The sequence below is a fragment of the Polaribacter sp. IC066 genome (assembly GCF_007997085.1).
In the GTDB taxonomy this organism is placed as follows: Bacteria; Bacteroidota; Bacteroidia; order Flavobacteriales; family Flavobacteriaceae; genus Polaribacter.
The window spans coordinates 1-50294 of record NZ_VORR01000033.1 but is presented as its reverse complement, the minus strand read 5'-3'; the positions used below and the strand labels follow the sequence as shown (position 1 = coordinate 50294).

Sequence of the window (50294 nt, the reverse complement as noted above, 5' to 3'; positions counted from 1 at the left end):
GATATAAAATTTAATCCGCCGTAAGCACTAATATTTTCTGTAGTTGTTGTAATTTTCACCTGTCAGGGTTTTCACCCAAGTTGGTGAAAATTATTGAGATGGAAAAGTCTTGTAACTACTATTTTTACAGGACTTTCCGTTTCTTTTGAATTGAGACCTGCGGAGTTAAGATTATAGACAAAGTAAGTATCAAAATAAAACATTAGGTCAAAAAAACACCTACGAAATTGCCAATGCAACTTTATCTTACAAAGGCGAAAATTCTGCCTTGAGTTATAAAATTACTGCTCAAAATATGTTTAATGCACAATTTAAACAAAGCAACAGTTTTTCAGACTTTTTAATTTCAGATCGTAAAACTTTTATTTTACCAAGAATTGTGATGTTAAGTATTGGGTATAATCTTTAAAGTTGGTAGTAGTAGTTTTCAGTCTCAATTTAAGTTGATAGAATTAGTTTTAAATCTGTGGTTAACTAAATACTGCTGTTGTAAACTACCTACTTATTTTCTCCCCAAGTTTTCGTTTCCAATTTTAAGATTAGGGAATTATTTTTTTTGATAATTCTACACTAAAATGAGATTAATATAGCATATAATTTAAAGAATAGATAAATTATTTTTTAATTAAAGTAATAATATTTAAAAAACTTGCATAATTCATTTTTTTTTTTTTTACATTTGAGAAAACCTACTGAAAATTCTTTTCAATAGTTCATAAAAACTGAAGTCCCCCTGAAATAGAGTTTTAAAATTTCAGCACTTCTCTTATTTATTTATCAATTTTAGCTTTAGTTAAAAGCTAAAGCATATTGTTATAGTATTATAAATTATAAAAATAAAGTAAAATAAAAACCTCTGATTGAGTTAATAAGGAATATAAAAATTTTGCAAATAAATGTATAACCTAAAACAAATGCTTATGTAAAATAAACAACGACAAACAGAGGAAGTATCACAAAAGTAATATTTTTTCTGAAAGGTTTTCTGAAAGGTTTTGGTAATTTTTTCTTAAAATAAAACATCCAAAAAAAACAAAATTTTAAAGTACTTGATGATAGATAAATGTCAAGTACACCTTAAAAACAGATTAAATATGAAAAATTATATTTACAAATTATTATTACTAATCCTTATAGTAGGCTGTTCTAAAGAAGATGAAATAACTTTAGAACCTATAAATAGCGATTTAACTGACCAACAAATTTTATTGAAAGAAACATCTAAATTGTTGGGAAAAACTTTAACAGACGTAAATGCGTTGAATCATTTAAAAGAAATCTTAAAAGCTAAAGATTTAGATGAAGATCAACAAATTATAAGTTTTGGACTTCTTTTTGGAGATAATAAAGGATTAAGAAAAAAAGAAAGCAGTTTACAAAAAAAATACAAACAAAAATCTATTACATATAATTTTAAAGAAGCTTTTACAAAAACTTACGAGAAAAACAAAGAAGAATTTTCTACTATTGGTAATTTAATTAAATCTAAAACATCTGCGAAAACCAATTCTGCTTCAAGTTCTTCAAAAAGTTTAGTAAATCTTTTAGAAGACGAAAATCTTCAGATCTATTTTCCTTATGATCCAGAATTTGAAGATGATGATAAATCAATAAATGAATTTGGTGTTACATTTAATCCTTTAGAATTAGTTGATACTAATATTTCTTGGAATTATACTGTTGATAATGAAGAGGTATCTTATACAAGTGTTATTGATAATGATTATTTAGATGATAATCCAGTTTTTGTTGTAGGGAAAATAGAACCTTGTGATCTTAATGACCAAATAGGAGTTCCTGCAAAACTGTGTAGTTATGTAGAGTTAAAAGAATCTAATTTTGTACCAGATCCTTTACCTGTTGGTCCTGTTTTATTAACCTATAGTGTAAATCACAATGAAATACCTGAAACAGATATTATAAGTACAAATATACCTAGAATAAAAGTTAATGGAACTAGCTATATGGGCTTTGGTGGTACTCGTCAAAAATTAAAATTCTTTAGAGCTACAAGTGATGGTAGTGATATAAAACAAAACTCCGATGGTAGTATTACTGCAGGTACATTTGATTATGAATTAGGTTATATTAGTATTAAAAGAAAATTTTTAAAAAGAAAGTTAAGATGGTTAAATCTTAATTTTCAATTAGATCCAGACTGGAATATGTCAGAAAATACACAATCTATGGCTGTTTTTTCAATCCATCATTTTTCAACAGATGCTTCTTATGAATTAAAAGGAAAATCTGGATTTAAAATTGATCCTATAAAAGGGATAGTTCCGAGTGCAGAAATAAGTGGTGAGGGTAAAGTTAAAATATCTGTGGGTAATGCAAAATTTAGAGCGAATGTAGAATTATCTAGAAGACAGGTTTTATCCACAATTACTGGCCCTGGTATTACAGGGAGACAAGAATTATTCGATGGTATAAACTATAATATTAAAAAAATTGGTGTTATTGATTATTATTTAGAACACTACTACACAGATTTAACAGATTAAAAATAAAAACATCAGGATTAAAATCCTGATGTTTTAAATAAAAAAAATATGAAAAAAATTATAGTTATTTTACTATTATTGACTTTTAGTTTTTATCAAGCCCAAAACAAGCAAGAACTATTTTTATCAGTAGGGAAACCAACTTTCGAGGATAAATGGATAAATAAAAAAAATTTTTCTATTGGTACACATTACCTTCATAAAACCTTTAAAAGTTTTAGTTTTGAAGGGTATTTAGAGTATGCACAAAGTAATAATTTACCAAGTTTTTTAGATAATCCATTAAGTTTAGATAAATTTATAAAAAATCAAACAACAGCTAGTATTAGAGAAAACACATTATGGTCAAAAATTAATTATGTTGCTTTTGGGACTAAAGTTCATTATACATTTATAAATACTGATAATTTCTTTTTTTCCTTTTTTGGAGGTTTAGGATATCAATTTTCTAATTCAGAAATTTTTACTTTAAGTAGATTTGGTTTTATTCAGGATACTGGAGAAATAACCGAATTTGATAGTTCTATTCGTAAAGAAAGTGAAAAATCTTTTTTTACTACTATTGGTTTGCGTTTTAGTTATGCTATTCAAAAAAAATATACACTTGGCCTTGTTGCCAATCTACATAGGCCAATAATAAGTGAGGCTGCATTAGTTAATGCTCCTCTTATAACAACCAATTATAATCTAGGTATTACACTAGGAAAACAATTTTAAATTATGAAAAAATATACGCTTTTACTACTCTTACTGGTTACTTATGCTTTATTTTCTCAAGAAAAGGAATCTAAATTATCCGTTAACTTTTCTTACGGGTTATCAATTATAGATTATACAAATTCTTTTGATGATTTTATCAATTTAGAAATACCAACTACAGGAAGTTTTATTGATATAAATTTAGATTATAAAATTGCTGAAAATAAATATTTGGGTGTTGGTTTTTCAAGACAACAACATTCCATGAATCTAAACCAAGGAGCTTTACTAAATACAGACACTTTTTTGGTTTTAGATAATTATAGAAATATTCATCAAAAAGATTATGTAGATGTGCATTTTAGAACCGAATTTTCTAACAATCTTAATTTTAATATGGGTATCTTTTATTTCTTTGATTATATAAATATGCCAGATTTTTTTATAGACAATGCTGAAAATTATGCTATACTTTTTAATGATGAAAATAGGAGTGATAATCTAGGGCTTTTTATAGCAACAGGTTACTTTTTTCAATTAAATGATTATGTTAGAGCAGGTGCAAATGCAAAACTATATTATTCGTTAAATGGTATAGAAACAATAGCAATATTGCCAACAATAAATGTTGTTTTTTAATACAATTCTTATTTGTTCTCATAGATAATAATTTGTAAATTCAGTTAATATAAGTGAAACAAATTTAAATTAAGTAAATTTCCACAAACAAGCTAACTCCTTCCCTCCGGGAAGGTTGGGATGGGCTTTACTTCCTCCCAAAATCCGCAGGAATTTCTCCCCAAGCTTTGGTTTCCCATTTCAAAATAGGATTTTTAAAGGTATTTTCTTTTAGCCAGTTTTCAGCTCTTTTTATCAACTCTAATAAATCATTATTTTCATCATTAAAAGATAAATTTGTTTTGCATTTTTTCTGACGAATCCAACTTATGGCAATTTTAGAATCTGAATAAATAGGAAGATTGTGTTGGTTTTTGCTTTTTAATAAAGCGATTCCGTGTACCAAAGCTAAAAATTCTCCAATATTATTGGTACCTCTTTTAAAAGGACCTTTGATAAAAATTTGCTGTTTATTATGTGTTAAAACACCTCTATATTCCATTTTCCCAGGATTGCCAGCGCAAGCGGCATCCACAGAAATACTTTCTAAATTTGGTGTTCCGTATGTTGCTTTTTCTGTAGATGATAACGTAGGTTTTTTAGTGTTTTTTCCTACATAATCTGCGTATTTTTTAGTGATGGCAATTTCCGCTTCGTCTAAATTGGCAAAAGACTTGTATTCTGCGCTTTCAAAACCAGTGATTTGTTTTTTACAGACATTCCAAGAAGTAAAAACACCTGTTTTTCTTCCGTTCCAAACAACATAAAACTTTTTCTTACTCATGGATAGTTATAATTACTTGGCAAATACATTCTTTTTTTTCAAATGCGACTGCGTCTATAAAATTTAGAGTTCTTTGTAAATGATTTTGCTTATTTTAAAATTCCTTATATTTTTATCACTAAAATAAAATTTTAGAAATAAAGCAGAAAATATTTTGCATTTATGGCTATTTTTTACACAATTAATTTTATTTACTGCATTTCTCTCTCTAAAATTATACCTTCAATAACGCTAGGAAAGTGGCGTTGTTCTAAAATATGAATCTTTTTAGCTATTGTTTCTTTGGTATCCTCATCATTTAACGCCGTTTTAGCTTGAAAAATGATCGCACCTTCGTCATAATTAGCATTTACATAATGAATTGTGATGCCAGTTTCTATTTCTTTATTTTCTTTTACAGCTTTGTGAACATGCATTCCGTACATTCCTTTTCCGCCATATTTTGGCAATAATGCGGGGTGTATATTGATGATTTTATTCGGAAAAGCATCAATAATTTTCTGCGGAATTTTCCATAAAAAACCAGCTAAAACAATAAAATCTGCGTTGTTTTTTAAGATATTTAAAACCATATCTGTTGTAGAAAATTCTGTTTTATTAAAGTGTAAACAATTAATTTTTAATTGTTTACATCTTTCAAATACTTTGGCGTGTTCATTGTTGCACAGCACTTGAGTAACTTTAGTAGTTGTAGTTTGACTAAAAAATTTAATAATGTTTTCTGCGTTCGATCCAGAACCAGAAGCAAAAATAACAATACGCTTCATAACCTATATTTCTAGAGTACAAAAAAAAGAATAATAATTAAGAAAACGGGTGATTATTAAAAGGGATTAAACATTTTTAATTATCTTTCGTCATCATTTTCGGAACAAAAGTTAGTTAGAATTAATAAGATTCGTATTTTTGCCCCGATTTAAATTTTAAAAAAACAGAAATTATGTCAGACATTGCATCAAGAGTAAAAGCTATTATCGTAGACAAATTAGGCGTAGACGATAACGAAGTAACCACAGAAGCTAGCTTCACAAACGATTTAGGAGCAGATTCTTTAGATACTGTTGAGTTGATTATGGAATTCGAAAAAGAATTCGATATTCAAATTCCAGATGATCAAGCCGAAAACATCGGAACAGTTGGTCAGGCAGTTAGCTATATTGAAGAAGCAAAAAAGTAATATTTATATGCAATTAAAACGAGTTGTAGTCACTGGACTTGGCGCATTAACGCCAATTGGTAATAATATTGAAGAATATTGGAACGCTTTAGTTAACGGAGTTAGCGGGGCAGCACCTATCACTTACTTTGATGCTGCCAAGTTCAAAACTCGTTTTGCATGTGAATTAAAGGGTTTTACCGCTACTGACTTTATGGACAGGAAAGAGGCGCGTAAAATGGATAGATTTACGCAGTACGCTATGGTAGCTTCTGATGAAGCAATTTTAGATGCTGGTTTAGATTTAGACAAAATTAACAAATTTCGCGTTGGCGTAATTTGGGGAGCAGGAATTGGTGGATTAGAAACCTTTCAGAATGAAGCAATGAATTTTCAGGCTGGAGACGGAACACCAAGATTTAACCCTTTCTTTATCCCAAAAATGATTGCAGATATTGCTCCTGGAAATATTTCCATCAAAAACGGATTTATGGGACCAAATTATACAACTGTTTCTGCATGTGCATCTTCTGCAAATGCAATGATAGATGCGTTAAATTATATAAGATTAGGATATTGCGATGTTATTGTAACGGGTGGCTCTGAAGCTGCAATCGCTTTTGCTGGTGTTGGTGGTTTTAATGCAATGCATGCTTTATCAACGAGAAACGAATCTCCCGAAACTGCTTCAAGACCTTTTGATGCAGAACGTGATGGTTTTGTTTTAGGCGAGGGCGCAGGTGCAATCATTTTAGAAGATTATGAACATGCCAAAGCAAGAGGGGCAAAGATTTATGCAGAGGTAATTGGAGGCGGTATGTCTTCAGATGCTTACCACATGACAGCGCCACATCCAGAAGGTTTAGGTGTTATTGCAGTGATGAAAAACTGTTTAGAAAATTCAGGTATTAAACCAGAAGATGTAGATCATATCAATACACATGGTACTTCTACGCCTTTAGGTGATGTTGCCGAATTAAAAGCAATTTCTGAAGTTTTTGGCGATCATGCTAAAAACATCAATATTAATTCTACAAAATCGATGACAGGGCATTTATTGGGTGCAGCGGGTGCTATAGAATCTATTGCGTCTATTTTGGCAATGAAACACAGTATCGTTCCGCCAACAATAAACCATACAGTGATAGATGAGAATATTAACCCAGCATTAAACCTTACACTAAATAAGGCTCAAAAAAGAGAAATCAAAGTAGCTATTAGTAATACGTTTGGTTTTGGGGGTCATAATGCTTGTGTGGCCTTCAGAAAATTAGAGGAGTAAAATATGAACTTTATTCGTAAAATCGTTAACCCGCATTCAGATGAAGATAAGGTGTTATATTACGAACTAAAAAAACTACTTAACTTTTCTCCTAAAAGCATTAATAAATATAAAAAAGCATTTACGCACAGATCTGTGCAAATGTTAGATGATTACGGAAATCCTATTAATTACGAACGTTTAGAGTTTTTAGGCGATTCTATTTTAGGTTCTGTAATTGCTTCTTACTTATATAAAAAAGTACCAGCAGGTTCAGAAGGTTATCTTACGCAAATGCGCTCTAAAATTGTAAGTAGAGAGCATTTAAATGAGCTTGGCAAAGATTTAAATTTAATACGTTTTATAAATAGCAATGTAGACCAGGCTAATGTTGGCGATAATATTCACGGCAATATTTTTGAAGCTTTAGTAGGCGCTATTTATTTAGATAAAGGCTATAATTTTTCGCAAAAATTTATTTTTGAAAACGTAATTGTTCCTTATGTAGATATCGAAAAGCTTGAAGGAAAAATAACAAGTTACAAAGGATTGATCATAGAATGGTGCCAGAAACAAAAGAAAAAGTACAAGTTTGATACCTATGAAGATTCTGGTAACGAGCTCATAAAGCACTTTAGCGTTAAGATAAGTATAGACGGAGAACAAATAGCAAAAGGACGCGCAACGTCTAAAAAAAAGGCAGAAGAACAAGCCTCTAAAAGAGTGTATTACGCCTTTCAAAGCGAAATTTCAGTTAGTTAACTACGATAACGTTTTCGTTAATATCTCTGTAAAGCTCATAAACTATTAGTAATTTAGCATTTAAAATATGGAGCAAAAGCTAATTACTATTTATGCAAATTCATTCGTTAGGTTTAGATGTTTTATGTGAAGAAGAGTATTCTTTAATAGGAATTCATACCACATTAGAAGATTATAAATTAGCGTATTTATTAAATAAAAATTTAGGAACTCTTTTTTGTAAGTCTAAAGAAGATTTAAGCTTTGAGAAAATGCCTGAAACAACTTCTTTCTCTTTATTTAACTATTCAAATGAAAATTATGATTTTGAATGGTTTTTATTGGCAAATAGCTCAAAAAGAGAAAATCAGACAGCAGTAAGCCAACTGCAATTAATATCAGAAACAAAAACGTACTTAATACCAGAAAAGAAAAAAGTAGATTTTTTTATTAAAATTTCTGGAAACGTACCATACAGTCTTGTTGTAGAAACTGTAAATAAAATCAAAACAATAGATCAAGTAATTACTTCTTATTCAATTGATAAGGATACATTAAAATCGAAAGATTTTTTAATATTTTAAAATATGCCAAATAATAACAAAACAAAGATAGTTGCAACGCTAGGGCCTGCAATAGATAGTAAAGAAATTTTAACAGAGTTAGCAAGAAACGGGGTTAATGTTTTTAGAATTAACTTTTCTCATGCAGATTATGAAGATGTTAAAAATAAAGTAAGAATCATTAGAGAAATTAATGATGAGAACGGATTTAACATCGCAATTTTAGCTGATTTACAAGGCCCAAAATTACGTGTTGGGGTAATGGAAGATGGCGTTGTTTTAAATGATGGCGACACGTTTAAATTTACAACAGAAAAGTGTATTGGTACCAAAGAAAAAGCTTTTATGACCTACAAACGTTTTCCTAAAGACGTAAAAGTAGGGGAACACATTTTGGTTGATGATGGTAAACTAATGTTCGAAGTAGTTTCTACAAACAAAGAAAATGAAGTTGTTGTAAATGTTGTTGTTGGTGGTGCGTTAAAGTCTAAAAAAGGAGTAAACTTACCAAATACAGCAATTTCTTTGCCTGCTTTAACTAAAAAAGACAAAGAAGATGCGGTGTTTGCATTAGGTTTAAATGTAGATTGGATGGCCTTATCTTTTGTAAGAACACCCGATGATTTAAGAATGTTGCGAGATTTAATTGCAGAACATTCAGACTATAGAGTTCCTATCATTGCAAAAATAGAAAAGCCAGAAGCGGTTAAAAATTTAGATGCACTGATTCCTTATTGTGATGGATTAATGGTTGCTCGTGGAGATTTAGGAGTAGAAATACCAATGCAAGACGTACCGTTAATTCAGAAAAAATTAGTGAGACGCGCTAAAAGAGCAAGAATTCCTGTAATTATTGCTACTCAAATGATGGAAACAATGATCGATAATCCTGTACCAACAAGAGCAGAGGTAAACGATGTTGCCAATTCTATTATGGATGGGGCAGATGCAGTAATGCTTTCTGGAGAAACTTCTGTGGGTAAACATCCTCTTAAAGTGATTCAGAAAATGTCTGAAATTATTAAAAGTGTAGAAAACTCTAGAATGATTAAGGTACCACAAGAGGCACCTCATATTAGAACCAATAGATTTATAACAAAATCTATTTGTCATCATGCAGCAATGATGGCAAATCATACAGACGCTTCTGCTATTTGTACGTTAACAAACAGTGGGTATACAGCATTTCAAATTTCTGCTTGGAGACCAAGAACACATGTTTTAGCATTCTCTACAGACAAAAGAATTTTAGGAAAACTGAATCTTCTTTGGGGGGTAAGAGCGTACTATTATGACAAGAATTTTTCTACAGATGACACTGTAGAAGACATCAATAGAATAGCCAAAGAGAAAGGTTTTGTAACGACAGGAGATTTAGTAATTAATCTTGCTTCTATGCCCGCAGAGTCTAAAGGAATGGTAAATACATTACGTGTTACTGAAATAAAATAACAGTAGTGTATTAAATAGATATTGAAAAGCGTTCTGAATCTTCAGAACGCTTTTTTTTTATGTTGGATGATTATGCTTTCGCTTAAATCAATATCGTTATTATACGTATTACTCTAATTTTAGATTTCATTTTTTCTAATACTAATTCTTCTAATGGATGTCAATTTAAGCCTGTAGAAAATTTTTTAATAGGATACTAGCTTTCAGTAACAAGCTCAAAAGATATTTTGAGTTTTTATTTTTTGACAATTTTATACCGTTAAATAGTTAGTTTCATAAAAATAAGTCAAAGTACACCTTCAGAAAACTGGTTTTTCAAGAATATTTTTTGTGCGCCGTAAAATACTGTTCAAGTCTAAAATGGTAATTTTTTACTGATAATGATAGCGTCATTCGTTACAAAGGGCATCGGCATCATTTCTTCAGATCTCGGATTAATTGAAAAATTAGGATTTGTTAATAAGTCATAAGAAATTTCATTTAAAATAATATCTAATGGTTGATGGGCATCAACAGTAAACGAAAGTGTAAGCTCATCATCAGTATTGGCAATTGTATAGGATAAAAAAGTTCCTTTATCAACGGTATAACTTTTACCGTTTAGTACAAGCGCATCATTTATTTTAAATTGGTTTAGAGTCAGCGGATTTTTAGTTATAAACTCTAATTTATTTACTTTTCTTTTCGGAGTGATCACAAGTTCTAAAAATCGTTTACGTTCAATAATAGTATCCATTTCGATACTGATAGCAGAAGAAATAATGTTTTTATATTCGGTTTGTTGGTAATGCTTAAAAGTAGTATTGTATTTACTTTTAGTCTCTGCATTTGAAATGCTACCTTTAGTGATTGTATCCTTAAAAATTTGTGCTGTATAAGCATCAAAAGTGGTATTATAAGTTGCAAAGAAAGCTGTTTGATCATCAGGATTTTGAATATACACAAGGCTATTTGGTTTTTTATGATCGATAGAAAAACCACTTGTATAGGTCGCATATCCAAAGAAAATAATACTAAAAAAGCCACAAAACTTTAAGATCCAATTCGATTTTTTATGATCAAAGGTTAGAATCATCAATCCAAAAATTAGGGCAATTATAATTCCACTTATAAAAAGATTTTTTAAACCTAAACCAACAGGAAACATTTTAATTAAGGGAGCAAACATGTAAATTGTAGGAATAGATAAAATAGTAAAAAGAATGCGTTTAGACCGGTCTTGTAAATTCATAAAAATAGCGATTGCTAAAATGAGTAAGGCAGCAAAAACCGGAATGATAAAAAAACCAGACCCTTTTAAATAAATACAAATTAGGGCATTAACTAGTAGCCAAATAAAAATAGGAGCAACGAGTAAATCTGTTGTTTTATCTTGTTTTTTAAAGTATTTGTAGGTTTTTAACAAAACCCAAAGGTTTAAGAAAACAAAAGCAGTAATATATACATAGCCATTGTAGGTAAAACCCTGTAAAATATCTACGTAGGCTGGATGTATAATTTGTAGCAATTTCCAACCATAAAAAGAAATGCCACCACACAAAATTATAGAAATTAGAAAAGGAACAAAGCCTATAAAAACACCTTTTATAGTGATTCTATTTAGAGAAAATCCGAAGAAAAGTAACACTAGAAATAGAATACTAGCAATAATAAACATGGTGTTTACGTAAGAAAAAGGATAGGTAAGCAAGTTTGTAAAAGGAAAATTAATATACACAAAATCTTCATCAGAATTTAGATTTTCTAAATCAGAATTGGCAAAATAATTAAGCGAAGTTGTTAGGTAGTCTGCTTGATGTAAAAGCGTTTCTCTGTCTAAACGTTCATAAGAATCTTGGGCTGTATGATAATCGAAGTGATCCCCAATAAATGCAAAATTAAACCCGTTAATGTCTGCATCTTCTCTAAAAACCGTTAAATCTGTATCGTTGGGTAATTTTTTATAAACGCTGTACATTAAAGAGTTTGCTGCAGGAAAGTTTGGTTGAGTAGCTAAAAATTCTGTTAATAATTTACTGTTTTTTCCATTGGTTTCCATTAACATATAACTAGGTCCGCCGCTTCCTCTAGCCTCAAAATTTAAAACTAAACCAATATCAGCTGTCCAAGAATGTTCGTTAACAAAAGCTTGTGCACCCAATAAACCTATCTCCTCTGCATCAGAAATTAAGATGATCAAGTCATTTTTAGGAGTTTCATTTTTTGCTAAATACGCTCTAATTCCCTCTAAAATAGTTACAACGCCAGAACCCGCATCACTGGCACCTAAAGATGAATGCATATTTGAGTCGTAATGTGTTAATAACATTAACGCTTTTCCGTTTTCAGAACCTGGCAAACGCGCCAAAATATTCTCTGTGGTGGTGGCAGAAAACCATTTCTTTTGAAAGGCAGTTTCAGTTTGTATTTCAGTTTCAAAGCCTAATTTTTGTAATTCTTTTACAATATAATTTTGAACATTTTTATGTTCTTCAGAGCCCACGTAATGCGCTTTTTGGCTAATATTTTTTAGATGATGCAATGCATTTTCTAAAGAAAAATCTGTGTTTAAGGTGGTTTTTTCTTTTGGTAAAGGAGGTGTTAAATCAGAAAAACTCCAATAGATAACGCCTAAAATAATTAGCATAGATAATATAGAAGATACTCTTTTCATTTAAGGAATAAGTTTTTATAAATGTAGTAAATAAAAAAAACTTTATGGGGATGTAAAAGGAGAGATAAAATTCTGTAAATTAGAAGACTACTTAAAATAACTAAATTATGGGAATTAAAAGCTTTCAAGGAAAAAGAGATGCATCACAAGAAAAAGAAGAATCTCAAATTTTAGTGTCTGATTATATGACAACAAACTTAATTACTTTTAAAGCTGAAGATTCTTTAGATCATGTAATTAATGAATTAATTACCTATAAAATTTCTGGTGGGCCCGTTGTTAATGACAATAATGAATTGATAGGAATTATTTCTGAAACAGATTGCATTAAACACATTTCTGAAAGTAAATATTATAATATGCCCTCTGATACCAATAACACGGTTGGCAAATACATGGTTACAGATGTAGATACAATTGATAAGAATATGAATATTTTTGATGCTGCTTTTAAGTTTATTTCTTCTCATAGAAGAAGGTTTCCTGTTATAGAAAATGGCAAATTAATTGGGCAATTAAGTCAGAAAGATGTTTTAAAAGCTGCAATTAAGGTGAAAGGAAATACCTGGAAGTAAAACACTATTTGTTTGTGTGCTGCATTAACGAGTGCGTTTATTTTTCTTTTCTAATTAATAAAAACAACTCATTTTCTAACGCTAAATAACCTTCGTTGTAAATATAAAAATAGGTGTTGCCGGTTTTGGTATGATAAATTGATGTAAAAAACTGAAAATCGAAACCTTGGTCATATAACTTTGTTCTTGTTACTTTGGTTTTACCAGAAATGTTTAATTCTGATAAAATTTTGTAATTTTTTCGAAGTCTATTATTAATATTTCTAATGAGGTTTTTACTGTCTTTATTTACCTTATTATTATAAGAATTTCTGCAATAATCAGAACAAAACTTTTTGTCTACTCTTCCTTTTAAGGTTTCATCACATTCTAAACATTTCTTGGTTTCCATTTGCGCTTTTTTTAAATAATAAAATATTCTTGATCTAATCCTTTTTTTTCTAATTGTATTATTTCAATTAAATCTAAAATTTTAGATTCTTGTATTTTTTCTAGTTTGAAATTTAATTTTTGCTTATTAAATCGTTCTCTATTGCCGTTTTCTTTTAGGATTTCTGTTATGTTTTTAGGGATAAAAAACGTTGCTTTTTCTAATAAATGCTTTTTATATTCATTCAAATAAATACCAATTCCCGCAATATCAAAATCGCCAAAATGTAAATAGGTATTAGGAGTTGATTGCATCCATTTTATAAAATCTTTATGCTGACTCTGCGGATAACGCGATATAAAAAGTGGATGCAAATCTCGAAATAAATGTTTTTGTGCTTGAATGTGTCTAAAATTACTAGCATTTTCAACACCAATTACGGTTATATGAGGCGGAATTTTAAAAGTTTCGTAATCATACATAAAAGTAAAACTTCCGTCAGAAGGTTGTAAGATGATTTCTTTATTATTTAATGTTGCTTTTATAGGATGATAACAGTTTACTAAAAAACCTTTAAAAGTTCTTTCTTTTGAGTTTTTAGAATCGGTGGTGATTTTTACAAAATCCGCACGACTAGAATCTTCTTTTTCTAAAGCTAAAATATACTTGTTTAAGTGTTTAATTTGTAATTGATTTGCCAAATACATATGCAAACTCTTTTCATTTACCAACTGTAAATATTTTTTATGTTTTCCGCTTCTAAAAATAATGTTTTCCGCGACTAAATCGTCAATCAATTTACTTTTAGCAGTGCTATTCGCAATTGTTTTGCCCTTTATCAACTGAATTAAAATTTTTGCTATTTTTAAAGTCAACTTCATACATTATAAAACTTTACTAGTTATTTTGACTAATCTGTTAATTTTTGTAATGTATCTTTTAGGGTCATTTTTAGCTTGTTCTTTAGCTAATTTATAGGTGTATTTGTAGTCCGTTGCATTCTGACTTATTGGCGATCCATTAATTAAAAGGATGTTTCTTTCATTGGCAAATCTTAAAATACCCTTTACATTATTTGGGTGAAGCCTCCCAATTTCATCTAACATGCAATGCAATTTAAAATCTTTAAATTTTTTGGATGCGCTCTCTTTAAATACATTTAAAAGCAAAATATTAATCATCGCTTTAACCAAAACATCGGTGCCCTCGCTACCTACATTCGATAGTTTTTCTACCCAACCAGAATCGTTGTCGTTTTCTACAATTCTAAATTGTAAATCGAAAGATTCTGAAAGTGTTAAAGTCGTGTTTTTATATTTATCAATTGCTTTTACCAACTCTTTAAGTAAATCTACCGCTTTTTGATTTTTTGAATCGCTATCAGAAGCCGTAAAAAGATTTGATTCTCCTAAAACCAAGCTATGTTCGTCATTAAATTCTTGAATTTTTATCAATAACTTAACAACAGGATTCGAGCTTGCTTGCGTTCGCATTTCCATTTCTTTAATGGCTTCCACAAAGTTTTTATTGACAAAATCGTCATTTATTTTTTTAATAATTTTCTCAATATCGCCTTTTTTAGAATTCAATTCTGTCGTTTCTCTGCCAATTAAACGAATAATACTTGCAAAACGATGGTTGACTCTTTTTTCATATTGATTGATTTTATCTTCGTCGATAAACTCTTTTAAATCTGTTGCAAAAATTAATAAATCTGCATCTGAATTCAATTTTACTTTAAAGTTAAAAACATTGTTTTCATTAAAATTACCGATAAAAGTATTGGTAGATTGTTGTAAATCGTTAAAATTCCCAATGCCTTTATAATGGTTTTCCGTTATTTCAGAAATGATGATACTTCCTGTTTTTAAGTTTTTTTTGTCTTTAGTAGGATTAGAAATATAATGTTGTACATCAATAAAAGCGTCAGATTTTTTGAATTCTAGAAACTTGTTTTCATCTTTCTCAAAGTCATCAAGTTTAGATTGAAGTTCTCCGACAATTTCTTTTTGATTTGCGTATTTTTTATCTAAACTTCTTGTTTCAGCTAGATGTTCTTTGCTGATTGCGATTTGCTTTTTTTCGAGACTTATTTTTTCTACTTTAAATTCAGGTATTTTATCAAAAAGCTCTCTTTTATCTTTTTCATAATCAAAAACCAAACGCTGGTTTGTATTTATAAATAATAAATCATTTTTAATTTCATTCAATCTTTTATCAATAATAGCCAGTCTTTTAGTGTCTGCACCTTTGTTGTCTAATACGGTTGTTTGCTGTTTTTTTAATTCTTGAATTCGTTTAATAGAAACTTTTTTATTAGCAAAAATTGCGGCATTTATTTCGAGAATTTTATCATCTTTTAAAAGCGCTAAACTTGTTATTTCTTTGTTGCGTTCATTTTCTTTTAAAGTAATTTTTCTTTTGATTCCTTTTTTAATGTTCTCTAGAAGTTCTACAGCTTTTAATTTTTTTGAAGCAATTTCTTCTAACTCTTGCGCTATCTTTTGATAACTGTTTTCCTTTTCTTGTTTTGATTTGGTAATCCAATCTGTTAATCCAACTTTATGCGCCTTTAATTTTTGAGTGCTTTGCACAATAATGTAGTTATTTTCTGCAATAGCATCCTTAAATTCTTTTAGTATTTTTCTGAACCTGCTTTTTAATTTTTGAAGATGAGTATCTTTATCTTCATTAATTTTCAAAATTATTTTATGAATTACAAGTTTTTCATTTTTTAAAGTTTCAATATCTTGATGATATTCTTCGACTGTTTTTATACGAGTTTTAAGCGCATTCAAATTTAATTCGATACCAAAGAAGGTAGAAGTACTTTTATTTACTAATTTTGGATTCAGTTCCGTGTTAAAAAGCACCACATCTTCATCAATTACTTTACCGATAGTATGTTCCCAACCAGAAATATTTTCATTTAACCAGCCATATAAAGAAGATGTACTTTGATTTATTTTAGTCTCAATATTCTTTATTTTTTGAGCTATTTTTTCTAGGTTTTCTCGCTCCTTATCAATTTTAATTTCAGTTGTATTTTCATCTTTGCGCACCTCTAATTCCCATGCTGTTTTAGTAGTAACAATTTTATCGTTAGCATTTGAAATAATAGCGTTTGATTCTTTTATAGATGCATCTAGCAGTTTTATTTCTTCTTTAAATTGTTCAATTTCAGCAATAAAAAAGGTTTGATGTTTTAATTCAGAACTTTGTCTTTTACAACGGTTTTCATTTTCAATAACAGTGTTTAATTCGTTTTTATAGAGTTCTTTTTCATCTTCATTATCGTCTTTAATTTGATGAATTAATTGTTGATAATTTTCATGAACTAAAGTTTTATTTTCTCCAAATGTACCATTCAGTGTATTGATTGTTGCATTTTGAGTATTTGAAAACTCTTGTTTTTGGATTTCCATTTTAGAAATTAAAGCGTCATATTTTTGAGCAATACTTGTAAAATTAGAGGTAAGCAATGTATTTTCATCGCTTAAAGCTTTATGTTCATTTGTTAAGTTCTCTTTTCTCGCAACTTTTTTTATGATGTCTTTAATATTTTTATTGTCGTATTCAGTTTGTTTCAACTTTGCTTTTGCCAATTCTTTTAGGATGTACTTAATATCAGAAACAAGGTCTTGTTCTCTTTTACGATGCGTTTTAGTTAAGTTTTCTTTCTTTTTAAAAAGTTCAGATACTAGTTGATGTTGATGTTGAAAATTAGTTGCCAGCAGCGGTTTTTCATTTTCAATAAAAGCCATTCGCAATCCTAAATTATTTGCTAATTCCCTTCTTTCTCGCTTTAAAAAATTAAAAATTCGATATTCGGTAATGATTTTATCAGCCTGATTTCTAATCAATATTTGCCCTTTTTTATTCTTTTGAAACCATATTTTAATATCGTTTATTTCAGATTCAAAATCTCGTAAATGACTTTTTGAGTAGTTTTCAATATCTATAGTAAATTCTTCTTCGTTGATCGAATTTATAATCGTGTCCTTTATAAATTTAGCTTCTAAATTAGAATTTAGTAATACATTTTGTATCGTTCTAGGGATGTTTTGATATTGCTTGCTTTCCGTTAAAGCATATTTTCTGAATTCAGGTTTTAAGCCTTTATTATCGCCATAGATAATTTTTCTAAATTCCTCATAACTAGAAATTATTGAGGTGTAATAAATCTCTTTTCCTAAAGCAGTTCTAATTTTATCCCAACTTTCAAAAGCTTTATTATTGTCAATAAATAATGCTCTTTTGTATTCCGAATCAAAAAAACGATACGCAACTTTGCCGTTTACTTTATAGGCTAATACGCAATACGGAATGGTATCTTTTACAATTTCATAGATAATATAGGAGTTTTGATATTCAAAATAATAATCGTCAAAACTCTTTTTCTCTCTCGGAATTCCTAATTTTATTTTATTTGCGTTGTAGAAAAATAAAATTGCACGCAATAAAGTGCTTTTCCCAACACCTTGCGTGCCAATTAAATGAACATTTCCATCTAACTCAATTTCTGCATAACTTACAGAAGCACTGTTTATAAAAACTATTTTATTCAGGTATCTCATTTTCTACTTCTTCAGGAATATTAATAGTTGTGATGATGTCTTTTAAATAGTTAAAAGACGTTAAAACTTTGTAGGTTTCTGTAATTTCATTTTCAAGAGTGATAAAATTATCTTTTACTAATTTTTCAATCACCTTTTTAACTCTATCAGGATTCGTTTTTTTATCAGATGTAATTTTTTTGAGCGTTTTTAATTTTGTGTTTAAATCGGCATTATTTTTTAGTTGATTAATAATATCCGAGGGCGAAAAACGATACCCAACATCAAAAGCAGAATCGAACGTTTTTACAAAATCTAAAACATCAATCCACTGAAAAGCTTTTTCTAGCTTTCGATCTAAATCTACATTTTTTTCAGCACGACTAAAATAAAAATATTCGTTTCCTTGTTCTAAAACATATTTAATTTGATAAAAATAGTCATGTAAATCTTCAAAATTATCAGGATTTTCTAAAACTGTGTATAATTTCTGAATTTGCTCATTTGGGCTGTTAGAGCAAATAAAGTTTCCTTTCCGAAGAATTTCAAATATTTCTGAGGTGTATTTTGTAATCATAGTTTTATTTCGGATAAATTAAGGCGTATTCAACACCATTACTTATTTGAAAATCAGTCTTAATTTTAAATTCTAATTCATATTGAGAAGCCATTTGGCAAAAGATAGTTACGCGCTCATTAAAAGTTACGTTTTTACCAAAATGATAGTTGATAATAAAGTTGAAAAGGTGGTCGCTGGTTGCCAAAAAACCGTTTCTTACTTCCTCTAATACAATGGCAATTTCTTGTTCAACATTATTTTCGAGAAACTCATCAGAAATTGTATCGGCTAAAACGGGTTTAAAAAGTTTTCTGTTTTGCTGATTTTTCGCGATTCTTTTAATAGCCTCAAAAGCTTTTTCATCACTTCTTAAAAGATCGATAGATACATTTAAGGGTTCAAAAATTTTGGTTTCAAAAATAATTTCGTTTTTGTGGGCTAAAACTTGTTTGATATCTGTTTCTGCTTCAATGGTAAAATGGTCTTTTAGATATTTTAGTTTTCTTAATTTCTCTAAAAATTTGCCTTGAATTTTAATCTGATTTAAAAAATTAATAATCTGTTTTTCTATTTCTATTAAATTGTGCGAACATTCGCCAAGTTGATATTTTAACGCTACAATAATTCGCTTTAATTCTTCATCTAACCCTCGGTTAAAAAAGGTAGTTTCTTCTTCGTCAATTAATTGTAAAGTTTGTTTTATCAGGTTTTCTACAACCGTTCTTTTTGCATCAAGATTTTCTAGTTTTAATTTTTTGTTTTTATAATTAACTTCATTTTTAAAAGTTGTCTCAATATTTCTTCTTAAATCTACCACACTTTTCAATGTGATAATGCCCATTTTTCGGAATGTTTTTTTTATCAATCGCAGATAATCATACTTCCTATTTTCATTCGTTTCGTTTAAGAAGTAATTGATGTTTTCTTTGATATTTTTAATGTTTTCATCAATATAAGATAGGTTGATTTCTTCATTCACATCGAGTACTTTTTCAAAGAATTCTAAAAAATCGTCATCAAGTTCTAAAAGATTTCCGTTTTTTCTAAGAACGTTTCTTTCTGTTAAAAAATCAACTCTGTTCTCATCAAAGTCAACCAATTCTTGGGCATCAGAAAGTTTATAATCAAGTTTCTTTCTTTTACTAAACATTTCAGATATCAGTTTTTCTTCTCTTTTAAGAGTAGAAACCAATTCTTTTATGTCGCTAAAAGTGTTCATTTTTTTTTAATTAATCAATATTAAGTATTGCATTGCTGGTTTAATAAATGGGCCTATCTGTATAAATAATAAATATACTATTAATGCTTTGGTTTTACATGGTTTGCCGTTAGAAATATCCAATTACAAACGACTACAAATAATTACAACCGAAAGTAATTGTTTTGTAACCGAATAAACCTTGATTGGTGTCGCAACTTTGCAGTGTTATTAGTGCTGAACTCGATTCAGTGTCTTTTAAACAAAAACAAATTATAAACTTGCATTTAAATAAAAAGTGCATAAAAACTTATCTTATGAATACGTTAAGAAACAAAGTACAATTAATTGGTAGATTAGGTCAAGAGCCAGAAATTATCACGTTTAAAGATGGTAACAAAATGGCAAAATTTTCTATGGCTACAGATGATAGTTACAAAGACAAAGATGGTCATAAAGTAGAGCGTGCTTATTGGCACAATATTGTTATTACTGGCGGTTTGGTAAAAGTTGTTGAGGGGTATGTTAAAAAAGGGCAAGAAATTGCAGTTGAAGGCAAATTAACCAATAAATCTTATGAAACAAAAGAGGGCGAAAAAAGATATGTGACAGAAATTTTAGTGAATGAGTTATTGCTGTTAGGAGGTAAGCAATAACGAAAGTAGTTTGTCAAATAAAAAAGGTATCAGTTTTAGCTGATACCTTTTTTTGTTTTCTATTTTAATCATTGTTGTTCGATAAAAGAAACCAGAGCGCTGTGCTTTTAGAGCCAACCTGCATGGCGGTTGGCCTATAGATTTGCAAAGTTACTTTTAAGAAAATAATAGAAGAGATAATTATGATGATAAGATTTTTTTTTGCTACTTTTTTTGTCGATAAGTGCATCAGGCAGGGAATCAAGACTATATTATACCTAACTTAATATCAGATAAAAAACAAGGATAAATTTCTCAATTTAAAATTAATTCTAAAAACAAGGTATCACTCTAAAAATCAAGTGTAGTCTCTTTACTTGAAAGCGCTTAATTAACGTATGCTATTTTTAATCGGACACAAATAATTTTTAAGATTCAATTTTATCAATCTAACAGAAAGAACGTATTTGAGCAATTAAAAATGGCGTGTTGTTAAGAATGCTAATTATTTATGCGTTTTTCTTTATGTTTTTTACAATCTGTGATCAATAATAGTTTGTACTACTTCAGGATTTAAAAGCGTAGAAACATCGCCTAAATTATCGATTTCATTAGAGGCTATTTTTCGTAAAATACGACGCATAATTTTACCTGATCTAGTTTTTGGCAATCCGTCAGAAAACTGAATTTTATCTAATTTTGCAATTGGTCCAATTCTATCAGCAATTAATTGATTTATTTCTTTTTTCAGATTGTCATGATTTCTACTTTCGCCAATATCTTTTAAAGTGATATAACCATATAATGCGCTTCCTTTTATATCATGCGGAAAACCAACAATGGCAGATTCGGCAACTGCAGGATGCTCGTTAATAGCGTCTTCAATGGGTGCTGTTCCTAAATTATGACCAGAAACAATAATTACATCATCTACTCTTCCTGTAATTCTATAATAACCAACTTCATCTCTTAAAGCACCATCACCCGTAAAATACATATTTTTATATCCTGAAAAATAGGTTTCTTTATAACGCTCATGATTGCCCCAAATAGTTCGTGCAATACTTGGCCAAGGAAATTTTATACACAGTCTTCCCTCTACTTGATTTCCTTTTAATTCGTTGCCATTTTCATCCATCAAACAAGGTTGAATTCCGATAAAAGGCAAGGTTGCATAAGTCGGTTTTGTTGGTGTTACATAAGGAATTGGAGTTATCATCATGCCACCAGTTTCTGTTTGCCACCAGGTATCAATAATCGGACTTTTCTTTTTCCCTATATTGTCATTAAACCAATGCCAAGCTTCTTCGTTAATGGGTTCACCTACAGAACCTAAAACCTTTAAAGACGATAAATCATGTTTATCAACCAATGCTGTTCCGTGTTTTGCTAAAGCTCTAATAGCTGTTGGTGCGGTATAAAATTGATTTACTTTATGCTTTTCTACAATTTCCCAAAAGCGTCCAAAATCAGGATAACTGGGTACACCTTCAAAAAGAACCGTAGTTGCGCCGTTTGCAAGCGGTCCGTAAACAATGTAAGAATGCCCAGTAATCCAACCAATATCGGCGGTACACCAATACACATCATCTTCTTTATATTGAAAGGCATTTTTAAAAGTATACGCTGTATATACCATATAACCGCCTGTGGTATGCACCATTCCTTTTGGTTTGCCCGTAGATCCTGAAGTGTATAAAATAAATAACGGATCTTCGGCATCCATTATTTCTGCTTCACATTTTTTAGAAGCTTCGTTTAACAAAGGCTGTAACCATTTGTCGCGCCCTGCTTTCATTCGGATGTTAGCATTAGTTCTTTTTGCTACTAAAACTGTTTTTACGCCAGCACAATTTTCTAAAGCTTCGTCTACAATTCCTTTTAAATCGATGCTTTTTGTACCTCTAAAAGAGCCATCCGAAGTAATGACCATTTTACAATCCGAATCATTAATTCTTGTTGCTAATGCTGTGGCAGAAAAACCTGCAAACACTACAGAATGTATAGCGCCAATTCTAGCACAGGCTAATGTTGCTATTGCCAATTCAGGAATCATAGGTACATAAATACAAACTCTATCTCCTTTACCAACATTGTTAGCTTTTAATACATTGGCAAACTGATTAACGCGTTCTGATAGTTGTTGATAAGTAATATGTTGCGCCGCTTCGTTAGGATTATTAGGTTCAAATAAAATAGCGGTTTTATCTGCTCTAGTTGCCAAATGCCTATCGATACAGTTTTCTGTAATATTTAATTGTGCACCCTGAAACCATTTGATTTCGGGTTTAGAAAAATCCCATTCTAAAACTTTATCCCATTTTCTTCTCCAAATAAAATGTTCTTCAGCAATCTCTTCCCAAAAATTTTCGGGTTCACGAATGGATTTTCTATAAACTTGATAATATTCTTCTAAATGTTTAATATGGTAATTACTCATAAGAATAAATTGGTTTTAATTGGTTACATCTATACACTACTGCCGATAATTTTTCCTTAATTTTAGTGAAGGTAAACTTTGATTTGAAACTTATAAAAACAGCATACTCTTTATGGATGACTTTTACAGCGCAAACAATAAAATATCCTTTAGGAAAGCTCACTTTTAAATCTCTATTTTTGTCTAGTTGACACACTTTAAATTCTCTACTTAACCAATTAATCAGTGTATCAAAATCAGTACTTTGTTCTAGGCAATCATTTTTAGAAAACTGAAAATAAGAGTGATTAAGCTTCGGATTTATTTAACGATATTGGTTTTTTATATAGGTATCACCCTATTTACTTTACCAATATTTTAGTGATATTAGTTTTAATATATTTTTTTTGCAACATCTTTTAGCGTTCCAGTAGCAGATAAATTAGAAAATTTATCTGCTATCGAAACGTTTTAACGCTCTAGAAATGCCATCTTACAAAGGCCTCCATAGCGGCATAATGCGCCAAACCTAAAGAATCATAAATACCTGCGGTTTCTTTGTTTCTGTCTTCTGCACGTTGCCAAAATTCTCTACTATCTGCACCTTGAAAAACAACGCCATCTTTTTGAGATTGATGTTTAAAGATTCCTTTTCTTTTTTCTAACACCTGATCGGGTCCCATAGGCACCGCCATTTCAATTTCATCAATTCCCCATTCTTGCCAAGCACCTCTGTATAACCATACCCAACAATCGTCCATAAATTTTTTGTGTTTTATTTCTTTTACTGCAGAAAATACAGCATCTAAACAAACTTTATGGGTTCCGTGCGGATCGGCTAAATCTCCTGCAGCAAATATTTGATGCGGTTTAATTTCCTCTATTAAATCGGCTGTTATTTTTAAATCAGCTACTTTAATAGGATTTTTTTTGATGGCACCTGTTTCATAGAAAGGTAATTCCATAAAATGAATTTGGGCATCTGGCAAACCGATAAAATGACAGGTTGCTCTTGCTTCACCTCTTCTAATTAATCCTTTTATATAGCGTACTTCTGGAGTATCAATTTCGCTTGATTTTTTATTTTTTAAAAATTTTGCGGCTTTTTTGTAAATACTGGTAGCTGCCGTATTTTCTATTCCGAATTTTGTATTATAATCACATACAAAGCTGGCAAAACGCAATGCTTCATCATCGGCAACAGCAATGTTTCCTGAAGTTTGATAACCGATGTGTACTTCATGCCCTTGCTCATGTAGACGTTTAAAAGTACCACCCATACTAATAATATCATCGTCTGGGTGTGGACTAAAAATTAATACACGTTTTTTTGCAGGCTCGGCTCTTTCTGGTCTTTTGTGATCATCAGCATTTGGTTTTCCTCCGGGCCAACCTGTAATTGTATTTTGTAATTGATTAAATATTTTAATGTTGATGTCATAAGCAGGTCCAGAATCTGCTAATAAATCGCTCATTCCATTTTCAATATAATCTGCATCGGTTAACATTAAAATGGGTTTTTTTAAATCAAGTGCCAAGCTTAAAACGGCTTTTTTACTTAATTTATCTGTCCAAATAATTTTTTCAACCAACCAAGGTGTGTTTATTCTTGTTAATTTAGAAGACGCTGCTTTGTCTAAAACAAAAGTTGCATTATTGTGCTCTTGTAAATAAGATGCAGGAACTCTGCTGGTAACTTGATCTTCTGCAGATTCTTTAATAATGTTTGCTTTACTTTCTCCCCAAGCCATTAAAATGACTCTTTTAGCTTCCATTATTTTTTTAACACCTAATGTAATGGCAGTTCTTGGTGTTTTATCTAAACCAGAAAAATCTCCGCTTGCGGCTACTCTTGTAATATGATCTAAAGCGACGAGTCTTGTTTTAGAATTTTGAAGCGAACCAGATTCGTTAAATCCAATATGACCGTTTCCGCCAATTCCTAAAATTTGTAAATCGATACCGCCTAAAGCTTCAATTTTAGCTTCATATTCATCACAATAATTTCTAATATTTTCTTTAGATAAAGTGCCATCTGGTACGTAGCAGTTTTCTTTTAAAATATCGATATGATTAAATAGTTGCTCTTGCATAAAACGAACATAACTATTCACAGAGTCGGGTTCCATAGGGTAGTATTCATCTAAATTAAAAGAAACCACGTTTTTAAAACTTAACCCTTCTTCTTTGTGTAAACGCACTAATTCTGCATACAATCCTTTAGGAGAAGAGCCTGTTGCTAAACCTAAAATACAGGGTTGTTTTTGAGATTGTTTTACCTTAATAAGGCTTGCTATTTCTTGCGCTATCTCTTTTGATGCCGATTTAGAGTTATTAAAAACTACCGTTCCAATATTCTCGAATCTTTTTTCGAAACCTGTTGCTTTGTCGATTGTACTTTTTAACATTTTTCTGTTTTTTAATGATTATTTTTTAATATACTTTCTAATACCCAAGAGGCTTGTGCTGCCGTTTTTCCTGTAGAAGGATGTTTGTTATTTTCTGCTAAATGATGTTGCATGTTTTGAACATGGAACAATTGTATATTTTCTGGATGCTCGATACTTAAAGTCTCTTTATGATTACCGTGTTCTAATACAATCGGATTTTCATCAAAAACAGAAAAACTTATTTTCCCTTTTTCGCCGTATATCTGTACTAAATCCTCTCTTTTTTCTGATCCAAAGTTCCAGCTACCAGAACCTGTAACACCAGATGTATGAAGCCAACTACTTGTAATAGCATCCATAGCGGTATATAAACCTTGTTGGTTGGTTGCAATGCCTTGGGCATTTTTAATATCGCCTAAAAAATGAATTAATAAATCTATTCCGTGAGAAGCTAAATCGTCAAAATAGCCTCCTTTAGCAATTGTATAATCTGTTCGCCAATTGTATTTTTTAGAGATATCAATGTCATTTGCGGGCTTGCTTAAATGCCAATTTACATGCCTTACTTGTCCTATTTTATTTTCGTTAATCCATGATTTAATTTGATTGAAGCGAGGAAGTGATCTTCTATAATACGCCACAAAAAGAGGAATATTTTTGGCGTCAAATGCAGCATTAATTTGCAAACACTCTTTATGCGCTGTTGCCATTGGTTTTTCTATACAGCAAACTTTACCTGCTGCTGCAACTTTAAGCGCATAAAATGTATGTGAATCTGGTGGAGTAGCTATATAAATAGCGTCAATTTCTGGATCATTAATGAGCGCATCTGCATCTCCATAAAATTTTGGAACTTGATGTCTAAAAGCATAATCTTTCGCTTTTTCGATATCGCGCCTCATAACGGCATGTAAATTAAAACCATCTACTTTTTGGTACGCTGGTCCGCTTTTAATTTCGGTTACACTGCCGCAGCCAATAATTCCCCAATTATAATTTTTGGTCATTTGTTTTAAGTTTACAGATTCTTATTTTGTCCAATTTTTAATTTTGTGTCCCCATATTGCAAAAAACAGAATAATTACATAACAAGGAATTAAGATCCAGTAGCTACTTGTAGAAGCGGTAGCCATAGCATCTGCTTCTTGCAATCCGTTAGCAATTAATTCTAATTTATTTGCATCAACAATTTTACCATACAATGGCGGAATGATTGCGCCACCAGAAATTGCCATGATTAAAAGAGCGGAACCCGTTTTTGTGAATTTGCCTAAACCATTTAAAGTTAAAGGCCAAATTGCCGGCCAAACTAAAGCATTTGCAATCCCTAAACCAGCAACAAATAATATAGATATAAAGCCTGTTGTATTTAAAATACAGCAACTAAAAATTATTCCTAAAATGGCACTTGCAATTAAGGCTGTTTTTTGTTTAACGTATTTAGGAATTAAGAAAACACCTAAGCCATACGTTGCAACCATTGCCAATAAAGTATAGGTTGTAAAATATTTAGCTTCTTCACCTGTAAAACCTAATGAAATTCCGTAAGAAATAATAGTATCACCAGCAATTACCTCTGCACCCACATAAACGAATAGCGCTAAAACACCCAACCATAAATTAGGGAATTGAAAAATGCTTGTTTTTGCTGTTTTTCCTACTTCAACTTCTTCACTCTCGTCTGCCTCTACATTTGGTAAGGGCGCTTTTCTTATTAAGATTCCCAATAAAAATAAAACAATTGCCATAATGATATACGGCATAAAAACACTGTCTGCCATGGTATCTAGCAACAGGTTTTTTTCTTCTAAAGTTGCACTACTTAATTTTTCTTTTGTTTCATCAATTCCTGATAATAATAAGGCTCCAAAAATTAGAGATCCTAAAGCACCAGCGGTTTTGTTTGCAATTCCCATAATCGCAATACGTTTTGCACCACTTTCTATAGGTCCTAAAATGGTAATGTATGGATTTGCAGCTGTTTGTAAAATAGTCATTCCTACTCCCTGAATAAAAATACCAGCTAAAAATACCCAATAGGTTCTTGCTTCTGCTGCGGGTATAAAAACCAAAGCACCAACTGCCATAATAATTAATCCTAAAGACATTCCTTTTTTGTAGCCAATTTTATTTAAAATATAAGAGGCGGGTAGCGCCATTACAACAAAAGAAATGTAAGATGCAGATGCTACTAAATAAGATTGTGCATCTGTAAGCTCGTTTATGGTTTTCATAAACGGAATTAGCGCTCCATTTATCCAGGTGACAAAGCCAAAAATGAAAAATAAACTTGCAATAATTACAATTGCTACGGTGTTCTTTTTTTGGTTCATAGGTATGAAGATTAAAAGTATTTATGAATTAATATTTAATGGTTATGATGATAATTTTTCAGAAAAACTCGCTATCAATTTAAATTGATTTTTGGCTCTGTCTAAATTGTGCTCTTCGTAAGTTGTTTTATAATACATATCATTATTCAGGTAATCTGTTAAAAAACGAATTGCCATGATAAAGATCATTGTTTTTGCGGCTAAAGGCAAATAATTTAATTCTATTTTAGACAAAGAACCTTTTGTTTTTTCTAAAAATCCTTTTTCGTATGCTTTGTAATACCTTAAATTAAATTCTACTTTACACAGATCTTTTTCATCTTCTGCGGCAGTATTACAAATTGTTCTAATGGCATCACCAAAATCATAATGAATAATTCCTGGCATAACAGTATCTGTATCGATCATACAAATTCCCTTTTTATTTTTATCAAAAAGAGAATTGGCAATTTTAGTATCGTTATGAGTAACTCTAACAGGAATACTCCCGGCTTCTTTAAGCTCCTGAAGAATGTGCATTTCATTCCTTAAATCTGCAACAATTTTTGTGTATTTAGTTACTTTTTCTAATCTTTTTTTCGACGCACTTTGAACGGAAGACGCATATTGAGCGTAGCGAAAAGACATGTCATGAAAATTAGGAATCACATCGATTAATTGAGCACTATCAAAGTCTGATGTTAAGTTTAAAAATTCGCCTAAAAGTTTACCTCCTTCATAGGCAATTTCTTCATCTTGCACTAGTTCATGCGTAACACTGTCATCAATAAAAATCATCATATTCCAGAAGTCGCCATCTTTTTTTAAATAATAGAAATCAGAATTTGTAGCTTTTACAAAACTTAAAACCTTTTGATTTAATTTTTCTTCGGATACGTTCGGATATTTACTTTTAATATGGTTGCTCGTAATAACTTTGTTATTGACCAAACCAGGCACATCTTTAAAAACAGCATGGTTTATTCTTTGCAAAATATAATTCGTTGTGCCTGATGATTTTACTAAAAAAGTATCGTTTATGTGACCAGAATTTAACTCGGCATGACTTACATAATTTGATTTATGGTCGAACTCGTTAAAAATAGATTTTATAATTTCTGTGTTCATATTAGTTCCATAATTTTGTTGGATATACTCCGTTTTCCTTTAATGTATTAATCTCATTTTGTGCCGTTTCTTTGTCTTCGCTGTATGTAACACCAAACCATTTTGAGTTAGATTGCAATACTTTTACAGACACTTTTTCTGAATCGAGCATTTTATTTACAATAGTTGGTAAATAAAACTCGGCTTTTAACTTTCCTTTACTTTCTTCTAAAAAGGTTAAAAACAATTCATTCCCAAATTCAAAACATTTAGGTGTAAAACCCCAAAAGTTCATAGAAACGGTGCAGTTCTCATCAATAGGAATCATGTTGCCATTTTCAGTTTCACTTTTTAGTACTCCATCTATTTTTTCTATTCTAACACGTTCTGTAACATCTGTTAAAAAATTATTTTCATCAACACTGCACTCTCCTCTAGAAACATAACCGTTTTCTGAAATTGTGTTTTTTAAAGAATATGCAACCATGCTAAAATTGTAACTATTTGAATCTGTATTTCTTAATTGTTCTGCAATCGCATCAAAAGCTTGTCTGCTGTAAAAATCATCGGCATTAATAATGGCAAAATTTTCTTTTACCACTTCTTTTGTCATTAATAAAGCATGCCCTGTTCCCCAGGGTTTTACTCTTTCTGGATCGATATATTTTTCTGGAACGGTATCTAATTCTTGAAATACGTACGCTATTTCTATTTTGCCTGCCAATTTTTTATTAAAAAGAGTTTTAAATTCTTCTTCAAAAGATTTTCTGATGATAAAAACAACCTTACCAAAACCAGCTTGTATGGCATCGTACAGCGAAAAATCAATAATGGTATCGCCTTCTGGGGTAAAGGTGTCCATTTGCTTTAATCCGCCATATCTGCTTCCCATTCCTGCCGCTAAAACGACTAAAGTGGGTTTGTTAGTTTTATTCATAATTATCTGATTTAGAAAGAGTTTTTAGTTTAAAACTTAAATACAATCGATTGTATTTAACACAAATGTATATCATTTTTTTTTAATTCGCAAAGAAATTGAAGTAAATGTGTTCGAACACATTTTTTAAAATTAAATCGATATATTTGTGAAAATGAAAAAATACACCATTAAAGACATTGCAGAATTAGCCGGCGTATCTAAAGGAACTGTAGATCGCGTAATTCATAAAAGAGGAAAAGTATCTGCAAAAGCATACGAAAAGGTAAATGCCGTCTTAAATGAAATAGATTATAAGCCAAATTTACTCGCTCGAAGTTTAAAAAACACAAAAGAATATCATATTTGTGTTGTGTTGCCAGATTATAAAGAAGATGCTTTTTGGACGCCTTGTTTTGAAGGAATTCAAGAAGCGATTAATGAATATAGTTCTTTTGGTATTTTTATTGAATATTACTTTTTTGATCTGATGCAGCCATCGTCTTTTTTAGAGGTGCATAAAAAGGTGCTCGGCTTGTTGCCAAATGCGGTTTTATTGGCGCCACTTTTTTACAAAGAAACCGTTAAAGTTGTTGCCAATTATAACAACGCAAATATTTTGGTTAGTAAATTTAATAATCAATTAGATATAGAAAATAGTAAGAATTTTGTGGGTCAAGATCTTTTTAAAAGCGGAAGAATTGCGGCAAGTTTAATGAAAGAAATAACTTCAAAAAACGCAACAATTGCGATTATAAATATTGATGAAGACAGCAATAATGCTATTTATGTTCAAGAAAAAGAAAAAGGATTTAGAAGTTATTTTAACGAAATAGGGAATTACACTATTGTAACTTGGAATTGTAAGCAACAAAATATCGATGATACATTGGGAGATTTTATTGACAATCATTCAGGTTTAGCCGGGATTTTTGTAACCACTTCTAAAGTTTATAAAATAGCAGCGTTTATTAAAAACAAACAATTAGCCCACATAAAAATAATAGGGTACGATTTACTAGATGAGAATATTAAGTATTTGAACCAGCATATTATTCATTTTTTGATTCATCAAAACCCTAAAAAGCAAGTGTATTTAGGTTTGACGTATTTAGTAGAGCACTTTCTTTTTAATAGAGAAATACCTGCTAAAAGCTTGTTGCCCATCGATATTATTACTGCAGAAAATCTAGATACCTATCTTGAGGTATAAATAAAACAGCTTCAATTCAATACCTATTTATAGTGCCGTTATTCGTAAAAATACTAGCGTCAGTCTCCAAATTTTAATAGTTTTTAAAGTTTTCTGATGATTTATTTTTATACTTTAATTTCTAATTTTGTATAAGAACTCAATTCGAAAAATTTTGAAGTTATAAGTTAAAAGCAACTGCGTTACTATTCTTTTTTAAGAAGTAATGAATAGCTGATATTTGGGAATAGCAATCGTTAAAAGCAATAACTAGTGAAAGAAGCATAATCTGTAAGCATAAAAAAAAGGGATTGTATTGCTGCAATCCCTCTTTAAATTTTTTGTTTTTTCTTAATTGATACTCACTTCTAAAGGAGTATTAATCATACTAGAAAACGTATTTAAATAATTTTCCCATGCTTGTTTATTTGCAAACTGACCACTTTTTTTCCAGCCAAAACCTGCATAATAAACAACTTTATTATCTTTTACATTTAAATGCGCATACCCAGCACTTAAATCTTTGGTTTCAACATCATAATTTTCAAAGCTATTAAAGGTATTTTTTGAAGCAACAATTGCCGATCCTAATTCAGAATCTGCGTGAGGTTGCCAATAACTTACCCAACCATTTTCTGTATTACCAGAAATTTCACCATCTTTTTCGTGCAATGTTAATCCTGCAGAAATTGTATTCGTTCCAGAAATATGGGTAGAAAATTTAGAAAAATTATTTCCTAAATCTAAACTAATCGTTTTAGATTCTGTTATTTTATTGCCAGCAGCGTCCCAATCTTCATATTCTAAATAAAAACTAGTTCGTAATGGTCCTGTTGTAATGGTTCTCCATTTTGTGTAGTTTTTTGATAAATGATATTCTTCATCAATCTTCACCGCAATACCGCCAACACCCCTGCTTACACCCACATGAAAATCGTCTAAACCTTCACCAGTATCTTCATGATAACTACCAGTTTTATCTATCAAAGTTTCTTTGTACCATTTATTAATTACAGGATATTCTACTCTTTTTAACCAAGCATCAACACCACTAGACAAAGTTCCTCCCGGAATATTGTCTTCTATCATTTGTTGTGCAACAGGGCCATAAACTCTAAAAGCTACTTTGTTGTTTTCCCAAGTATAATCATCGGTTCTTTCTGGTACAAAACGAGAATAACACAGTTCGTCAGCTTCTGGTTGTTCAGCTTCGGTAAGGGTTACAACTTTAAAATTAGCAGATGTATTTGCGGCTATTTTTGGTTGAAATAACAATTCATCCATCATTCCGTCACCATCAACATCTACCAATTGTGTAATTTGTAATTCGCCAGTTTTCACATCTTTTATTCCAACAGTTTCAATAGCAATGGTATTTAAAGAAGATTTTTGAATTTCTACAACTTCAAGAGAACGTTCAATATCTAGTGAATTTTTTACTGTAATAATTGTTGCTTTTTTCTCTTGATTACAAGACAATAAAACGGTTACAACTAATACATAGGATATATTTTTTATAATATTCATAGTTTTATGGATTTATAATTATTGATGTTTTTTAAATGCAAATGCTAAAAGTTTTCGCAAAGTGCGCAGCGTCTTTCTCTGAAAACTACTAAAGGTCTCACAGGTTTTTAAAACCTATGAGGTCTTTACTAGTCTTACGGCAACTGAACACTGCCAACTGATTACTAAATACTTCCCAACTAAAACTGGTTTATTCATTCGCTGGTTTTCCAATAGTAGCTAAAATTCCGCCATCAACATACACAATATGTCCGTTTACAAAATCACTAGCTTTAGAACTTAAAAATATTGCAGCACCTTGTAAATCATCAGGATTTCCCCATTTACCAGCAGGAGTTCTACCTACAATAAAATCGTTAAAAGGATGTCCATCAATTCTAATCGGTTCGGTTTGACTTGTGGCAAAATAGCCAGGTCCAATTCCGTTTGTTTGAATATTAAACTTCGCCCATTCTGTAGCCATATTTTGAGTCAGCATTTTTAAACCTCCTTTTGCAGCGGCGTACGCTCCAACAGAATTTCTACCTAATTCGCTCATCATAGAACAGATATTAATAATTTTACCGCTTTTTCTGGCAATCATTCCTTTTACAACATGTTTAGAAACGATAAAAGGAGCTACTAAATCTACATCAACGACAGCTTTAAAATCTGCAACCTCCATATCTACTAATGGTGTTCTTTTTATAATACCAGCGTTGTTTACTTAAATATCGATGGCACCAACTTCTTTTTCCATTTTTGCAATAGCTTCAATCACTGCTTTTTCGTCAGTAACATTAAAAAGATACCCATGGGCATCCAATCCTGCTTCTTTATAAAGAGATACAGCTTTGTCTAATTTTTCTTGAGATGAATTACCCGTTACAATAATTTTAGCTCCGGCGTTTCCAATTCCTTTTGCCATTGCCATTCCTAGACCATGAGTTGCTCCAGTAATTAAGGCTATTTTTCCTGATAAATCGAATAAATTAATTGACATACTTTTATTTTTTTATTGATTACCTTAATTCATTAATTCTACAATGATCCATATCTCCATAATCTAAATTTTCACCTGCCATTCCCCAAATAAAAGAGTAACTACTGGTGCCAGAACCCGAGTGAATAGACCATGGTGGTGAAATTACCGCTTCGTTATTTGCCATCCAGATATGTCTTGTTTCGGTTGGTTCTCCCATAAAATGAGATACTGCTTGATCTGCAGAAATTTCGAAATAGAAATAAACTTCCATTCTTCTATCATGCACATGCGCTGGCATCGTGTTCCAAGAACTTCCTGGTTTTAAGGTGGTCATTCCCATTTGTAATTGACACACTTCTACCACACTATTTACAATGTATTTTCTTAAAGTTCTTGCATTTGCAGTTTCTGCTGATCCTAATTCGATAGTTTCAACATCATTTTTACCAATTTTTTTGGTCGGAAAAGCTTTGTGCGCCGGCGTAGAGTTCAAATAGAATAAAGCAGGGTTTTCTGCATCATCACTAGAAAATTCTACATTTTTATTTCCTTGCCCAACATACAAAGCCTCTTTATGTTCTAAAACATAATCAGTTCCATCAACAGAAACTTTACCTTTTCGCCCAATATTAATAACTCCTAGCTCTCTTCTGTCTAAAAAATTATCAGATTTTAAAGCATCTATAGTCTCTAGTTTTAATGCCGATTTAGTTGGCACTGCACTTCCTGTAATAAAACGATCGTAATGAGAATACACTAAATTAATAGTATTATGAGCCATTAAATTATCGATTAAAAATTCTTCTCTTAGTCTTGAAGTATCATAAGATTTAACATCTTTAGGAGATGATGCGTATCTATTACTGTAGTTTATTGTTGTCATTAATGTAGTATTTTAAGTGATTTTTTCTTTATTTTATACTACAAAAGTAATAAAAATTATTAAAATACAATCGATTGTATTTTAATAATTTTATATTTGCTGACCAAAGAGGAGACTATTATGTTTAAATTCACATAAAAATAGGAGCACTAATAATTAGAACGTATTCTTTAAAAATGAGTAATAAAGAGGTAACAATACATGATATTGCTGAAATACTAGGAATAAATAGTTCTACGGTTTCTAGAGCGTTAAATAATAGTACTCGAGTGGCAAAAAAAACAAAAGATAAAGTTTTTGAAAAGGCAGCCGAACTAGGCTACCAAAGAAATCATTTAGCTTCTAATTTACGAAAAAGTAAAACCTTTACTTTAGGGGTAATTGTGCCAAGAATATCGCGTCATTTCTTTTCATCTGCCATTGCAGGCATCGAAGAAACCGCATTTAAGGCTGGTTATACCGTTATTATTTGTCAGTCTTTAGAAAGTTTAGAAAGAGAAGAAAGTATTATAAATACCTTGTTATCAAATAGAGTAGATGGGGTTTTAGTTTCTATTTCTATGGAAACCAAAAACTATGATCATTTACAAGGATTAAAGCAAAGAAATATTCCGTTTGTTTTTTTTGATAGACACTGTGATATTGCCAACAATAGTAAAGTTGTCATTGATGATTTTGAAGCTGCTTTTAATGCTGTAGAACATTTAATTGCGCAAAAAAGTAAAAATATTGCACATTTTTCTGGTCCGCAAAATTTAGAAATTTATAAAAACAGATTTAAAGGCTATAAAGCAGCATTAGAAAAACACCATATTCTTTATAGAGAAGAATTGGTAATTTCATCTAGTTTAATGGAAAAAGATGGTGCTACAAACGTAAAAAAAATGTTAGCTTTACCGTATAAAGTAGATGGTCTGTTTTGTGCGAATGATGTAGTTGCTATTAGTGCTATTCAATATTTAAAAAAATTACACATAAAAATACCAGAAGATATTGCCATTGTAGGTTTTAGTAACGAGTCTATTTCATCGGTTATAGAACCAGCATTAACAACTGTTAATCAATCTGGTTTAGAGATTGGTGTGGCTTCTACAAATTTGTTGTTAGATAAAATTTCTGATAAAAGTAAGCAACAAACCCACAAAACAATTTTAGTGAAAACAAATTTAATTGTTCGTAAATCTTCTTTAAGAGACTCTAAATAATTTGTTATATTGACTTTTTTAATGGATTTTTGATGCTAATAAATGAAATACTGTAGATGAAAATTAAGAATATCCTATTTTTTCTCTGTTTTACTTTAGTGGTCATAGCCGCGAATAGTCAAGATTTTTCTAGCAAAAATCAGCTGCTAAAATTTAAACAATTCTCATTAACAGAGGGTTTATCTCAAAGTTCTGTGTTATGTATTCTGCAAGATTCTAAAGGTTTTATGTGGTTTGGTAAAAGAGATGGTTTAAATAAATATGATGGTCATACGTTTAAAACGTATCGCTATAATTACAAAGATAAAAATAGCATTAGCAATAGTTTTAAACGGTCTTTGGTGGAAGACAAAAATGGTGAAATTTGGATTGGCACTAATAACGGATTAAACAAATATGTGACTCACGAAGATAATTTTGAACGATTTAAACATAATAAATCTGATGATAGTTTAATTGATAAAATATAGTTAAAGAGGAAAACCTAAAATAACCAAAAATCAAAAAGATACAATATGACAAATGTTTAATTTAATGATATTGGCTTCTAGGTGGTTCATTATTATATCTTCTTTCTTGATAATGCTACCGCAGCCTCTCTAACCAACTGCTTTGGTAGATGCGCGTTTAACGCTCTATTTGTTTTAGTCTATAATTGACTTTTATAAATATTATTTTTCATGAATATATATTGGCAATTTAGATTTTTCTATAAGCTCGCCTATTGGTTCTGCATAAAGACCCTTGCTTTTGAGTATAGATTCAACTCTTTGAGAAGCCTCTTTTTTAACAGCAATTAATAATCCTCCACTCGTTTGTGGGTCACATAAAATATGTCGCTTTCTTTCATCTTCAAGCGTAAGTTTATGTCCATAGCTTTCCCAGTTTCTTAAGGTTCCTCCAGGGACACATTTTTTATCAAGGTAGCCATGAATTTCTTCGAAAATGGGTACTTTGCTATAATTAATGATGGCAGATACATTACTCCCTTCGCACATTTCAAGTAGATGGCCCATTAATCCAAATCCAGTTACATCTGTTAAAGCTGTTATTTCCTCAATTTCTGAAAGTTCCAATCCAACATCATTTAAAACAATCATTGAGTTCGCAGCAATATCTTTATGTTCATCAGTTAAAACACCTTTCTTTTGTGCGGTAGCAAGAATACCAATACCTAAAGGTTTGGTTAGATAAAGGATACTTCCAGATTGTGCTTGATCATTACGTTTTAGTTTAGAAATGGCAACCGATCCTGTAACTGCTAGTCCAAAAATAGGTTCTGGGTTATCAATACTGTGGCCGCCTGCAAGTATTATTCCTGCATCAGAACACGCTTTTCTGCCACCTTCCATTACTTGAGCAGCAACTTCAGGAGCTAGTTTATCAATGGGCCATCCTAAAATTGCAATTGCCATTAATGGTTTTCCTCCCATGGCATACACATCGCTAATAGCATTTGTAGCTGCGATTCTTCCAAAAGTGAAAGGGTCATCTACTATGGGCAAGAAAAAATCTGTGGTACTAATAATACCGATTCCGTTTCCCATATCGTACACTGCGGCATCATCTCTTGTATCGTTGCCGACTAAAAGACGTACATCCTCGATTTTTGGTGTGTTAGAAGCTAATATTGTTGTTAATACTTTTGGTGATATTTTGCAACCACAACCTGCACCGTGACTAAAGCTTGTTAATTTTATAGTTTTATTCATTTTTGTCATTTAGTAAGCTTATTAAAAAACCTGCTGTTTCTTTAGGGTTTATGTGAGGAACTTTAATTTTTTTAATTGTAGAATCCTCTCTTTTTTGCAATCCTTTTAAATAGTATTTGTCGTAATAGAAAAGCGTAATTTCTACAACTTTATAATAATTTTTATTTTCTAGCGCTTCTAAAGCTAGTTTCGTTCTATCGTGCCCTAGTCTTTTTGCTATTCTACGAATTGCTTCTGCCAATTTATCCTGATTCAGATTTGCGTACGTATCAACGAGGTGTTTTGTTCTTTCTGTAAAGGGGACATCTAAAAAATATACAGGCATCGTACTCATTGCTAAATAAAAAGCACTCGGAATTGATACTTTTCCAATAGAGCTACTTTCATCTTCAATCCATATTGGTTTATCAGGGTTTAAACTTCGTACTCTTGAAAATAGATTATTTTCAAATTGTTCAGTTGTTGGCTGTGGCGGAAGATCTATGCCTCCAAAAGCGGATCCTCTATGATTCGCCAATCCTTCTAAATCTATAACTTGCTGTCCTTTTGTTTTCAACGAATGTAGTATTTCAGTTTTGGCAGCACCCGTATATCCTCCTAAAATTTTAAGATTAAATGGTTGTTTAAAAAATTGTAACACATAATTTCTAAAAGCTTTGTAGCCTTTTTCAATAACATATACCTTTTTAAACTCGTTTTCAATAAGGTGGTCGGCAAAAGCATTACTTCTCATTCCTCCACGCCAACAATGTATAACAACTTCTTTTTTAGGAGCAATTTTAAGAGCACTAGTTATAAAGTCATCTAGTTTTGGTTTTACAAATTCGTATCCAATCTCAATTGCTTTTTCTTTTGATTCTTTTTTATAAGCAGTGCCAACTATTGCGCGCTCTTCGTCTGTAAATAATTCAATATTATGAGCATTGGGGATATTTCCTTTTGAAAACTCTCCTGGAGATCGAACATCAATAATGGGCACATGCTGTAAGTTTCGAAAATAAAAGTCTATTGATATGATTTGTTTCATTTTATATTTATATAATTTTCAAAGGCAACTTTTTGTGTTTAGATAATTGCTTTTTTTAAATAATTAAACCTAGTTTTAGCCCTAATTTACGTATTACTTTTGCTATCCTAAAAATTGAATTAATACGAGTTTTGATACCAAATAGTTTGACAAAAAGAATACGTATATATTAATTGTTTTAATGGTTTCAGTATAATTTATGAAGACCGCTTAACTCTTGAGCGGGTAATGGTTTAGCGTTTTTACTAAAACCTTAAACAAAAATAGGTGTTTATTTCGAGATACTCATGAGAGTATTCTTAATTATTTTACTGTATAAACTTCCTTATTTAAAATATAAATTAAGTGTTTTTTTTTGATAAAATTAAAATAAAAATATGACTACAAATTTTGTAACTTACCTCGATAATATAAAACCAGTTTTCTATGCCAAACTATACATTACAAATTAACGGAGAAAAAAAGTCGTTCACAGCAGATGAAGATACCCCTTTATTATGGGTTTTAAGAGACGAACTTAATTTAGTTGGTACAAAATTTGGTTGCGGTATTGCGCAATGTGGTGCTTGTACTGTGCATTTAGATGGCGTGGCTGTAAGAAGCTGTCAGCTGCAAGTTTCTATTTTAAGTGATGAAAAAATAACAACAATCGAAGGGCTTTCTACGGATGGTAAACATCCGGTTCAAGAAGCTTGGAAAGAGCTCGATGTGCCACAATGTGGATACTGCCAATCAGGACAAATTATGACAGCTTCTGCATTTTTATCCCAAAATAAAAATCCTTCTGAAGACGACATTAGAGAGGCTATGAATGGTAATATTTGTAGATGTGCTTCTTACAATAGAATTGAAAATGCAGTAAAAGTTGCATCAGAAAAAATGTCATCATAGAAAAGAAATTCTTCGAAACTTTATGAAGAGGAAAACCTTTAAATTGTCATCTCCGTAGCATATATACTCGACTAGATTGGGTAACGGAAATCTAAAAACTAACAAAAATGAAATCTCAAATAGATACAAATTTTAGCAGAAGAAACTTTTTAAAAACATCAGCTTTAGTAAGTGGTGGTTTATTAATTGGCTTCAACTTTTTAACGGCTTGTAAGGCAGAAGCTGTCATGCCAGTGGATATTGCCAGTCTAAATTTTAACGATTTTAACGCGTTTATAAAAATTTCTGATGAGGGTTATGTCACTATTTTTTCTCCAAATCCAGAAATTGGGCAAGGTGTAAAAACATCGATGCCAATGATTATTGCAGAAGAATTAGATATCGATTGGAAAAACGTAGCCGTTTCGCAAGGTTCTTTAGATACCAATAATTTTACAAGACAACTTGCGGGTGGCAGTCAATCTATACGTTTTGGTTGGGATGCTTTAAGACAAACAGGAGCAACAGCCAGACAAATGTTGGTAAATGCTGCCGCACAAAAATGGAATGTAGAAGCGAGTTCTTGCACAACATCAAAAGGAATAATTACCAATGCAAATGGAGATAAATTTGGATACGGAGAGGTTGTAAATGAAGCTGCTTTATTAGAGGTTCCTGAAGATGTAAAATTAAAAGAGATTAAAGATTTTACAATTATTGGTCAAGAAATTGTAAATGTAGATATTGATAAAATTATTACCGGGAAACCACTTTTTGGTTTAGATTATAAAGCTGACGGAATGTTGTACGCATCCGTTTTAAGACCTCCAGCTTTTGGTCAAGTTTTAGAAAGTTTTGATGCTACTGAAGCAAAAAAAGTAAAAGGTGTACTCGATGTTATTACCATAGGAGATAAGGTAAGAGATTACTTAAAATCTGGTAAAAGTAATTGGACGTTTGTAGTATCTGAAACAGATAAAGTTGTTGTGATAGCAGAAAACACTTGGGCAGCAATAAAAGGTAAGAAAGCACTTTTAGCAACCTGGAAAACGGTCACTGAAGCTGAAAGCACAGAAATGCATGATAAAGTTTTAACTGATATTTTAGATGGTGAAAAGTTTAATACAAGAAGAGAAGATGGTGATATCAAAAAAGCTTTTGCAAGTGCAGATAAGGTGATAGAAAAAACGTATCACTCGCCTTTTTTACCCCATAATTGTATGGAACCAATGAATTTTTACGCCAATGTAACGGCAGAAAAAGTACATTTAGCAGGTCCTGTACAAACACCAGAATACGCAGCACAAGTGGTTGCAGATTTGTTGGGGTATGAGCTGGATAAGGTTCATTTAGATATGACAAGAATGGGCGGTGGTTTTGGAAGAAGATTGTACGGAGACTTCGTGTACGAAGCCGCAGAAATTTCAGATGCAATTAAAAAACCTGTTCAATTAATCTCTACAAGAGAAGATGATATGACTACAGGTATTTATAAACCGGCTGTAAAGTATAGAATAAAAGCTGCTTTAAAAGACGGAAAAGTATCTGGATATTATCTAAAAGAGGCTGCTATTGGTGGCAGTATGTATGGTGCAATCTCTAACTTTTTTCCTGCAGGCTGTATTCCAAACTTTAAAGTAGATACAGAAAGCTATAAAAGCAATGTTACAACGGGAGCATGGAGAGCGCCTTACACAAACTTTTTGGCATTTGCAGAACAAAGTTTCTTTGATGAATTGGCCTCTGAATTAAATGTTGATACGATTCAATTGCGTTTAGATCTACTGCAAAATGTAAAAGGAACAACAGATGAAAAAATTGAATATTCTGGTCAAAGAATGGAGGACACTATTAAATTAGTGAGAGAAAAAGCCAATTGGGGTAAAACAGAAGAAGGGGTTTATCAAGGTTTTTCTGCTTATTATAGTCATAATACACACGTTGCAGAAGTTGCAGATATTGTTTTAAAAGACGGTTTCCCTGTACTTAAAAAAGTTACAGTTGCAGTTGATTGTGGTATAGTTGTAAATCCTACAGGAGCAAGAAATCAAGTTGAAGGTGGTGTTTTAGACGGTATTGGGCATGCGATGTACAGTGATTTTTCTTTTAAAGAAGGAAAACCAGAATTCAAAAATTTTGATACGTATCGTTTAATTAGAATGCAAGAAACGCCAAAAGTAGTGGTTCATTTTGTAGAAAATAACTTATCACCAACAGGTTTAGGAGAACCCGGTTTACCGCCTGCAGGTGGTGCTGTTGCCAATGCAATTCATGCAGCTTTAGGCAAGAGATTGTACCGACAGCCCTTTATAAAAGAGTTAAATAAAAGTAGTGTTTTAGGATAATAACCAATTATTCTTTTGGCATTTTTGAAATATTTACTCGTTGTGTTCTTGTAGATAAAGTTTCCATGAAAGCAATAACTGCTTTTACCTCTTCTCTTGTTAAATCGAGTCTTTTTAATAAGGTAGAGGTTTTTGGTATTAAAGAATCTCTACCTTTTCCTACGTATCTTTTTTGAATAGGAGCAGGGTTCCCTAAATTATAAAACTCTACAACATCTAATAATGTTGGAAAATGACCATGATGCATCCAGGGCCCTGTTTCACTAACCTCTCTTAAAGTAGGCGTTTTGAACTTTCCTAAATCATCTAAATTTTTTGTTGCATAATATTTGCCAAAATCTTCGTCTTTTGTGCCAAATAAAGCCTGCCCATCGTTATGAAATTGGTTATCGCTAAAATAAGGTGTATTGTGGCAGTTTAGACATCTTGCTTTTGTTCTAAATAAATGCAAGCCTAAAACTTCTTCATCTGTAAATAATTCTTTTTTACCTTTTATAAAACGATCAAATTTGCTATTTCTACTAACAATTGTTCTTTCATAAGTTGCAATTGCTTTTAAAATTCTATCTAAAGTAACTTCTTCATTGCCAAAAGCTTTTTTAAACAAAGTTTTATACCCTGTAATTTTGTCAATATTGTTAACAGCAATATTGGTATCGGTATTCATTTCTGCAGGATCTGAAATAGGAAACGAAGCTTGATCCTCTAAACTGCTTGAGCGTCCGTCCCAAAATAAGGTATGTGCAAAAGCTACATTTTTAATGGTCATGGCGTTGCGGTTGCTGGTCAATCTATCGTGTCCAAAAGAACGGGTAATATTATCTGTCCAACCCAATTCTGGATTGTGACAACTTGCACAAGCAACTTGACCGGTTTTAGACAAACGTGCATCAAAAAACAAAAATTTACCCAATTCTTTTTTCTCTTTAGAATACGGATTATCTTCTGGGAATTTTACTTTTGGTAATAAACCAATATCTTGAAATTTACTTTTATCAATTAAAGAATCTAACATTGGTGCTGGCCATTTAGAAGTATCTGTTTGGGCATAGACCTCTCTTAAATAACGAATGTCTGTATACGTATCTTCTTTTTTTTTACAATTAAAAAGTAGTGAAACTGTGAGCACTAAAAAAACGATTTTTTTCATCAAAATTAAATTTGAATAGGTTCAAAACAAGCATCAATATTTAGAGGTTCTTCAGGCTCTGGTTGCAAAGATAAATTAAAATAAACATAAGGTAATGTTTTTACAGTGCCGTTAATTTCAGAAAAATCGAAGGTAACATCGATGTCAATTCGCCATAAATTTGTAGCAATATCTAAAACTTTATAGGTTCCGGTTCCTAAGATAGGCACGTTATAACTTTTACCATCGGTTCTGCTTACAATAATTAAATTTTGTGAAACTACAGAAACGGTTCCAAAGGTTTCACTATTTCCTGCATCAGGAAAAAACTCTAAAGCTTCAATAATATTTAGTCCCGTAGAATTGTCTGAAGACTCACCAATTAACAGACTTTTTAATGCAAACGGCGTTGTTGTTCTTCCTGAAATCGGACTTACCATACCAATTCTGTATCTATGATAATACACGTCATCTGAAGTCTCTGGCGTACTTTCTCCTTCCACTTGAATAGCGTTTGGATGATTCGCCATAACAACAACAGGTACAGAAAATACATTGGTATTAAACCACTCACATTGTCCGGGAAATTCGTTGTCTGGTCTCCAATATTCTCCTCTTAATCGATAATTTGCTTCGTTATCATTATAAAAATTACCAGCAATATTTAACGAATTACTTCTGTCTGCATTAAAAGGTTTGTTAATTTGAAATGTCTTAATCGCACCTTTCGCATAGTTATCAATTTGTTCCAAATTTAATAAGGCATCAAAAGAGGTGTCTTCTGATAAATTTTCATTTAAGGTTGCTGTAAAGCTAATTTCTCTGTTTGATGTAATTTGCTTTCGTATCGTAGTCATATCAAAAGCATTCGATATTTTAAAGAGGTTTTTACCCGTAATTTCCGAAGCTAAAAACCCGTTAGGAAATAATATTTTAAAATCGACAATACTGCCTTTTATACCCGCAATTTCTGTACGATTTTTCTCAAAGGTGTAAATGGTCTCTGATGTTGGTAAAAAATCAATTTTTAAAGTACTGTTCTTGTTTTCATTGTCAATGCCAATCTGTATTTTTTCATTGCTGATATTGGTTATTTCAAAGCGTATTGATCCTTTATTATCATATGTGATTCTGCTCGTGTGCTGCACAAAAATAGTGTCGACTAATTTAGTTTTTGTAAACGTAAGTTGTTTGTTTTGAGGTGTGATGATAAGATCACTTTCAGATAAATTACCTGCAAATTGTTGGGTAAAATCAACCGTAATATTTTCAGAAGTTACAGTGCTTACCGCAACGGGAATTTTTAAAACTCTAAAATTAGTTTTTTCATAGGATGAAACAGCTTGCAAACCACCACTAATTTCAGGATATTCTAATACCTGATTGTTGTTATTCACCAACATAAAAAAGCGCACAAAACTATCGGTTTCTGAATTAAAAAGTTTTGAATCTTCGTCATTTGTGCATCCTAAAAAAAAGACCAAAAAAAGCAATAAAAATTTAATACCCTTCATTTTGTTTGATGTTTTGATTTAAAGAAATACTAGAAAACGGAATCGGCAATATATAAAAGTTGGATGGATACTTTAAGTTGCAAACAATTGCAATACAATCTGAACTCCGTTCGATATCTTTTTGATAACGCGCAATATCAAATAATAAATGTCCTTCAAAAGCCAACTCTTTTCTGCGTTCTAAAAAAATGTTTTCTAAAATAGTATTGGTATTATTTAAAATAGCTGTATTGGCTCTTTCTCTAATAATATTCAAATCATTTAATGCTAAATTATTGTTATTTAACCTTGCATTTGCCTCCGCCCTAATTAAATACATTTCTGATAAACGAAGATATAAAGTACCCGCATCGTCTTGAAATTTTTTAGTAAAATTATAATTTATTGGTAATAAAACGCCGTTAATATTTGTGTTTAGGGGTTTTTCTAAAAACATATTTGCTCTAATATCTTGGGGTTCATACAGGTTTAAAAGAGCTATAGAAGCTACATAATCTGCATAGTTATTAGCATTCGTATACGAAAAATTTGAGGCTGCAATAGATGATGAAACACTGCCTTCTGTAGTTGTTGGTGCAGCAAATTCTAAAATAGTTTCGCTAATCGCATCCACTGGTTTTTCCCATTCAGAAATGTAGGTATTTTTAGGAAGTAACGAAATTCCAGAAGTTGTAATTACTGTATTTGAAAATTCCTGTGCTTTTTGCCAATCGTTCATTTGTAAGGCAATTCTTGCGTACAATGCCTGTGCAGCCATACTATTAAAATATGATTTTTCTATACCACCTAATAATTGCGTGTTGTTGTATATTAGTAATGCATCCTCTAGATCTTTTTGCAATAAAATATAGGTTGCTGCCATGGTTTCTCTCGCCGGAAAATCTACACCTGCAATTAAGGTATTCGTTACATAAACAATTCCTAAATGAGATGCATCAGCTGTAAAATTATAATTTTGTGCAAATACCAAGCTCACTTGATAATGTGCCAACGCTCTTATCGTTAATAATTCTGCTTTTAATTGATGCAGTTCTTCCTCTATCAAAAAAGAAAAATCAACAGAACGCTCTAAAATTAAATTTACTTGATTGATAACTTTATACCAATCATCATAATAATCTTCAAAATCTAAGTCATTTTCATTCGCATTAAAATTGTAGACATTTTCAATATTTTGAGGAACAATGATATTTTTTTGGGTACCAAAAGGTGTAAACGTAATATTACCACCCAAAGCATCTGCATAGCCTGCAAAGTTTCCTGATAAAATAGCTTCTACATTTCGGTAAACCCCAGCATACGCCTCTAAAACTCCTTGTTTTGTTGACAACTGCTCATCAATAGAAATTTGTAAATCGGGTTCTTGATTTAAAAAACCGCTACAAGAATAGAGTCCTAAAAAGAATATGATACTGTATAGATACTTTTTTTTCATGTTTAAAAACTTGTATTTATGCCTACAGAAAAGGTTCTCATCTCTGGATACGCACTCCTAAATTCAGCGACGCCGTTTTTATTTTTTGGTGATTTACTCACAAACCAATAGTGCAAATTAGAGCCATTTACAAAAATACTTACTGTTTTTAGCGGTATTTTAGTTTTATAAACCGGCAGTTGATAACTTAAATTTACGGCGTTTAATTTAATGTGTGAAGCATCAAATAAATATTTAGAAGCGTTTGAAATAATTCTATTATTGTTGGCAATTAAGGGGTAATTTGCAATATCACCTTGTTGTTGCCAAGCTTCATCAAAAGTATTTACACTTAAGTTTCTATTAAAAAGTACTCTGTAATTATCCACTAAATTCCGATCAACTAAAATATCTTGTCCAAAAGCATACGATAGTGCCACACTTAAATTAAAATTTTTGTATTTGAAAGTGTTTCTCAATCCACCAAAAAAATCGGGTTGAGAATCGCCAATAGGTTTCCAATCTACATTTGTAAAATTTTCTGCAACAGAACTACCGTCGTATATATTGCCATTTACGTTGTATAATTCTCTACCATTTGCAGGATCTATTCCGATGAAATCAAATCCCCAAATAGTAGAAGTAGCAAAGCCAATTCTTTGAGCTCTGGCATTTTCTGCGCCAGAAAATTCAGAACCTAAACCAGATAGTGAGGTAACTTTATTTTCGATTTTTGTGATGTTAAAGTTTGTAGACCAATTAAAATTTTGGGTTTTAAACCAATCTGCACGTAAAGAGAACTCAATACCTTGATTGTACATTTCTGCGCCATTTATTTGTACCTGATTATAACCACTTTCTGGTATCACATCTCTCGACGTAATAATATCTTTTCTATGATCTCTAAAAAATTCTAATGTTGAAGAAAAAATAGATAAGAAATTAACATCTAAACCGATATTAAATTTTATGTTTCTTTCCCAGCCTAAATTAGGATTTGGAGCAGTTATGGGTTCTGCATAGTTATTGCCATTATAGCCATTAAAAAGAAATCTATACAAACCCAACGCTCTGTAAGAGCCAATTCTTGAGTTACCGGTAGAACCAAAGCTAGAACGTAATTTTAAAAGATTAATGGTTTTAGATTTAAAAAAAGATTCGTTACTTAAAATCCAAGCTGCACCAAAACCACCATTTAAAGCGGTGTTTTTATCAGTACCAAACGCAGAACTTTGGTCAACTCTAAAATTAACTAAGAGGTAATACCTTTTATCAAAATCGTAATTAAGTTGAGAAAAAACAGATCTCCCTGTGTTTTGATTGCTATCGGCAACATAATCTTGATCTGCTGCTAAATTAATGGGTTGCGGACTGTCAAATATTTCAAAATCATCGCCTCTTGCGTACGAGAAATTAACTTTTTCTTGTCTGGTTTCTATCCCTAATAAAGCATCAAACGTGTGTTTTTCGCCAAATTTTGTATCGTATAAAAGATTTGCGTTCCAGTTCCATCTATTCGTGTTTCTATCTCGTAATAGTCTTCTGCCAATATCACCATCATTAAATTGGCCAGAACCATTTGCGCCAGAGAAAAAACGATCTTCATCTTTTTGAGAAAAATCCATTCCGAATAAAGTACTTATTTTTAAATTATCTTTTAGTTGATAATTTAAAGAAATGCTCGTTAAAAAGGCATTGGTAATTGCTTCATTTCTATTCTGATTAGCAACTGCTAACGGATTGCCATAAATAGGAATCGTACTAAAATTACCGTTATCTGTATACGGAGCAATGGTTGGTGCCAATGCAAAATTATACAAAGTATTTGGTGTGTTTTTAGTAACGATAGAGGGCGAAAATCGAATGCTAGCATTCCATTTTTCTTTTCTATAATCCAACCCAAAACTAGTATTTAATCTTTTTAAACTATTATTTTCTTGGGCTTCATTATTTATTTGATAGCCAATATTTGCTCTATATTTCCAGTGTTCTGTGCCGCCAGAAATTCCAAAATTGTAGTTACTGTAAGTGCCTGATCTGTTTAATAAATTTTGCCAATTGCTGTCTACGCCATTCCAAGTTTGCACGTTATTAACATCACCATTATTTAAATGATAGGTATTGATGATGTGTTGATATTGTTCGCCATTCAAGTATTTAAATTGATTTATGGGCGAACTAATACCTGATTGATACGAGGCACTATACCGTAACTTTCCTTTTTTGCCAGATTTTGTAGTAATAATAATAACACCATTTGCCGCATCTGCACCATATAAACCAACAGCTGCTGCATCTTTTAAAATGTTAAAACTTTCTATATCTTGTATGCCAATCCGTGCTAAAGGATTTAAAATATTTTCTGATAAATTACCAGAACCAGCATCAAAAAAATTACTACCATCAATGCCTATTTCTTCTGATAAAATAATGCCATCTACAATAATCAAAGGTTGTGTAGACGTACCAACAGCATTTGCAGTTAACGGTGTTAAGGAACCTTGTCCTCTAATATTTATTTTTACTTCTTCGCCTAAACCCGCGCTTCTTTCTATGTAAACACCTGCGGCTTGCCCTTCTAAAAGTTCATCAAAAGACGTAACCACCTGTTCAGTAATTAATTCTTTTGCTTTTATATGTTCGATACTACCAACAATGTCTTGTTTTAATTTTTTAGTTCCGTAAGAAGAGGTAATTATAATTTCGTTTAAATTAGAAACATCTTCTTTTAGTTTGATGGTAAAAAAAGATTTGGAATCGATTTTAATCTCTGTTGTAATAAAACCAACATAAGAAATTTGTAAAACAACATTTTCAATTTCTTCTTTTGATTTCACGATATAGGAGAATTTACCGTTAAAATCTGCGGTGACTCCTTTTTTAGTTCCTTTGATAAAGATAGCTGCGCTGGGTAAAGGTTGATTTGTTGCGGCTTCTAAAACGACGCCAGAAATTCTTCTTTCTTGCTGACTAAAAGAAGAAAAAGAGAAGAATACTAAAAAAATTAAGAGCTTTAGTTTTATCATATTAAAAGAAAAAACTTCGGTATCCTTAATTTTAAGGATATCGAAGTTGTTGTATATTTTGAGTGTTTATTCCACGATAATTTTTTGTGTTTTGCTTGCAGAGTTGGTAATCAATGTTAATAAATACATTCCTGAATTTAAATTGTGTTGAATGGTATTATCAATTAAATTTCCTTTGATCAATTGTTTTCCGTTAATATCTGAAATAGAAAACGCTATTTCATCACTTAAATTATGAGAAATATAGATTTTGTTTTTAGATGGGTTAGGGTATATAGAAATTGAATTGAAAGCAACGTTTTGAATACTTAATGTTGATGGATCTAATTTATATAATTCTCTACCAGTATCACTACTTGATTCTCCTTCAAAATAAATTGCATCTTGGTAAACGACTAAATCATCTGCAATGGTTGTATTGTCCAGTTGTTCAATTGTTGTACCGTTAGTTCTGTACAAATAATCAGTAGTACTATCATCATTTTCACCGGCATAATATACGTATCCATTATGAGCAACAAAATGAACAGGGTTATGGTCTTTACCGTCAATCTTACTAATATTTGTTACTGTATTTAGTGCAGGATTAAATACCCAAAGTTGATCAGAAGTATTGTCATTTCCTTCAAAAAATAATGTATCATTCCAAGCATACAAGTTACTTACACCAGAAATATTTGCTGTTTCTGCTGCAGAAACTTTTATAGTTCCTGTTGTAGTTCCATCAGTTTCCCACAGTTCGCCTTCTGCTTCAAAATATACTTTATTATTTAGCTCTGTTAAGTTACTCACAGATGAATTTTCATCACCCGGATCTATATCTGCCAATAATGTATAGGTTTGATCTGTAATATTATAAACAAAAGGCTCAAAATTAGATCCGTTTGCATCTGTAGAACCTCCAGCCCCATCAGTGACCAAATATCTCATATATAATATGATTAAATTATCTCCTAATTTACTGAAATTTCCTCCTGAAATTTGCGGAAACCCATTGCCAGAGTCGGGAACAGCGCTAAAATCGGTACCATCAAATTCATAAAAAGAGTTGTTACTATCTACGACAGTTTTACCAGTAGTATTCGACATGTATACTTTATTGCCAATAACTTTTGGATTAAAAATTGAAAAACCATTATTAGTACTTAAGGTTCCAGCCACAGTGCCATCTGATTCAAATATTCTTGAACCAGCTACAGCGTTGTCCCAGGCAGTAAAATATAGTTTTTCATTAAATTCTAAAAAGTTTCCAAGACTACCATTAGAGGTTCCTGTTCTAAAATCTATTCCAAAGTATTTTGTGCCTTCTGTGGTACCGTCAGTTACCCAAAGTTCTTTTCCGAAATCAGTTCCATTGGTATTAGTGCCAGTTTCATCTTCTGCATAAAAATAAAGAACATCGTTATAAACGTAAAAATTTGTTGGGTTTCCATCGTCAGAGCCTGTGTTGATGTCTTTCATGAGACTAATTTGCGCACTGACAGAAAAAGTTAGAGAAAAAATCCCTAAAAAAAGTAATTTTTTGAACATATTATAAATTTTGTAACTATTCAGCCTTTAAAACAGCAATAGTTTTAAAAGCAGCGAAAATATTTTGACCATTCTTAATACAGGTATCTGTTACTGATCTAATAACTGCATATATCTGTGCACCATTTTCAGTTTTAAATTGACCTGATACTTTTTGTTTTACTTTCACATTTCTAATCGCTCTTTCTGAAGCATTATTATCCGAAGGCACATTATAATGGTCAAGAAAAGTAAGAATATACTCTTTGTATTTTCTCATTCGTTTATGAAAAGCACGGAGTTTTTTCTGCTTTTCAACAAGTGGTTCTTCTAATAAATTATCTAAATTATTTTTTAGTCTATCCCTTTCTGCTACTGGGAATTTATAACATTCTTGTTTCAATTTTTTCTTTAGTTCCAAAGCATCATAAAGCATTCTTTTAAAATTTGTAGCCCAATTGGATTCAAAACGTTGTTCAAGAAATATAAGTTCTCTTAATAAATGTGCA

General features: G+C 31.2%; 40 protein-coding genes and 1 pseudogene. 16 read left to right on the top strand and 25 right to left on the bottom strand.

The genetic code is table 11. The annotated features are described in order from the left end of the window. Positions 1-268 precede the first annotated feature (268 nt). From ES044_RS18935 to ES044_RS11965, 4 genes are all read left to right on the top strand, one after another. On the top strand, positions 269-409 hold the full coding sequence (locus ES044_RS18935; RefSeq protein WP_223269110.1) for a hypothetical protein: 141 nt from the start codon (positions 269-271) through the stop codon (positions 407-409). A 685-nt stretch (positions 410-1094) separates the two neighbouring features. Beyond that, a complete protein-coding gene (locus ES044_RS11975) occupies positions 1095-2504 on the top strand; it encodes a hypothetical protein (protein ID WP_147118058.1) in 1410 nt (469 codons plus the stop codon). 48 nt (positions 2505-2552) lie between these two features. Continuing rightward, on the top strand, positions 2553-3221 hold the full coding sequence (locus ES044_RS11970; protein ID WP_147118057.1) for a hypothetical protein: 669 nt from the start codon (positions 2553-2555) through the stop codon (positions 3219-3221). 3 nt (positions 3222-3224) lie between these two features. Continuing rightward, positions 3225-3842 carry a hypothetical protein gene (locus ES044_RS11965; protein ID WP_147118056.1) on the top strand — a complete coding sequence of 206 codons (618 nt, stop codon included), beginning with the start codon at positions 3225-3227 and terminating at the stop codon, positions 3840-3842. Between the two features lie 127 nt (positions 3843-3969). Here the strand turns inward: ES044_RS11965 and ES044_RS11960 are convergent, their stop codons facing one another. After that, a complete protein-coding gene (locus ES044_RS11960; RefSeq protein ID WP_147118055.1) occupies positions 3970-4605 on the bottom strand; it encodes a viroplasmin family protein in 636 nt (211 codons plus the stop codon). Between the two features lie 191 nt (positions 4606-4796). Beyond that, a complete protein-coding gene (locus ES044_RS11955; RefSeq protein ID WP_147118054.1) occupies positions 4797-5372 on the bottom strand; it encodes a phosphoribosylglycinamide formyltransferase in 576 nt (191 codons plus the stop codon). 173 nt (positions 5373-5545) lie between these two features. Here ES044_RS11955 and ES044_RS11950 point away from each other — a divergent pair, with 173 nt between their 5' ends. The 5 genes from ES044_RS11950 to pyk all read left to right on the top strand — a co-directional run bounded on the left by ES044_RS11950 (position 5546) and on the right by pyk (position 9778). Further along, a complete protein-coding gene (locus ES044_RS11950) occupies positions 5546-5782 on the top strand; it encodes an acyl carrier protein (RefSeq protein ID WP_004569249.1) in 237 nt (78 codons plus the stop codon). 7 nt (positions 5783-5789) lie between these two features. Continuing rightward, on the top strand, positions 5790-7043 hold the full coding sequence (gene fabF, locus ES044_RS11945) for a beta-ketoacyl-ACP synthase II (RefSeq protein WP_147118053.1): 1254 nt from the start codon (positions 5790-5792) through the stop codon (positions 7041-7043). 3 nt (positions 7044-7046) lie between these two features. Continuing rightward, complete coding sequence (rnc, locus tag ES044_RS11940) at positions 7047-7784, top strand: ribonuclease III (RefSeq protein ID WP_147118052.1); 738 nt, start codon at positions 7047-7049, stop codon at positions 7782-7784. A gap of 92 nt (positions 7785-7876) precedes the next feature. Beyond that, a complete protein-coding gene (locus ES044_RS11935) occupies positions 7877-8347 on the top strand; it encodes an IPExxxVDY family protein (protein ID WP_147118051.1) in 471 nt (156 codons plus the stop codon). 3 nt (positions 8348-8350) lie between these two features. Beyond that, positions 8351-9778, top strand: a complete 1428-nt coding sequence (pyk, locus tag ES044_RS11930; RefSeq protein WP_147118050.1) for a pyruvate kinase — start codon at positions 8351-8353, stop codon at positions 9776-9778. Positions 9779-10133: 355 nt separating this feature from the next. On the opposite strand, the gene ES044_RS11925 is transcribed toward pyk, so the two are convergent. After that, entirely contained in the window at positions 10134-12431 is a 2298-nt protein-coding gene (locus tag ES044_RS11925) for a M28 family peptidase (protein ID WP_147118049.1), read from the bottom strand. 107 nt (positions 12432-12538) lie between these two features. Between ES044_RS11925 and ES044_RS11920 the strand changes: the two genes are divergently transcribed. Beyond that, on the top strand, positions 12539-13006 hold the full coding sequence (locus tag ES044_RS11920) for a CBS domain-containing protein (protein ID WP_147118048.1): 468 nt from the start codon (positions 12539-12541) through the stop codon (positions 13004-13006). Positions 13007-13043: 37 nt separating this feature from the next. On the opposite strand, the gene ES044_RS11915 is transcribed toward ES044_RS11920, so the two are convergent. Genes ES044_RS11915 through ES044_RS11895 form a run of 5 tightly spaced genes read right to left on the bottom strand, consistent with a single transcriptional unit; the run spans position 13044 to position 19710 of the window. Continuing rightward, a complete protein-coding gene (locus ES044_RS11915; RefSeq protein ID WP_147118047.1) occupies positions 13044-13397 on the bottom strand; it encodes a hypothetical protein in 354 nt (117 codons plus the stop codon). Positions 13398-13408: 11 nt separating this feature from the next. Beyond that, complete coding sequence (locus tag ES044_RS11910; RefSeq protein WP_147118046.1) at positions 13409-14257, bottom strand: hypothetical protein; 849 nt, start codon at positions 14255-14257, stop codon at positions 13409-13411. Positions 14258-14260: 3 nt separating this feature from the next. Continuing rightward, positions 14261-17953 carry an ATP-binding protein gene (locus ES044_RS11905; RefSeq protein WP_147118045.1) on the bottom strand — a complete coding sequence of 1231 codons (3693 nt, stop codon included), beginning with the start codon at positions 17951-17953 and terminating at the stop codon, positions 14261-14263. Then, positions 17937-18509: a condensin complex protein MksE gene (locus ES044_RS11900; protein ID WP_147118044.1), complete on the bottom strand. Its 573-nt coding sequence runs from the start codon at positions 18507-18509 to the stop codon at positions 17937-17939. The genes ES044_RS11905 and ES044_RS11900 overlap by 17 nt, the downstream gene beginning before the upstream one ends. Positions 18510-18513: 4 nt before the next feature. Further along, positions 18514-19710 carry a hypothetical protein gene (locus tag ES044_RS11895; RefSeq protein WP_147118043.1) on the bottom strand — a complete coding sequence of 399 codons (1197 nt, stop codon included), beginning with the start codon at positions 19708-19710 and terminating at the stop codon, positions 18514-18516. A 296-nt stretch (positions 19711-20006) separates the two neighbouring features. On the opposite strand from ES044_RS11895, the gene ES044_RS11890 reads away from it, so the two are divergent. Continuing rightward, positions 20007-20345 (top strand): single-stranded DNA-binding protein, encoded by a 339-nt coding sequence (locus ES044_RS11890; protein ID WP_147118042.1) that lies wholly within the window; start codon positions 20007-20009, stop codon positions 20343-20345. A 511-nt stretch (positions 20346-20856) separates the two neighbouring features. Here ES044_RS11890 and acs read toward each other — a convergent pair. The 6 genes from acs to ES044_RS11860 form a co-directional block, all read right to left on the bottom strand. Then, entirely contained in the window at positions 20857-22764 is a 1908-nt protein-coding gene (acs, locus tag ES044_RS11885) for an acetate--CoA ligase (RefSeq protein WP_147187193.1), read from the bottom strand. A 458-nt stretch (positions 22765-23222) separates the two neighbouring features. After that, positions 23223-25151 carry a glucosamine-6-phosphate deaminase gene (gene nagB, locus ES044_RS11880; RefSeq protein WP_147118040.1) on the bottom strand — a complete coding sequence of 643 codons (1929 nt, stop codon included), beginning with the start codon at positions 25149-25151 and terminating at the stop codon, positions 23223-23225. Positions 25152-25162: 11 nt separating this feature from the next. Continuing rightward, positions 25163-26140: a Gfo/Idh/MocA family protein gene (locus ES044_RS11875; protein WP_147118039.1), complete on the bottom strand. Its 978-nt coding sequence runs from the start codon at positions 26138-26140 to the stop codon at positions 25163-25165. Between the two features lie 21 nt (positions 26141-26161). Continuing rightward, on the bottom strand, positions 26162-27466 hold the full coding sequence (locus ES044_RS11870) for a sugar MFS transporter (protein ID WP_147118038.1): 1305 nt from the start codon (positions 27464-27466) through the stop codon (positions 26162-26164). A 42-nt stretch (positions 27467-27508) separates the two neighbouring features. Next, a complete protein-coding gene (locus tag ES044_RS11865) occupies positions 27509-28573 on the bottom strand; it encodes a phosphotransferase (RefSeq protein ID WP_147118037.1) in 1065 nt (354 codons plus the stop codon). 1 nt (position 28574) lies between these two features. Then, positions 28575-29489 (bottom strand): NDP-sugar synthase, encoded by a 915-nt coding sequence (locus ES044_RS11860; protein ID WP_147118036.1) that lies wholly within the window; start codon positions 29487-29489, stop codon positions 28575-28577. A gap of 154 nt (positions 29490-29643) precedes the next feature. Between ES044_RS11860 and ES044_RS11855 the strand changes: the two genes are divergently transcribed. Continuing rightward, positions 29644-30681, top strand: coding sequence for a LacI family DNA-binding transcriptional regulator (locus tag ES044_RS11855; RefSeq protein WP_147118035.1), 1038 nt, complete (start codon positions 29644-29646; stop codon positions 30679-30681). A 330-nt stretch (positions 30682-31011) separates the two neighbouring features. On the opposite strand, the gene ES044_RS11850 is transcribed toward ES044_RS11855, so the two are convergent. From ES044_RS11850 to kduI, 3 genes and pseudogenes are all read right to left on the bottom strand, one after another. Beyond that, positions 31012-32187, bottom strand: a complete 1176-nt coding sequence (locus tag ES044_RS11850; protein WP_147118034.1) for a DUF4861 family protein — start codon at positions 32185-32187, stop codon at positions 31012-31014. Positions 32188-32377: 190 nt separating this feature from the next. Beyond that, a pseudogene (locus ES044_RS11845) lies at positions 32378-33169 on the bottom strand (gluconate 5-dehydrogenase). A 19-nt stretch (positions 33170-33188) separates the two neighbouring features. Beyond that, positions 33189-34034: a 5-dehydro-4-deoxy-D-glucuronate isomerase gene (kduI, locus tag ES044_RS11840; RefSeq protein WP_147118033.1), complete on the bottom strand. Its 846-nt coding sequence runs from the start codon at positions 34032-34034 to the stop codon at positions 33189-33191. A 176-nt stretch (positions 34035-34210) separates the two neighbouring features. On the opposite strand from kduI, the gene ES044_RS11835 reads away from it, so the two are divergent. Then, a complete protein-coding gene (locus tag ES044_RS11835) occupies positions 34211-35239 on the top strand; it encodes a LacI family DNA-binding transcriptional regulator (protein WP_147118032.1) in 1029 nt (342 codons plus the stop codon). Positions 35240-35295: 56 nt separating this feature from the next. Then, the gene (locus ES044_RS11830) at positions 35296-35709 is read left to right on the top strand and encodes a two-component regulator propeller domain-containing protein (protein WP_147187191.1); all 414 of its coding nucleotides are present in this window, start codon (positions 35296-35298) and stop codon (positions 35707-35709) included. A 201-nt stretch (positions 35710-35910) separates the two neighbouring features. On the opposite strand, the gene selD is transcribed toward ES044_RS11830, so the two are convergent. Both selD and mnmH read right to left on the bottom strand, forming a co-directional pair. After that, positions 35911-36951 (bottom strand): selenide, water dikinase SelD, encoded by a 1041-nt coding sequence (selD, locus tag ES044_RS11825; protein ID WP_147118030.1) that lies wholly within the window; start codon positions 36949-36951, stop codon positions 35911-35913. Then, entirely contained in the window at positions 36944-37978 is a 1035-nt protein-coding gene (gene mnmH / locus ES044_RS11820) for a tRNA 2-selenouridine(34) synthase MnmH (RefSeq protein WP_147187189.1), read from the bottom strand. Before mnmH ends, selD begins: the two co-directional genes overlap by 8 nt. 426 nt (positions 37979-38404) lie before the next feature. On the opposite strand from mnmH, the gene ES044_RS11815 reads away from it, so the two are divergent. Together ES044_RS11815 and ES044_RS11810 are read left to right on the top strand one after the other, a co-directional pair. Continuing rightward, positions 38405-38869, top strand: a complete 465-nt coding sequence (locus tag ES044_RS11815) for a (2Fe-2S)-binding protein (RefSeq protein WP_147187187.1) — start codon at positions 38405-38407, stop codon at positions 38867-38869. A 107-nt stretch (positions 38870-38976) separates the two neighbouring features. Further along, positions 38977-41193 carry a xanthine dehydrogenase family protein molybdopterin-binding subunit gene (locus ES044_RS11810; RefSeq protein WP_147187185.1) on the top strand — a complete coding sequence of 739 codons (2217 nt, stop codon included), beginning with the start codon at positions 38977-38979 and terminating at the stop codon, positions 41191-41193. Positions 41194-41200: 7 nt separating this feature from the next. Here the strand turns inward: ES044_RS11810 and ES044_RS11805 are convergent, their stop codons facing one another. From ES044_RS11805 to ES044_RS11780, 6 genes are all read right to left on the bottom strand, one after another. Next, entirely contained in the window at positions 41201-42343 is a 1143-nt protein-coding gene (locus ES044_RS11805; protein ID WP_147118026.1) for a cytochrome-c peroxidase, read from the bottom strand. Positions 42344-42348: 5 nt separating this feature from the next. Beyond that, the gene (locus tag ES044_RS11800; protein WP_147187183.1) at positions 42349-43836 is read right to left on the bottom strand and encodes a hypothetical protein; all 1488 of its coding nucleotides are present in this window, start codon (positions 43834-43836) and stop codon (positions 42349-42351) included. Beyond that, positions 43823-45271, bottom strand: a complete 1449-nt coding sequence (locus ES044_RS11795) for a RagB/SusD family nutrient uptake outer membrane protein (protein WP_147187181.1) — start codon at positions 45269-45271, stop codon at positions 43823-43825. The genes ES044_RS11800 and ES044_RS11795 overlap by 14 nt, the downstream gene beginning before the upstream one ends. A 2-nt stretch (positions 45272-45273) precedes the next feature. Further along, the gene (locus ES044_RS11790) at positions 45274-48276 is read right to left on the bottom strand and encodes a SusC/RagA family TonB-linked outer membrane protein (RefSeq protein ID WP_147187180.1); all 3003 of its coding nucleotides are present in this window, start codon (positions 48274-48276) and stop codon (positions 45274-45276) included. 66 nt (positions 48277-48342) lie between these two features. After that, on the bottom strand, positions 48343-49806 hold the full coding sequence (locus tag ES044_RS11785) for a T9SS type A sorting domain-containing protein (RefSeq protein WP_147187178.1): 1464 nt from the start codon (positions 49804-49806) through the stop codon (positions 48343-48345). 16 nt (positions 49807-49822) lie between these two features. Further along, positions 49823-50294 (bottom strand): IS66 family transposase (locus tag ES044_RS11780; protein ID WP_147119550.1); only part of this gene is annotated, 472 nt, incomplete at its 5' end.

Excerpts from the sequence above, each read along its gene's own strand:
- ES044_RS11975 (WP_147118058.1), top strand. The coding sequence starts at position 1,095 with ATGAAAAATTATATTTACAAATTATTATTACTAATCCTTATAGTAGGC.
- ES044_RS11970 (WP_147118057.1), top strand. The coding sequence starts at position 2,553 with ATGAAAAAAATTATAGTTATTTTACTATTATTGACTTTTAGTTTTTAT.
- ES044_RS11965 (WP_147118056.1), top strand. The coding sequence starts at position 3,225 with ATGAAAAAATATACGCTTTTACTACTCTTACTGGTTACTTATGCTTTA.
- ES044_RS11960 (WP_147118055.1), bottom strand. The coding sequence starts at position 4,605 with ATGAGTAAGAAAAAGTTTTATGTTGTTTGGAACGGAAGAAAAACAGGT.
- ES044_RS11955 (WP_147118054.1), bottom strand. The coding sequence starts at position 5,372 with ATGAAGCGTATTGTTATTTTTGCTTCTGGTTCTGGATCGAACGCAGAA.
- ES044_RS11950 (WP_004569249.1), top strand. The coding sequence starts at position 5,546 with ATGTCAGACATTGCATCAAGAGTAAAAGCTATTATCGTAGACAAATTA.
- fabF (WP_147118053.1), top strand. The coding sequence starts at position 5,790 with ATGCAATTAAAACGAGTTGTAGTCACTGGACTTGGCGCATTAACGCCA.
- rnc (WP_147118052.1), top strand. The coding sequence starts at position 7,047 with ATGAACTTTATTCGTAAAATCGTTAACCCGCATTCAGATGAAGATAAG.
- ES044_RS11935 (WP_147118051.1), top strand. The coding sequence starts at position 7,877 with ATGCAAATTCATTCGTTAGGTTTAGATGTTTTATGTGAAGAAGAGTAT.
- pyk (WP_147118050.1), top strand. The coding sequence starts at position 8,351 with ATGCCAAATAATAACAAAACAAAGATAGTTGCAACGCTAGGGCCTGCA.
- ES044_RS11925 (WP_147118049.1), bottom strand. The coding sequence starts at position 12,431 with ATGAAAAGAGTATCTTCTATATTATCTATGCTAATTATTTTAGGCGTT.
- ES044_RS11920 (WP_147118048.1), top strand. The coding sequence starts at position 12,539 with ATGGGAATTAAAAGCTTTCAAGGAAAAAGAGATGCATCACAAGAAAAA.
- ES044_RS11915 (WP_147118047.1), bottom strand. The coding sequence starts at position 13,397 with ATGGAAACCAAGAAATGTTTAGAATGTGATGAAACCTTAAAAGGAAGA.
- ES044_RS11910 (WP_147118046.1), bottom strand. The coding sequence starts at position 14,257 with ATGAAGTTGACTTTAAAAATAGCAAAAATTTTAATTCAGTTGATAAAG.
- ES044_RS11905 (WP_147118045.1), bottom strand. The coding sequence starts at position 17,953 with ATGAGATACCTGAATAAAATAGTTTTTATAAACAGTGCTTCTGTAAGT.
- ES044_RS11900 (WP_147118044.1), bottom strand. The coding sequence starts at position 18,509 with ATGATTACAAAATACACCTCAGAAATATTTGAAATTCTTCGGAAAGGA.
- ES044_RS11895 (WP_147118043.1), bottom strand. The coding sequence starts at position 19,710 with ATGAACACTTTTAGCGACATAAAAGAATTGGTTTCTACTCTTAAAAGA.
- ES044_RS11890 (WP_147118042.1), top strand. The coding sequence starts at position 20,007 with ATGAATACGTTAAGAAACAAAGTACAATTAATTGGTAGATTAGGTCAA.
- acs (WP_147187193.1), bottom strand. The coding sequence starts at position 22,764 with ATGAGTAATTACCATATTAAACATTTAGAAGAATATTATCAAGTTTAT.
- nagB (WP_147118040.1), bottom strand. The coding sequence starts at position 25,151 with ATGTTAAAAAGTACAATCGACAAAGCAACAGGTTTCGAAAAAAGATTC.
- ES044_RS11875 (WP_147118039.1), bottom strand. The coding sequence starts at position 26,140 with ATGACCAAAAATTATAATTGGGGAATTATTGGCTGCGGCAGTGTAACC.
- ES044_RS11870 (WP_147118038.1), bottom strand. The coding sequence starts at position 27,466 with ATGAACCAAAAAAAGAACACCGTAGCAATTGTAATTATTGCAAGTTTA.
- ES044_RS11865 (WP_147118037.1), bottom strand. The coding sequence starts at position 28,573 with ATGAACACAGAAATTATAAAATCTATTTTTAACGAGTTCGACCATAAA.
- ES044_RS11860 (WP_147118036.1), bottom strand. The coding sequence starts at position 29,489 with ATGAATAAAACTAACAAACCCACTTTAGTCGTTTTAGCGGCAGGAATG.
- ES044_RS11855 (WP_147118035.1), top strand. The coding sequence starts at position 29,644 with ATGAAAAAATACACCATTAAAGACATTGCAGAATTAGCCGGCGTATCT.
- ES044_RS11850 (WP_147118034.1), bottom strand. The coding sequence starts at position 32,187 with ATGAATATTATAAAAAATATATCCTATGTATTAGTTGTAACCGTTTTA.
- kduI (WP_147118033.1), bottom strand. The coding sequence starts at position 34,034 with ATGACAACAATAAACTACAGTAATAGATACGCATCATCTCCTAAAGAT.
- ES044_RS11835 (WP_147118032.1), top strand. The coding sequence starts at position 34,211 with ATGAGTAATAAAGAGGTAACAATACATGATATTGCTGAAATACTAGGA.
- ES044_RS11830 (WP_147187191.1), top strand. The coding sequence starts at position 35,296 with ATGAAAATTAAGAATATCCTATTTTTTCTCTGTTTTACTTTAGTGGTC.
- selD (WP_147118030.1), bottom strand. The coding sequence starts at position 36,951 with ATGAATAAAACTATAAAATTAACAAGCTTTAGTCACGGTGCAGGTTGT.
- mnmH (WP_147187189.1), bottom strand. The coding sequence starts at position 37,978 with ATGAAACAAATCATATCAATAGACTTTTATTTTCGAAACTTACAGCAT.
- ES044_RS11815 (WP_147187187.1), top strand. The coding sequence starts at position 38,405 with ATGCCAAACTATACATTACAAATTAACGGAGAAAAAAAGTCGTTCACA.
- ES044_RS11810 (WP_147187185.1), top strand. The coding sequence starts at position 38,977 with ATGAAATCTCAAATAGATACAAATTTTAGCAGAAGAAACTTTTTAAAA.
- ES044_RS11805 (WP_147118026.1), bottom strand. The coding sequence starts at position 42,343 with ATGAAAAAAATCGTTTTTTTAGTGCTCACAGTTTCACTACTTTTTAAT.
- ES044_RS11800 (WP_147187183.1), bottom strand. The coding sequence starts at position 43,836 with ATGAAGGGTATTAAATTTTTATTGCTTTTTTTGGTCTTTTTTTTAGGA.
- ES044_RS11795 (WP_147187181.1), bottom strand. The coding sequence starts at position 45,271 with ATGAAAAAAAAGTATCTATACAGTATCATATTCTTTTTAGGACTCTAT.
- ES044_RS11790 (WP_147187180.1), bottom strand. The coding sequence starts at position 48,276 with ATGATAAAACTAAAGCTCTTAATTTTTTTAGTATTCTTCTCTTTTTCT.
- ES044_RS11785 (WP_147187178.1), bottom strand. The coding sequence starts at position 49,806 with ATGTTCAAAAAATTACTTTTTTTAGGGATTTTTTCTCTAACTTTTTCT.